Source organism: Stenotrophomonas sp. LARHCG68 (assembly GCF_052871705.1).
In genome coordinates, this window is the sequence record NZ_JBIXJV010000007.1 from 111425 (window position 1) to 168510 (window position 57086).

At 68.0% G+C, this 57086-nt stretch carries 49 protein-coding genes, 1 other RNA gene and 1 riboswitch (2 of these 51 running past the window's edge); of the genes, 14 read left to right on the forward strand and 36 right to left on the reverse strand.

Features of this window, described 5'->3' with window-relative positions:
- Positions 1-1245, reverse strand: partial view of an APC family permease gene (locus ACIPR8_RS18095; RefSeq protein ID WP_313252676.1) — the 5' portion only. The gene continues 369 nt to the left of window position 1, outside the view; 1245 of the gene's 1614 nt are visible here — the first part of the coding sequence; the start codon lies at positions 1243-1245; its stop codon lies off the left edge, out of view.
- A 326-nt stretch (positions 1246-1571) separates the two neighbouring features.
- Here ACIPR8_RS18095 and ACIPR8_RS18100 point away from each other — a divergent pair, with 326 nt between their 5' ends.
- The 3 genes from ACIPR8_RS18100 (at position 1572) to ACIPR8_RS18110 (ending at position 3776) form a co-directional block, all read left to right on the forward strand.
- Positions 1572-2183, forward strand: a complete 612-nt coding sequence (locus ACIPR8_RS18100) for a COG4705 family protein (RefSeq protein WP_446541912.1) — start codon at positions 1572-1574, stop codon at positions 2181-2183.
- A gap of 86 nt (positions 2184-2269) precedes the next feature.
- Positions 2270-3100 (forward strand): methylenetetrahydrofolate reductase [NAD(P)H], encoded by an 831-nt coding sequence (metF, locus tag ACIPR8_RS18105; RefSeq protein ID WP_132864974.1) that lies wholly within the window; start codon positions 2270-2272, stop codon positions 3098-3100.
- A 55-nt stretch (positions 3101-3155) separates the two neighbouring features.
- Complete coding sequence (locus ACIPR8_RS18110; RefSeq protein WP_192286670.1) at positions 3156-3776, forward strand: DUF4124 domain-containing protein; 621 nt, start codon at positions 3156-3158, stop codon at positions 3774-3776.
- Here the strand turns inward: ACIPR8_RS18110 and ACIPR8_RS18115 are convergent.
- From ACIPR8_RS18115 to ACIPR8_RS18125, 3 genes are all read right to left on the reverse strand, one after another.
- A complete protein-coding gene (locus tag ACIPR8_RS18115) occupies positions 3766-4719 on the reverse strand; it encodes a Nudix family hydrolase (RefSeq protein WP_313252682.1) in 954 nt (317 codons plus the stop codon). The genes ACIPR8_RS18110 and ACIPR8_RS18115 overlap by 11 nt on opposite strands.
- Before the next feature lie 240 nt (positions 4720-4959).
- A complete protein-coding gene (gene secA, locus ACIPR8_RS18120) occupies positions 4960-7668 on the reverse strand; it encodes a preprotein translocase subunit SecA (protein WP_132864977.1) in 2709 nt (902 codons plus the stop codon).
- Positions 7669-7828: 160 nt separating this feature from the next.
- Complete coding sequence (locus ACIPR8_RS18125; RefSeq protein WP_192286672.1) at positions 7829-8779, reverse strand: M23 family metallopeptidase; 951 nt, start codon at positions 8777-8779, stop codon at positions 7829-7831.
- 12 nt (positions 8780-8791) lie between these two features.
- Between ACIPR8_RS18125 and ACIPR8_RS18130 the strand changes: the two genes are divergently transcribed.
- On the forward strand, positions 8792-9226 hold the full coding sequence (locus ACIPR8_RS18130) for a DUF721 domain-containing protein (RefSeq protein WP_192286673.1): 435 nt from the start codon (positions 8792-8794) through the stop codon (positions 9224-9226).
- A 223-nt stretch (positions 9227-9449) separates the two neighbouring features.
- On the opposite strand, the gene lpxC is transcribed toward ACIPR8_RS18130, so the two are convergent.
- The 14 genes from lpxC to mraZ all read right to left on the reverse strand — a co-directional run bounded on the left by lpxC (position 9450) and on the right by mraZ (position 25504).
- A complete protein-coding gene (lpxC, locus tag ACIPR8_RS18135; protein WP_132864980.1) occupies positions 9450-10361 on the reverse strand; it encodes a UDP-3-O-acyl-N-acetylglucosamine deacetylase in 912 nt (303 codons plus the stop codon).
- 275 nt (positions 10362-10636) lie between these two features.
- Entirely contained in the window at positions 10637-11869 is a 1233-nt protein-coding gene (ftsZ, locus tag ACIPR8_RS18140) for a cell division protein FtsZ (protein WP_132864981.1), read from the reverse strand.
- 200 nt (positions 11870-12069) lie between these two features.
- Positions 12070-13305, reverse strand: a complete 1236-nt coding sequence (ftsA, locus tag ACIPR8_RS18145) for a cell division protein FtsA (RefSeq protein ID WP_132864982.1) — start codon at positions 13303-13305, stop codon at positions 12070-12072.
- Entirely contained in the window at positions 13302-14030 is a 729-nt protein-coding gene (locus ACIPR8_RS18150; RefSeq protein ID WP_132864983.1) for a cell division protein FtsQ/DivIB, read from the reverse strand. Before ACIPR8_RS18150 ends, ftsA begins: the two co-directional genes overlap by 4 nt.
- A 91-nt stretch (positions 14031-14121) precedes the next feature.
- Complete coding sequence (gene murC, locus ACIPR8_RS18155; protein WP_192286674.1) at positions 14122-15558, reverse strand: UDP-N-acetylmuramate--L-alanine ligase; 1437 nt, start codon at positions 15556-15558, stop codon at positions 14122-14124.
- 43 nt (positions 15559-15601) lie between these two features.
- On the reverse strand, positions 15602-16693 hold the full coding sequence (gene murG / locus ACIPR8_RS18160) for an undecaprenyldiphospho-muramoylpentapeptide beta-N-acetylglucosaminyltransferase (RefSeq protein WP_446541913.1): 1092 nt from the start codon (positions 16691-16693) through the stop codon (positions 15602-15604).
- Entirely contained in the window at positions 16693-18009 is a 1317-nt protein-coding gene (ftsW, locus tag ACIPR8_RS18165; protein WP_192286676.1) for a putative lipid II flippase FtsW, read from the reverse strand. Before ftsW ends, murG begins: the two co-directional genes overlap by 1 nt.
- Entirely contained in the window at positions 18009-19094 is a 1086-nt protein-coding gene (gene mraY / locus ACIPR8_RS18170; protein ID WP_132864987.1) for a phospho-N-acetylmuramoyl-pentapeptide-transferase, read from the reverse strand. The genes ftsW and mraY overlap by 1 nt, the downstream gene beginning before the upstream one ends.
- On the reverse strand, positions 19084-20466 hold the full coding sequence (locus ACIPR8_RS18175; protein WP_446541914.1) for a UDP-N-acetylmuramoyl-tripeptide--D-alanyl-D-alanine ligase: 1383 nt from the start codon (positions 20464-20466) through the stop codon (positions 19084-19086). The genes mraY and ACIPR8_RS18175 overlap by 11 nt, the downstream gene beginning before the upstream one ends.
- Positions 20463-21938: a UDP-N-acetylmuramoyl-L-alanyl-D-glutamate--2,6-diaminopimelate ligase gene (locus ACIPR8_RS18180; RefSeq protein ID WP_446541915.1), complete on the reverse strand. Its 1476-nt coding sequence runs from the start codon at positions 21936-21938 to the stop codon at positions 20463-20465. The genes ACIPR8_RS18175 and ACIPR8_RS18180 overlap by 4 nt, the downstream gene beginning before the upstream one ends.
- Positions 21939-21946: 8 nt before the next feature.
- The gene (locus tag ACIPR8_RS18185; protein ID WP_446541916.1) at positions 21947-23809 is read right to left on the reverse strand and encodes a peptidoglycan D,D-transpeptidase FtsI family protein; all 1863 of its coding nucleotides are present in this window, start codon (positions 23807-23809) and stop codon (positions 21947-21949) included.
- Complete coding sequence (gene ftsL / locus ACIPR8_RS18190) at positions 23806-24069, reverse strand: cell division protein FtsL (protein WP_132864991.1); 264 nt, start codon at positions 24067-24069, stop codon at positions 23806-23808. Before ftsL ends, ACIPR8_RS18185 begins: the two co-directional genes overlap by 4 nt.
- A complete protein-coding gene (gene rsmH, locus ACIPR8_RS18195) occupies positions 24066-25034 on the reverse strand; it encodes a 16S rRNA (cytosine(1402)-N(4))-methyltransferase RsmH (RefSeq protein ID WP_192286680.1) in 969 nt (322 codons plus the stop codon). The genes ftsL and rsmH overlap by 4 nt, the downstream gene beginning before the upstream one ends.
- Before the next feature lie 14 nt (positions 25035-25048).
- The gene (mraZ, locus tag ACIPR8_RS18200) at positions 25049-25504 is read right to left on the reverse strand and encodes a division/cell wall cluster transcriptional repressor MraZ (protein WP_132864993.1); all 456 of its coding nucleotides are present in this window, start codon (positions 25502-25504) and stop codon (positions 25049-25051) included.
- A gap of 320 nt (positions 25505-25824) precedes the next feature.
- On the opposite strand from mraZ, the gene ACIPR8_RS18205 reads away from it, so the two are divergent.
- The gene (locus ACIPR8_RS18205; RefSeq protein ID WP_313252698.1) at positions 25825-26595 is read left to right on the forward strand and encodes an NRDE family protein; all 771 of its coding nucleotides are present in this window, start codon (positions 25825-25827) and stop codon (positions 26593-26595) included.
- Between the two features lie 877 nt (positions 26596-27472).
- On the opposite strand, the gene rnpB is transcribed toward ACIPR8_RS18205, so the two are convergent.
- The 3 genes from rnpB to rsmI all read right to left on the reverse strand — a co-directional run bounded on the left by rnpB (position 27473) and on the right by rsmI (position 29453).
- Positions 27473-27825: RNase P RNA component class A (rnpB, locus tag ACIPR8_RS18210), an RNA gene on the reverse strand.
- 49 nt (positions 27826-27874) lie between these two features.
- Positions 27875-28639 carry a hypothetical protein gene (locus ACIPR8_RS18215; protein WP_446541917.1) on the reverse strand — a complete coding sequence of 255 codons (765 nt, stop codon included), beginning with the start codon at positions 28637-28639 and terminating at the stop codon, positions 27875-27877.
- Positions 28617-29453: a 16S rRNA (cytidine(1402)-2'-O)-methyltransferase gene (gene rsmI, locus ACIPR8_RS18220; protein ID WP_446541918.1), complete on the reverse strand. Its 837-nt coding sequence runs from the start codon at positions 29451-29453 to the stop codon at positions 28617-28619. The genes ACIPR8_RS18215 and rsmI overlap by 23 nt, the downstream gene beginning before the upstream one ends.
- A gap of 81 nt (positions 29454-29534) precedes the next feature.
- On the opposite strand from rsmI, the gene ACIPR8_RS18225 reads away from it, so the two are divergent.
- Genes ACIPR8_RS18225 through ACIPR8_RS18240 form a run of 4 tightly spaced genes read left to right on the forward strand, consistent with a single transcriptional unit; the run spans position 29535 to position 33583 of the window.
- Positions 29535-31259 (forward strand): penicillin-binding protein activator, encoded by a 1725-nt coding sequence (locus ACIPR8_RS18225; RefSeq protein WP_446541919.1) that lies wholly within the window; start codon positions 29535-29537, stop codon positions 31257-31259.
- Entirely contained in the window at positions 31249-31626 is a 378-nt protein-coding gene (locus ACIPR8_RS18230) for a YraN family protein (RefSeq protein ID WP_132864998.1), read from the forward strand. The genes ACIPR8_RS18225 and ACIPR8_RS18230 overlap by 11 nt, the downstream gene beginning before the upstream one ends.
- Positions 31626-32168 carry a metal-dependent hydrolase gene (locus tag ACIPR8_RS18235; protein WP_323438179.1) on the forward strand — a complete coding sequence of 181 codons (543 nt, stop codon included), beginning with the start codon at positions 31626-31628 and terminating at the stop codon, positions 32166-32168. The genes ACIPR8_RS18230 and ACIPR8_RS18235 overlap by 1 nt, the downstream gene beginning before the upstream one ends.
- The gene (locus tag ACIPR8_RS18240; RefSeq protein ID WP_446541920.1) at positions 32165-33583 is read left to right on the forward strand and encodes an FAD-binding oxidoreductase; all 1419 of its coding nucleotides are present in this window, start codon (positions 32165-32167) and stop codon (positions 33581-33583) included. The genes ACIPR8_RS18235 and ACIPR8_RS18240 overlap by 4 nt, the downstream gene beginning before the upstream one ends.
- Before the next feature lie 81 nt (positions 33584-33664).
- Here the strand turns inward: ACIPR8_RS18240 and ACIPR8_RS18245 are convergent, their stop codons facing one another.
- The 9 genes from ACIPR8_RS18245 to ACIPR8_RS18285 form a co-directional block, all read right to left on the reverse strand.
- Complete coding sequence (locus ACIPR8_RS18245) at positions 33665-34219, reverse strand: GTP-binding protein (RefSeq protein WP_132865001.1); 555 nt, start codon at positions 34217-34219, stop codon at positions 33665-33667.
- Complete coding sequence (locus ACIPR8_RS18250) at positions 34216-35172, reverse strand: hypothetical protein (protein WP_446541921.1); 957 nt, start codon at positions 35170-35172, stop codon at positions 34216-34218. Before ACIPR8_RS18250 ends, ACIPR8_RS18245 begins: the two co-directional genes overlap by 4 nt.
- Positions 35173-35249: 77 nt before the next feature.
- Positions 35250-35612, reverse strand: a complete 363-nt coding sequence (locus tag ACIPR8_RS18255; protein ID WP_132865003.1) for a roadblock/LC7 domain-containing protein — start codon at positions 35610-35612, stop codon at positions 35250-35252.
- A gap of 152 nt (positions 35613-35764) precedes the next feature.
- Positions 35765-36163 (reverse strand): roadblock/LC7 domain-containing protein, encoded by a 399-nt coding sequence (locus tag ACIPR8_RS18260; RefSeq protein ID WP_313252710.1) that lies wholly within the window; start codon positions 36161-36163, stop codon positions 35765-35767.
- 168 nt (positions 36164-36331) lie between these two features.
- Positions 36332-37324, reverse strand: coding sequence for a thiamine-phosphate kinase (gene thiL, locus ACIPR8_RS18265; RefSeq protein ID WP_446541922.1), 993 nt, complete (start codon positions 37322-37324; stop codon positions 36332-36334).
- A 91-nt stretch (positions 37325-37415) separates the two neighbouring features.
- Positions 37416-37895 carry a transcription antitermination factor NusB gene (gene nusB / locus ACIPR8_RS18270; protein WP_132865006.1) on the reverse strand — a complete coding sequence of 160 codons (480 nt, stop codon included), beginning with the start codon at positions 37893-37895 and terminating at the stop codon, positions 37416-37418.
- Positions 37892-38359: a 6,7-dimethyl-8-ribityllumazine synthase gene (gene ribH / locus ACIPR8_RS18275; protein ID WP_132865007.1), complete on the reverse strand. Its 468-nt coding sequence runs from the start codon at positions 38357-38359 to the stop codon at positions 37892-37894. Before ribH ends, nusB begins: the two co-directional genes overlap by 4 nt.
- Positions 38360-38623: 264 nt before the next feature.
- On the reverse strand, positions 38624-39724 hold the full coding sequence (gene ribB, locus ACIPR8_RS18280) for a 3,4-dihydroxy-2-butanone-4-phosphate synthase (protein WP_446541923.1): 1101 nt from the start codon (positions 39722-39724) through the stop codon (positions 38624-38626).
- Positions 39721-40323: a riboflavin synthase gene (locus tag ACIPR8_RS18285; RefSeq protein ID WP_446541924.1), complete on the reverse strand. Its 603-nt coding sequence runs from the start codon at positions 40321-40323 to the stop codon at positions 39721-39723. The genes ribB and ACIPR8_RS18285 overlap by 4 nt, the downstream gene beginning before the upstream one ends.
- 75 nt (positions 40324-40398) lie before the next feature.
- Positions 40399-40585: riboswitch (FMN riboswitch) on the reverse strand.
- Between the two features lie 157 nt (positions 40586-40742).
- Between ACIPR8_RS18285 and ACIPR8_RS18290 the strand changes: the two genes are divergently transcribed.
- Positions 40743-41366: an outer membrane beta-barrel protein gene (locus tag ACIPR8_RS18290; protein WP_446541925.1), complete on the forward strand. Its 624-nt coding sequence runs from the start codon at positions 40743-40745 to the stop codon at positions 41364-41366.
- A 202-nt stretch (positions 41367-41568) separates the two neighbouring features.
- On the opposite strand, the gene ribD is transcribed toward ACIPR8_RS18290, so the two are convergent.
- The 5 genes from ribD to glyA form a co-directional block, all read right to left on the reverse strand.
- Positions 41569-42654 carry a bifunctional diaminohydroxyphosphoribosylaminopyrimidine deaminase/5-amino-6-(5-phosphoribosylamino)uracil reductase RibD gene (gene ribD / locus ACIPR8_RS18295; RefSeq protein WP_446541926.1) on the reverse strand — a complete coding sequence of 362 codons (1086 nt, stop codon included), beginning with the start codon at positions 42652-42654 and terminating at the stop codon, positions 41569-41571.
- 117 nt (positions 42655-42771) lie between these two features.
- Positions 42772-43239: a GNAT family N-acetyltransferase gene (locus tag ACIPR8_RS18300; protein ID WP_313252723.1), complete on the reverse strand. Its 468-nt coding sequence runs from the start codon at positions 43237-43239 to the stop codon at positions 42772-42774.
- Between the two features lie 58 nt (positions 43240-43297).
- On the reverse strand, positions 43298-44032 hold the full coding sequence (locus ACIPR8_RS18305; RefSeq protein ID WP_446541927.1) for a hypothetical protein: 735 nt from the start codon (positions 44030-44032) through the stop codon (positions 43298-43300).
- Between the two features lie 88 nt (positions 44033-44120).
- On the reverse strand, positions 44121-44654 hold the full coding sequence (nrdR, locus tag ACIPR8_RS18310) for a transcriptional regulator NrdR (RefSeq protein ID WP_313252728.1): 534 nt from the start codon (positions 44652-44654) through the stop codon (positions 44121-44123).
- A 171-nt stretch (positions 44655-44825) separates the two neighbouring features.
- Positions 44826-46079: a serine hydroxymethyltransferase gene (gene glyA, locus ACIPR8_RS18315; protein WP_446541928.1), complete on the reverse strand. Its 1254-nt coding sequence runs from the start codon at positions 46077-46079 to the stop codon at positions 44826-44828.
- Positions 46080-46316: 237 nt separating this feature from the next.
- Here glyA and ACIPR8_RS18320 point away from each other — a divergent pair, with 237 nt between their 5' ends.
- Positions 46317-48011: a ShlB/FhaC/HecB family hemolysin secretion/activation protein gene (locus ACIPR8_RS18320; RefSeq protein WP_446541929.1), complete on the forward strand. Its 1695-nt coding sequence runs from the start codon at positions 46317-46319 to the stop codon at positions 48009-48011.
- An 11-nt stretch (positions 48012-48022) separates the two neighbouring features.
- Positions 48023-53884 carry an MBG domain-containing protein gene (locus ACIPR8_RS18325; protein ID WP_446541930.1) on the forward strand — a complete coding sequence of 1954 codons (5862 nt, stop codon included), beginning with the start codon at positions 48023-48025 and terminating at the stop codon, positions 53882-53884.
- Between the two features lie 129 nt (positions 53885-54013).
- Here ACIPR8_RS18325 and ACIPR8_RS18330 read toward each other — a convergent pair whose 3' ends face one another.
- Positions 54014-54478, reverse strand: coding sequence for an RcnB family protein (locus ACIPR8_RS18330; protein ID WP_446541931.1), 465 nt, complete (start codon positions 54476-54478; stop codon positions 54014-54016).
- A 217-nt stretch (positions 54479-54695) separates the two neighbouring features.
- Here ACIPR8_RS18330 and ettA point away from each other — a divergent pair, with 217 nt between their 5' ends.
- Entirely contained in the window at positions 54696-56360 is a 1665-nt protein-coding gene (ettA, locus tag ACIPR8_RS18335; RefSeq protein WP_192286702.1) for an energy-dependent translational throttle protein EttA, read from the forward strand.
- A 269-nt stretch (positions 56361-56629) separates the two neighbouring features.
- Positions 56630-57086, forward strand: partial view of an NCS2 family permease gene (locus ACIPR8_RS18340; protein ID WP_446541932.1) — the 5' portion only. The gene runs 860 nt beyond the window's last position; 457 of the gene's 1317 nt are visible here — the first part of the coding sequence; its start codon is at positions 56630-56632; its stop codon lies beyond the right edge, outside the window.

Here is a 57086-nt window from a genome sequence, read left to right on the forward strand (position 1 = left end):
CAACGGCAGCGCGAGCACGCGCAGCGGCCGGTGCAGGCCCGGCGCGGTGCGACGCAGCGACATCGCGCTGATCGGACCGGTCATGTACGAGATCACCGTCGCCACCGAGATCACCGCCGCCAGCGTGCCCCAGCCACGGAAGAAGAACAGGAACAGGAACGACACCGCCAGGTTCACCCACATCGCCGGGCGTGGCACGCCCCAGCGCGGATGGATGCGCCCCAGTGCCTGCGGCGCGGTGCCGTTCTGCTGCATGCCGTAGAGCATGCGCGCGGTGGTGGCGGTATAGGTCATGCCGGTGCCGCTGGGGCTGACGAAGGCATCGACGTACAGCAGCATCGCCAGCCACTGCAGGTTGGCCAGCAACGCCAGCTGCGCGAACGGCGAACGGAAATCGACACCGTGCCAGCCAGCCTTTTCCAGCATCTGCGGCGGTACCGCACCGAGATAGGCCACCTGCAGCAACACATAGACCACGGTGGCCAGCAGGATCGATCCCACCACCGCCATCGGGATGCTGCGCCCCGGGTTGCGCGCTTCACCGGCCAGGTTCACCGGGCTCTGGAAGCCATTGAAGCTGAAGACGATGCCGGCCGTCGCGATCGCGGTCAGCACCGCGGCGAAATCCAGCGTCGGGCTGCCGGCCCCGTGCAGCCCCACCGAGAAATTCCCGTGGTGGAAGCCACTGGCGATCAGTGCCACCGCGGTCAGGGTCGGCACCACCAGCTTGAACACGGTGATGGCGCTGTTGGAGCGCGCGAACAGCTTCACGCTCCAGAAGTTGATCAGGAAGTAGACCACCACCAGCACCGCCGAGATCAGCAGGCCCGCCGTGGTCAGCTCGCCATGCCCGTCGGGCATCTGCACGTACATGTCCTGGGCCCATTGCCACGGCCACGACGCCATGTACTGCACCGAGGCCTCGGCCTCGACCGGGATCACCGAGACGATGGCGATCCAGTTCGCCCAGGCGGCGATGAAACCCACCAGCGACCCGTGCGAGTAGTGGCTGTAGCGCACCATGCCGCCGGACTCGGGGAACATCGCGCCCAGCTCGGCATAGGTCAGGGCGATGGTCAGGATGATCGCCGCGCCCAGGATCCATGCCCAGATCGCCCCCGGGCCCGCCAGCCCCGCCGCGCGCCAGGCGCCGAACAGCCACCCCGAACCGATGATCGAGCCCAGGCCGGTCAGCATCAGGGCAATGGGGCCGACGTCGCGGCGGATGGCACTGGACGTGTTCATGCGGGTTCCCGGGAAACTGCCGTGGCAACGGAAAGGAAGGTCGATCATCGCAAAGCCCGGCCGGCAGACACCTGCCATCGGTCGTGGTCAGCCAGCTACCGCCACAACCGGCACAACCGGTGAACCCGGGCAGCGCAGTCATGCGCCTGTCCGGGACGCAATGCAAGCCGAAGCCGCCGACCGGGGGCGCTCCGGGGAGGGCCGGGCCGCGCCCCCGACGCCCCGGATGCCGGCAACTGGCCGGTGCATGAACAGCCACCCCGGCTACGACGCGGCTCCGACACGCTCGCTCCGAAGGTAGGCCATCCCCGTCCATGACCCGCGCCATGTCGACCACGCACACGCTCAGCAAGGTCCCCGCCGTCACCCTCGGTTTCTGGCTGATCAAGATCCTCGCCACCACGCTGGGCGAGGTCGGCGGCGACGCGGTCACCCTGTCGATGGGACTGGGCTACCTGGTCGGTACCGCGCTGTTTGCCGGCGTGTTCGTCATCGCGGTCAGTGCGCAGATCCGCAGCCGCGACTTCCAGCCCTGGCTGTACTGGTTCGCCATCGTCGCCAGCACCACCGTGGGCACCACCCTGGCCGACTACGTCGACCGCTCGCTGGGCATCGGCTACAGCGGTGGCACCGCGCTGGGCGACTGGGCCGCCGATACCCAGGGACTGGGGTATGGCGGTGGCATCGCCCTGTTCGGCGGCCTGCTGGCACTGGTCGCGGCGCTGTACCTGACCACCCGCACCTCGCGCACCGCCCTGTTCTGGACGGCCTTCATCCTGACCCGGCCGCTGGGCGCGGTGGTCGGCGACTTCCTGGACAAGCCACTGGACCACGGCGGCCTGGCCCTGAGCCGCTACGCCGGCACGGCGGTGCTGCTGGTCGCCATCGTCGCCTGCATCGCGCTGCTGCCACAGCGGGCCGCGCGGCGCGCGCACTGATCCGGGGCGGTCACGCCTGAAACATTTGCACATCCATCTTGATGGAGAGATATAATCGCTCGCATTCGTCATGCCCGGCCCCCTCCATGACCGCGATCAGCTTCGAGTTCTACCCCCCCAAGACCGACGACCAGCGCGCCCAGTTGGACCGCACCGCCGCCAAGCTCAAGGGCCACGCGCCCGAGTACGTGTCCTGTACCTTCGGGGCGGGCGGTTCGACGCTGAGCTACACCTCCGAGACGGTGCGCCACCTCAACCAGCACCATGGCTTCCAGGCGGCGCCGCACCTGTCCTGCGTCGGCGGCACCCGCGAGGAGATCCGCGAGCTGCTCAAGCTGTACCGCGCCATCGGGGTCAAGCGCCTGGTCGCGCTGCGCGGCGACCTGCCCTCGGGCATGGGTTTCCCCGGTGACCTGCGCTACGCCTCCGAGCTGATCGCCTTCATCCGCGCCGAGCATGGCGACGCCTTCCGCATCGAGGTCGGCGCCTACCCGGAGACGCACCCGCAGGCCAACGATGCCCTGGCCGACCTGCGCCACTTCAAGACCAAGATCGATGCCGGCGCCGATGCCGCCATCACCCAGTACTTCTACAACGCCGATGCGTACTTCCATTTCGTCGACGCGGTGACCCGGCTCGGCGTGGACGTGCCGATCATTCCCGGTGTCATGCCGATCTCCAATTTCAGCCAGCTGCGCCGCTTCTCCGAGCAGTGCGGCGCCGAGATCCCGCGCTGGATCAGCAAGCGCATGCAGGCCTATGGCGACGACGCCGAGTCGGTGCGCGCGTTTGGCGCCGACGTGGTCGCTTCGCTGTGCGAGCGCCTGATCGCCGGCGGCGCGCCGTCGCTGCACTTCTACACGCTCAACCTGGCCAAGCCGACCAACGCGGTACTGCAGCGCCTCGACCGCGGCTGAGACGGCCCACGCCGCATCACTTCCGGCCTAACGGGGCAGTGGTTACCCTTGCCGGATGCGCACCGTCCTGCTCCTGCTGCTCAGCTGCCTCGCCCTGCCTGCCATCGAGGCACCCGCACAGCAGATCAACCGCTGCACCAACCCGCAGGGCCAGACCGTGTACGGCGACAAGCCCTGCGAAGTGATGGGCGCCCGCGCGCGGCTGTTGCCGCCCGCACGGGCGGCCGGCAGCAGCGGCCTGTACCGCGACAGCTGCGCGCGGCGCTTGAGCGAAGTGGTCGGCATCATCCAGTCAGCCGCCGACGCCCGCGACCCCAACCGGCTGTCCGGCATCTACCTGTGGACGGGCCTGTCCAACGAGGCTGCCACGCGGGTGATGGACCGCCTGGATGACATCGTGCAGCGCCCGCTGGTGGACATCGCGCCGGTGTTCCCGGAAGCCCCTGCCTACGCGCCGGCACCCACGCAACCGTTCACCTATGCCGACGGCACCCCGGTCGACCCTGCCGATGGCAGCGCCGAGGCCCCGGTCGAACACCTGCTCACCAACGTGCAGTACACGCCGCGCAGGCCCGTCGGCCTGCGCCTGGAGCAGACCCTGCCACGCAGCAGCACCCCGAGCCGCACCGTGTTCCGGCTGCGTCGTCAGTACAACTGCTTCTGGATCACGCTGTAAGCACGGCCGGCCACAGCGAACGGATCGCCGCCACGCCCAAGGCGCCATGCTGGCGCGCGGCCTGCACGTCGGCCGCCGCCAGTCCGCCGATCGCATAGATCGGCAATGACACCTGCTCGCGCAGGCGTTCGAACGCCTCCCAGCCCAGTGGCGTCGCATCGGGGTGGGTCGCGGTGGCCCGTACCGGGCCGAGCACCGCGAAGTCGCAGCCCAGTCGTTGCGCGGCCTGCAACTGCGCCAGGTCGTGGCAGGACGCGGCCACCGGCAGCGTCGCCGGCAGTGGGCGCGCCTCCAACGCCAGCAACTGCTCGCCGCCCAGGTGCACGCCAACCCCCAGCTCCTGCGCCAGGGCGATGTCGCGGTTGATCAGCAGTTCCAGATCCCGCCCGAAGCGCTGCACCGCGCTGCGGGCCAGTGCCTGGCGATCGGCGGCCACCGGCGTGCGTAGCTGGACCCGGCGGATGCCGGAAGCCACGGCGGCCTCGATGCCGGCCAGCCAGGCCGCGTCGCCGTGCAGCGGCTCGGGCGTGACCAGGTAGCACTCCGGCTGGCGCAGCGCCGCCACCACCGGCAGGTCCGCCGGCGGCATCGAGTAGCGCCCCAGCTTGTCCGGCGTCACCCACGTGATCGCCTGCCCTTCGCGGCCGCGTGCCGTCCCTTTCCATTGCCGCACCATGCGCACTTCCAGGCGCAGGCGCTTGTCCGGGTAGAGCTGCGGCACCTCCATCACCCACTCGCCCACCTCGGCCTCGATGCCCAGCTCTTCGTGCAGCTCACGCGCCAACGCCTGCTCGGAGGTTTCGCCGGGTTCGCGCTTGCCACCGGGGAACTCCCACAGGCCGGCCATGTCGCTGTTGCCGGTGCGGCGGTTGAGCAGGATGCGGCCGCGCGCATCGACAATGACGGCGGCCACGACGTGGATTGAACGCAGGGGGGAATTCATGCCACGAGCATGCCGAACAAGCGCCCGCACGCGCAACGGGAACCGTGCGCCACGATCCGGATTCGAGACATCGAACCCAGCCGCGGGAGCGACCGCGGCCGCGGAGCACGGCAGCCCGCCGCACCGGAATCCCCGGCGGTCACCGCGCGCATGGGGCCGGCCGCACCGGCGGCGCGGCCCAGGCCGTTCCTGCCGCTCGCCATGACGAGAACGCCCCGCTTGCGCGGGGCGTTTCGTGGATCAGTTCAACTGGCCGTGGCAGTGCTTGTACTTCTTGCCGCTGCCGCACGGACAGGGGTCGTTGCGGCCGACCTTGACCTCGCCCGAGGCCAGCGCCTGCTCGGCTTCCTCGTCGGCGCTGTAGCCGCCGTTGTCCTGGTGCTGGAACTGCGACATCTTCAGGCGGGCCTCGGCCTGCTGGCGCTCCAGCGCCTCCATCGCCGCCACTTCCTCCTCGCTGCGGATACGCACGCGCGACAGCATCAGGATCACCTCGCGCTTGACGTTCTCCAGCATGTCCGAGAACAGCTCGAAGGCTTCCTTCTTGTACTCCTGCTTGGGCTGCTTCTGCGCGTAACCGCGCAGGTAGATGCCCTGGCGCAGGTAGTCCATGCGGGCCAGGTGCTCCTTCCAGCTCTGGTCGAGCACGGTCAGCATCACGTGCTTCTCGAGCGCCCGCATGGTTTCCACGCCCACGGACACTTCCTTCTGCGCGAAGTGCTCATCCATGAACTCGATGACCTTCTGCGCGATGCCCTCGGCGTCCAGCTCCTCGTGCTGCTTGACCAGCCCGACCACGTCCATCTCCACGCCCAGCTCGGCGTGCAGGGTGGCCTGCAGGCCCGGCAGGTCCCACTGCTCGTCCACCGAATTGGCCGGCACGAAGCGGGTCACCAGGTCGTAGATCACGTCGCCGCGGATGCCGTCGATGTTCTCCTTGACCGACTCGGCGTCCAGCAGCTCGTCGCGCTGGGCGTAGATCACCTTGCGCTGGTCGTTGTTGACGTCGTCGAAGTCCAGCAGGTTCTTGCGGATGTCGAAGTTGTGCGCTTCGACCTTGCGCTGCGCCTTCTCGATCTGGCGGCTGACCATGCGGTCTTCGATGACGTCGTCTTCCTTCATGCCCATCAGGCGCATCGCCTTCTGCACCCAGTCCGAGGCGAAGATGCGCATCAGGTTGTCTTCCAGCGACAGGTAGAAGCGGGACGAGCCCGGGTCACCCTGGCGGCCGGAACGGCCACGCAGCTGGTTGTCGATACGACGCGATTCGTGGCGCTCGGTGCCGACGATGTGCAGGCCGCCAGCGGCCTTCACCGCGTCATGGCGCTCCTGCCAAGCCGCCTTGAGCGCGGCCTTCTGCGCGTCGGTGGCATCCTCGCCCAGCTCGTGCAGCTCGGTTTCCAGCGAGCCGCCGAGCACGATGTCGGTACCGCGGCCGGCCATGTTGGTGGCGATGGTCACCGAGCCCGGGCGGCCGGCGTTGGCGACGATGGTCGCTTCGCGGTCGTGCTGCTTGGCGTTGAGCACTTCGTGCTTCACGCCGGCCTTGCGCAGGTGCTCGGACAGCATCTCCGAGGTTTCGATCGAGGTGGTACCCACCAGCACCGGCTGGCCGCGCTTGGCGCATTCCTCGATGTCGGCCAGCACCGCGTTGAACTTGCCGGTGCGGTTGAGGAACACCTGGTCCGGGTGGTCCTTGCGCACGGTCGGCTTGTTGGTCGGGATCACCACCACTTCCAGGCCGTAGATGCTCTGGAATTCGTAGGCTTCCGTGTCGGCCGTGCCGGTCATGCCGGACAGCTTCTTGTACATGCGGAACAGGTTCTGGAAGGTGATGCTGGCCAGCGTCTGGTTCTCGCGCTGGACCGGCACGCCTTCCTTCGCTTCCACCGCCTGGTGCAGACCATCGGACCAGCGGCGGCCGGCCAGGGTACGGCCGGTGAACTCGTCGACGATCACCACTTCGCCATCACGCACGATGTAGTCCACGTCACGCTGGTAGATCGCGTGCGCGCGCAGGGCGGCGTTGAGGTGGTGGACGACGGTCAGGTTCTGCGCGGCGTACAGGCCGTTGTCGTTGTCCTCGCCGATGATGCCGGCTTCACGCAGCAGGGTCTCGGCATGCTCCATGCCGGCCTCGGACAGGTAGACCTGCTTGCCCTTCTCGTCCACCCAGTAGTCGCCCTCGCCGTCTTCGGCGTCCTGGCGGATCAGGTGCGGCACCACGCGGTTGACGCGGATGTACAGCTCCGGGGAATCATCGGCCGGGCCGGAGATGATCAGCGGGGTACGCGCCTCGTCGATCAGGATCGAGTCGACTTCGTCGACGATGGCGTAGTGCAGGCCGCGCTGGTAACGGTCGGCGCGGGTCAGCGCCATGTTGTCGCGCAGGTAGTCGAAGCCGAATTCGTTGTTGGTGCCGTAGGTGATGTCGCAGCCATAGGCTTCGCGCTTGTCGCCGTGCGGCATGCCCGGGTAGACCACGCCCACGCTCAGGCCCAGCCAGTTGTACAGCTTGCCCATCTGCGCGGCATCGCGGCGGGCCAGGTAGTCGTTCACGGTGACCACGTGGACGCCCTTGCCTTCCAGCGCATTGAGGTAGACCGGCAGCGTTGCCACCAGGGTCTTGCCTTCACCGGTACGCATTTCGGCGATCTTGCCCAGGTGCAGCACCATGCCGCCGATCAGCTGCACGTCGTAATGGCGCATGCCCAGCACGCGCTTGGATGCCTCGCGGCAGACCGCGAAGGCCTCCGGCAGCACCTTGTCCAGGGTTTCACCGCCGGCGATGCGCTCGCGGAACGCGGTGGTCTTGGCTTTGAGCTGGTCGTCGGAGAGCGTCTGGATCTCCGGCTCCAAGGCATTGATCTTGGCGACGATACGGTTGAGCTGGCGCAGCTGGCGCTCGTTACGGCTGCCAAAAACGCGGGTAAGCAGGCTGTTGATCATTGAAGGAACCGGTTTGAATGAAATGCCGCGCGACGCAGGATCCCCCCCGGGTTCACCTCGTCACAAACGAAACAGGGCGCAATGCGCCCTGTCTATGGCAACGCCTATTGTAGCTTGGGGCGGGGGCTTGGCGATTCAAGCCACCCGCACCCGGCAAACATCAGCCCCGGCTGAGACGGCCGACCGGGGTGTTGCCACCCTCGCCCAGGAACTTGCGCGGGTTCATGACCTGGCCGTTCTGCCAGACCTCGAAGTGCACGTGGGCACCGGTGGAGCGGCCGGTGGAGCCGGCCTTGGCCACTTCCTGCCCGGCCCGGACCAGCGCACCTTCGCGCACGGTCAGGCGGGAGTTGTGGGCGTACAGGGTCTTGTAGCCGTTGCCGTGGTCGATCTCGACCACGTTGCCGTAGCCGCCCTTGACCCCGGAATAGCTGACCACGCCATCGGCCACGGCCATGACCGGGTCGCCGACGCGGGCGTGGAAGTCCATGCCCTTGTGGTTGCCGGCACCGCGGCCGAACGGGTCGGCGCGGGTACCGAAGCTGGAGGTGATGTAGGTGTTGCTGATCGGCATGCGCGAGGGCACGGCGTTCTGCTCGAGCTGGTGGTCGAACAGCAGCGACTCCAGCACCGACAACTGCTTGCCTGAAGCAGCGAAACGCTGCTCCAGCACCTGTAAGTCGCTGTTGACCGCGTTGGCCGGGATGTCCTGGGTCGGGCCCGGATCGCCGTCACCCATGCCGGGGGTTTCGTTGAAGTCGAACTCGCCGTCCTGCAGCTTGCCCATCTGGGTCAGGCGCTCGCCCAGGGCGTTCAGGCGCGTGGCCTGGGCCTGCAGCTCGCCCAGGCGGGCGGCCAGCGCATTGACCTGGGTCTGTGCGTCGGCACGGACCTTGGCCAGCTCCTGCTCCTGGTGGTCGACCTTGGCTTGCAGGGCCGAATCCCCGACCATGCCCAGCGCGAAGCTCATCGCCACGCCCATCAGGCACCCCAGTCCAAGTACGCTGCCCAGCAACGCCTTGGGTCGATCCTCGAAGTACATCTGAACGCGTGCGAGCGGCGTCTTGGCCTGCGGTTCACGCGTTTTGATTACGATCTTTTTGAATGCCATTGAAGAATTCTTATGTCTGAGCCGAAATCCAGCGTTCGTTCCCGTTCCGCGCCCAAGCAGGCGCTGGAAGCGGTGATGGCGGACAAAGCTGGAAACCCGTTGCGACGAGCCCTGTGGCTCGATGCGCTGGACCGGCAGTTGCGCCCCCATTTGCCGCCGGCGCTGGCAAACCGTTGCCGGTTGGCCAATGTGGACGGCGAACACCTCGTTTTTCTCGTCGAATCGCCGGTGTGGCATGCCAAGGTAAGGCTTGCCGAAGGCCAGCTGATCGACGCGGCCCGATCCATCGGGCTGAAGGTCACACGGGTGACCGTCAAGACTGCCACTGCGCCACCGCACTCCCCAGTGCGTAACGACCAGCGCAGTACCGCAGTGTCGGAAGCCACGCACAAAGGCCTGCGTGACGCCCTGGCTGCCCTTCAGGATGTGAAACCCACGCGTTCCTGAAACCACCGGGGCCCTGGGGCCCCGGTTCCCGTCCGCCACCCCGAGGGGGGACAAACAGGAAGCCGGCAGGAATCCTAGCCGCCGAATGCGACCGGGGAGTTAGTCTTTTGTTAACTTTTAGTTAAATTCAGGCTCGAACCCGCGCGAGGTTCACATTTCGACAACACAGCTGTCCGCCTGTCCGTGGGACAGAACAGGACACATGCGCGGGTGAGCGCCCGGCTCAGGCCAGGGCGGGGACACCGTAGACCACCGGGTCGGTGGCGGTGGGGGACGCGTAGCTGGCCCATTCCCAGGCGCTCTGGTCGGCCAGCAGGGCACGCACCAGCTTGTTGTTGAGCGCATGGCCGGACTTGAAGCCCTCGTAGGCCCCGAGCACCTGGCCACCGGCCAGGTACAGGTCGCCGATGGCATCGAGAATCTTGTGACGCACGAACTCGTCGGCGTAGCGCAGCCCGTCGTCGTTGAGCACGCGGAACTCATCCAGCACGATGGCGTTGTCCATCGAGCCGCCCAGGCCCAGGTTGCGCTCGCGCATGTACTCCAGGTCGCGCATGAAGCCGAAGGTGCGCGCGCGGGAGATTTCCTTGATGTAGGCGGCCGTGGAGAACTCGACCTCGGCGCGCGACTGCTTGGCCGGGATCATCGGGTGGTCGAACTGGATGGTGAAGCCCAGCTTGTAGCCCTCGTACGGGTCGAAGCGGGCGACCTTGTCGCCGTCGCGCACTTCCACCGTCTTGAGGATGCGCAGGAAACGCTTGGGCGCGTCCTGCTCGATGATGCCCGCCGACTGCAGCAGGAACACGAACGGGCCGGACGAACCGTCCATGATCGGCAGCTCGGCCGAGGACAGCTCGACGATGGCGTTGTCCACGCCCAGGCCGGCCAAGGCCGACATCAGGTGTTCGACGGTCTGGATCTTGGCGCCTTCGCAGGTCAGCCCGGTGCACAGCGTGACTTCGGTGACCAGGTCGGCACGGGCCGGCACTTCGACCACGGGCTCCAGATCGACGCGGCGGAACACGATGCCATGGTCCACCGGCGCAGGGCGCAGGGTCATGTAGACCTTGTCACCGCTGTGCAGGCCGACGCCGGTGGCGCGGATCGTGTTCTTGAGGGTGCGTTGCTGGATCATGGACTCGGAACCGGGAAAGCCGCGCATGCGCGGCCGGGGACAAACAAGAATAACACGCGTTCACACGCGGCCCTGGCCCACTGAAACGAGGCGCCTGCCGCGATTCAGGACGGAAAATGCCGCCGGGCCTGCCCTGGCCCGGCGACAAAGGACATGGATGTTGCCCGTCGGGGTGGACGGCCCCGACGTGTATTGCCTTGCCACGGGCCAGGCCTGCCCCGGCCTGCCGTCATCGGCAGGCGCAGGGGCCGGCACGCCCGGTCATGCCGGCCGGATCAGTCCGCCTGGCGGCGCAGGAACGCCGGGATGTCCAGGTAGTCGCTCGGCAGTTCGGCGGCGGCCGGGGTCGAAGCCGATGCCGACGAGGCGGCAGCGGTATCGGCGCTCGGACGACGCAGGCCCATGCCCAGCGAGTTGCCGGCGGCCTTGGCCACGGCATCGGCCGGGCTTTCGTACTCGCCGAACTCGGCCTGGCCGGTGGTGGCGTTGCGGACCAGCTTGATCGGTGCGCGTTCGCCGGCACGCGGCGCGGCGCCCTTGGCAACGGCACGGTTCAAGCCGGTGGCCACCACGGTCACGCGCACTTCGTCCTGCATGTCCGGGTCGAGCACGGTGCCCACCACCACGGTGGCGTCCTCGGAGGAGAAGCCGTCGATGGTGCGGCCGATCTCGTCGAACTCGCTCATGGTGAAGTCCGGGCCGGCGGTGATGTTGACCAGGATGCCGTTGGCACCGGCCAGGTTCACGTCGTCCAGCAGCGGGTTCTGGATGGCGGCCTCGGCGGCGGCCTGGGCGCGGTCATCGCCACGCGCGGTGCCGGTGCCCATCATGGCCAGGCCCATCTCCGACATCACGGTGCGCACGTCGGCGAAGTCGACGTTGATCAGGCCCGGACGCACGATCAGGTCGGCGATGCCCTGCACGGCGCCCTGCAGCACGTCGTTGGCGGCACGGAAGGCCTGCACCATGGTGGCGTTGCGGCCGAGCACGGTGATCAGCTTCTCGTTCGGGATGGTGATCAGCGAGTCGACGTGCTGGCTCAGTTCCTCGATGCCCTTCAGCGCGACCTGCATGCGGCGACGGCCTTCGAACGGGAACGGCTTGGTGACCACGGCCACGGTCAGGATGCCCATTTCCTTGGCCAGCTGCGCCACCACCGGCGCGGCGCCGGTGCCGGTGCCACCGCCCATGCCGGCGGTGATGAACACCATGTCCGCCCCCTGCAGGGCGTCCATGATGCGCTCACGGTCTTCCAGGGCGGCCTGGCGGCCGACTTCCGGGTTGGCGCCTGCGCCCAGGCCCTTGGTGACGTTGGTACCCAGCTGCAGCTGCAGCTTGGCACCGCAATTCTTGATGGCCTGCGAGTCGGTGTTGGCGGTGATGAACTCCACGCCATCCACGCTGCTGTTGACCATGTGCGCCACGGCGTTGCCGCCGCCGCCGCCCACGCCAACCACCTTGATCACCGCGTTCGGTGCCATCTTTTCAATCAGTTCGAAATGCGCCATGTCCATGTCCTCTCTATTGCCGTGATTGGGTCGGGCATCCGGGAAGCATCCTTCTCCTTCTGCGCCCGCCCGCACCGGCGAGTTTTAGTTGATGTACCGCCCGGGCTGCCCCTGCGCGGCGTTGTTGCCTGTATCAATGACTGCGTTACTGCACTTCGTCTTGCCCTGCCTACCACTTCACTGCACTACTGCCGCGACGCTCAGAACTCGCCGCGGAACCAGTTCTTCAATTTGTTGAACACGCTGCCGGCGCGCCCGGTGGGCAACGACGGACGACGCGGGTGCTCGATCTGGCTGCCCATCAGCAGCAGGCCCACGCCGGTGGCATGCACCGGGTTGCCCACTACCTCGCCCAGCCCGGTGACGTGCTGCGGGATGCCCACGCGTACCGGCATCTGCAGCATTTCCTCGGCCAGCTCGACCACGCCTTCCATCTTCGAGGCGCCGCCGGTGAGCACCACGCCGGCGCGCACCATCTCCTCGAAGCCGGAACGGCGCAGCTCGGCCTGCACCATTTCAAAGATTTCCTCGTAGCGGCCCTGCACCGCCTGCGCCAGGGAATGACGCGGCATGCGACGCGGCGGGCGGTCGCCGACCGACGGCACCTGGATGCTCTCCTCGGCAGTGGCCAGCTGCGCCAGCGCGCAGGCGTAGCGCACCTTGATCTGCTCCGCTTCCGGGGTCGGGGTGCGCAGCATGTGGGCGATGTCGTTGGTGACGTGGTCACCGGCGATCGGCAGCGAGGCGGTGTGGCAGATCGCGCCCTGCACGTACACCGCGATGTCGGTGGTGCCTGCGCCGATGTCCACCAGCACCACGCCCAGCTCGCGCTCGTCGGCGGTCAGCACCGCCACGCTGGAGGCCAGCGAGGACAGCACCAGGTCGTCGACCTGCAGGCCGCAGCGCTGCACGCACTTGCTGATGTTGGCCGCAGCCGACTGCGCGCACACCACCAGGTGCGCATGCACCTCCAGGCGCACGCCGGTCATGCCGACCGGGTTGCGGATGCCTTCCTGCGAGTCGTCCAGCACGTACTCGCGCGGGATCGCATGCAGGATCTTCTGGTCGGCCGGGATGGCGACCGCCTTGGCCGCTTCCAGCACGCGGTCCAGGTCGCCCCAGCTGACCTCGCCTTCGCGGATCGGGGTGATGCCCTGCGAGTTGCGGCACTGCACGTGGTTGCCGGAGATCGAGGCATAGACCGAACGGATCTCGCAGCCGGCCATCAGCTCGGCTTCCTCGATGGCGCGCTGGATCGACTGCACGGTGGATTCGATGTCCACCACCACGCCGCGCTTGAGGCCGCGCGATTCGTGCGAGCCGATGCCGATCACCTCGATCGGGCTGCCCGGCGAGTACTCGCCCACCAGCGCCACCACCTTGGAGGTGCCGATGTCCAGGCCGACGATCAACGATTTGTCACCCTTGCGATTCATGTCCTGTCCTGCGTCTGCTTTGTTGCCGGCGGCGGGGTTCCCCAGCTCAGCGTGAAACCGTTGGTATAGCGAAGGTCGGCGCGCACGATCGGCACCTGGGTGCGCGTGAGCTGCGGCAGCACCCGCACGAAGCGGGCCAGGCGCGTGCGTGCGTCATTGCGGCCGACGATGATCTCGGTGCCGTTGTCCAGCGCCAGCGACCAGCTGCCACGGGCGTCCATCACCACCTGGTGCACGTCCACCCCGGCCGGCGCGAACAACGCGCGCGAGTCGTTGTAGAGCTCGACCACTTCGGCGGTCTTGCTGTCCGGGCCATCAAGCAGCGGCAGCGGCGCGTCCTCCAGGCCATGCGGCACGGCGAACAGGCGGCCCTGCTCGGACAGCAGCCGGTCCTTGCCCCAGCGGGCGAACGGCTTGTGCTCGACGATGGTCACTTCCAGCACGTCCGGCCACTGCTTGCGCACCTGCGCGCTCTCCACCCACGGCAGTTTCTGCACGGCGCTCTGCGCGTCCTGCAGCTCGACCGCGAAGTAGCCGGCGCGTGCATACGGCAGCAGGGCCTTCTGCAGCTGTTCGCCGGAGACCCGCTTGAATTCGCCGTGCACGCGCAGCTTGGCCAGCGGCCAACGCTCGGCGCCGACCCAGCCGTTGAGCACGGCCACCACCGGCAGCGCCACCAGGGCGATGGCCAGCAACCAGGCGAGCATGCGCAGGAGCGCGTTCATCGCGCGCCCTCCCCCGCATTCCGCGCACGCGCGGCCGACACCGACCGCGGCGCGGCGATGTGGGCGGGCATGGACGGGAATGCGTGGCGGTTCATTCGGCCGGGTGCTCCTTGAAGCCTTCGGTCACCACCGTCTGGGCCACCGCGCCGATGTCGCCGGCCCCCATCATCAGCAGCAGGTCGCCGTCCTGCAGGACGTCCGGCAGCACCGAGGCCAGGTCGGCCGCCTGGCCGACCACCACCGGCTCGCTGCGACCGCGTGCGCGGATGGCGCGTGCCAGCGACTTGGAATCGGCACCCGGGATCGGCGCTTCGCCGGCCGGGTAGACCTCGCTCAGCACCAGCGCGTCCACTTCGGACAGCACCGCGGCGAAGGCATCGAACTGATCACGGGTACGGCTGTAGCGGTGCGGCTGGAAGGCCACCACCAGGCGTTGCGACGGCCAACCGCCCCGGGCAGCGGCGAACACCGCCGCCAGCTCGCGCGGGTGATGGCCGTAGTCGTCGATCACCCGCACCTTGGCCCCCTTGTGGGTGGTCACGATGCCCAGGTCGTTGAAGCGGCGGCCGACGCCTTCGAACTTCTCCAGCGCGGCGGCGATGGCTTCCGGGGCCACACCCAGCTGCCAGCCCACCGCAGCGGCGGCCAGCGCGTTGAGCACGTTGTGCTTGCCCGGCAGGGCCAGCTTGACCGGCACCGAGCTGCCTTCCGGCAGGCGCAGGGTGAAGCGCATGCAGGCGCCGTCCTGGACCACGTCCTCGGCACGCACGTCGGCATTGCTGCTCATGCCGTAGCTCATCACGTGGCGCGGGGTCTTGGCCGCCAACGCCGCCACTTCCGGGTCGTCGATGCACAGCACCGCCAGGCCGTAGAACGGCAGGCGCTGCAGGAACTCGGCGAATGCGGCCTGGACGCGGGCGAAGTCGTTGCCGTAGTTCTCCAGGTGGTCCGCATCGATGTTGGTGATCACCGCCACCAGCGGGTTCAGGCGCAGGAAGCTGCCGTCGCTCTCGTCGGCCTCGGCCACCAGCCACTGGCCACCGCCGAGCTTGGCGTTGGCGCCGGCGGCCAGCAACTGGCCACCGATCACGAAGGTCGGGTCCAGGTTGCCTTCGCTCAGCACCGCGGCGGTCAGCGAGGTGGTGGTGGTCTTGCCGTGCGTGCCGGCCACCGCGATGCCGCGACGGAAGCGCATCAGCTCGGCCAGCATCGCCGCGCGCGGCATGATCGGGATGCGCTGGCTGCGCGCCTCCATCAGCTCCGGGTTGTCCTCGCGGATGGCGCTGGAGACGACGATGCAGTCGGTGCCCAGCACGTTGGCGGCCGAGTGACCGCGCATCACGCGCGCCCCCAGCCGCGACAGGCGACGGGTAGCCGCGTTGTCGGCGTTGTCCGAACCGGAGACTTCGTAGCCCAGGGTCAGCATGACTTCGGCGATGCCGCTCATGCCGGTGCCGCCGATGCCGACGAAGTGCACGCGCGGGAACGCGCGGACCAGGTCGTTGGTGTCGTGGAGGCGACGGATCATGCCCGGCCTCCGGTGTGGCGGGCGCGGGTGCGCGGTGCCGTGTTCATGCTGATTCCTCGAGAATGATGTCCGCGATGCGTTCGGCCGCATCGACCTTGGCCAGCGCACGCGCGGCTTGCGCCATCTGCATGCGGCGGGCCGGCGTATCGGCAAGCGTGCGCAGCACGCCTTCCAGGTTTCTGGCCAGCGCGTCGTCCTGCTTGAGCAGTTCGGCGGCACCGCGCTCGACCAGGTATTCGGCGTTGCGGGTCTGGTGGTCGTCCACCGCCGCGGCGAACGGCACCAGCACGCTGCCCACACCCACCGCGCACAGCTCGGCCAGCGTCGAAGCGCCGGCGCGGCACACCACCAGGTCGGCCCACGCATAGGCGGCGGCCATGTCCTTGATGAACGCATCGACGCGACCGTCCACGCGCGCGGCGCGGTAGGCCTGCAGGGCTTCCTCGTGCAGCTTCTCGCCGCACTGGTGCCAGACCTCGATGGCCACGCCGCCACCGAGCGCGGCCAGTGCCTGGGGCACGGCGTTGTTCAAGGCGCGTGCGCCCTGGCTGCCGCCCAGCACCAGCAGCCGCATCGGGCCACTGCGTCCGGCCAGGCGCACGTCCGGCGCCGGCAACGCGGCGATCTCCTCGCGCACCGGGTTGCCCACGGCTTCCTCGCGACCATTGGCGAAACTGCCCGGGAAACCGGTCAGCACGCGCCGCGCGAAGCGCGACAGGATGCGGTTGGTCATGCCCGGCGCGCGGTTCTGCTCGTGCACCAGCAACGGCAGCCCGTGCAGGCGCGCGGCCATGCCACCCGGGCCGGCGGCGAAGCCACCGAAGGCCACCACCGCGCGCGGGTTGCGCTCGCGCAGCACGTAGCCGGCGCCGCGGATGGCGCGCAGCACGCGCATCGGCGCACCCAGCAAGGCCAGCTTGCCCTTGCCGCGCAGGCCGGAGATGGCCAGCGTGTCGATCGGGATGTCGTGCTGGGGGACCAGCCGGGTTTCCATCGCGCCATCGGCGCCCAGCCACACCACCGGCACGCCACGCGCGCGCAGCACCTTGGCCACGGCCAGGCCGGGGAAGATGTGGCCACCGGTACCGCCGGCCATGATCATCACCGGGCGTGCCTGGGCAGTGGACGCGGCCATCAGGCGATCCTCCCGAAGGTCGGTTCGACCCGCTGCTGCATGCGGCTGGTACCGCGCGCCGAGCTGTCGCGCCCGTTGGCGGCCTGCAGCGCGGCGGCCACCTCGGTGGCCGAACGGCGCTCGGCGCTGTCGTCCTCGGCGGCGGCAACCACCGGTTCGATGTCCTCGCGGAATTCCTGGCGGCGCACGGCGCGGTTGTATTCGTAGGACACGCGCAGCAGCAGGCCCATCGCCACGCAGGTCATCATCACGCTCGAGCCCCCGGAGGAGATCAGCGGCAGGGTCAGGCCCTTGGTCGGCAACATGCCCAGGTTCACGCCGATCGAGACGAAGGTCTGCAGGCTGATCCACAGCGCGATGCCGAAGGCGATGTAGCCGGCGAAGTGGCGGCGCATCTCGATGCAGCGCATGCCCAGCCAGAACGCACGGCCGACCAGCAGCGCGTACAGGCCGATGATCGCGCACACCCCCAGAAACCCGAGCTCCTCGGCGATCACAGAGAAGATGAAGTCGGTATGCGATTCGGGCAGGTAATTCAGCTTCTGGATCGAGGCACCCAGGCCGACGCCGGTCCACTCGCCGCGGCCGATCGCCATCAGTGCGTTGGACAGCTGGTAGCCCGAGCCGAGCTGGTCCTGCCACGGGTCCATGAACGAGGTGACGCGGCGCATGCGGTACGGCTCGAAGATCACCAGCAGCACCAGCGCCGGCAGCATCAGCAGCACCGGCAGGATGATGCGCTTGATCTGCGCGCCACCGAGCACCAGCATGCAGGTGGTGATGCCCAGCAGCAGCATCGAGGAGCCGAAGTCCGGCTGCATCAGCAGCAGGCCGACCAGCAGGCCGACCACGCCGACCGGCTTGAGCATGGCGACCCAGGTCGCGTTGACCTCGTCGCGGAAGCGCACCAGGTAGCTGGACAGCCACACGATGTACAGCACCTTCACCGCTTCCACGGTCTGGAACTTGGACACGCCCAGGTTGATCCAGCGCCGCGCGCCGTTGACGCTGCTGCCCAGGCCGGGGATGAACACCACGATCAGCAGCGCGAAGCAGCCCAGCAGCAGCAGCTGGTTGTACTTCTCGATTTCCTTCAGCTCCACCCGCATCGCCACCGCGGCCAGCACCACGCCGATGGCGATGAACATCAGGTGGCGGGTCAGGTAGTAGAACGGACTCTGCGTCAGCGCGATGGAGCTGGAAGCCACCATCACGATCCCGATCGAAGCCAGCGCCATGGCGGCGCCCAGCAGCCACTTGTCGTAGCTGCCGCCGATGGCTTCCAGTCGGGTTGCCTGACGCGAGTAATCGTCCATCAGCGCACCTTGAGCGTTGCCAGGCCGATCAACACCAGCACCACCGAGATGATCCAGAAGCGCACGATCACGCGCGGCTCCGGCCAGCCCTTCAGTTCGAAGTGGTGGTGGATCGGGGCCATGCGGAACACGCGCTTGCCGGTGAGCTTGAACGAGGCCACCTGGATCATCACCGACAGGGTCTCGATCACGAACACGCCGCCCATCACCACCAGCACCAGCTCCTGGCGCACGATCACGGCGATGGTGCCCAGCACCGCGCCCAGCGCCAGTGCGCCGACGTCACCCATGAACACCATGGCCGGATAGGTGTTGAACCACAGGAAGCCCAGGCCGGCGCCGGCGATGGCCGCGCAGATGATGACCAGCTCGCCGGCGCCCGGGATCTGCGGGATCTGCAGGTAGCTGGAGAACACCGCGTTGCCGGAGGCATAGGCGAACACGCCCAGCGCGCAGGCGACCAGCACGGTCGGCATGATCGCCAGGCCGTCCAGGCCATCGGTCAGGTTGACCGCGTTGGAGAAGCCGACGATCCAGAAATAGGCGATGGCCACGAAGCTGATGCCCGCCAGCGGCAGCGCGATCGACTTGAACATCGGGATGTAGAACGTCAGCGCCGCCGGCACGTCGGCGGTGTAGAACAGGAACAGGCCGGCGGCCAGGCCGAAGATCGACTGCAGCAGGTACTTCCAGCGCGACTTCAGGCCGTTCGGGTCGCGCTTGGCGATCTTGATCCAGTCGTCGTACCAGCCGATGGCGCCGAAGCACAGCATCACCACCAGCACCAGCCACACGTAGCGGTTGCGCAGGTCGCCCCACAGCAGCACCGAGATCAGCACGGTGGTCAGGATCAGGCCACCGCCCATGGTCGGCGTGCCGGCCTTGGAGAAGTGCGACTGCGGGCCATCCTTGCGGATCGGCTGGCCGCCCTTGAGCTGGGCCAGGCGACGGATCGCGATCGGGCCCAGCCACAGCGACAGCGACAGCGCGGTCAGCGCCGCCAGGATGCCGCGGAAGGTAAGGTAGTTGAACAGGCGGAAGAGGCCGTCCAACTGCTGCAGCCATCGGGCCAGTTCAAGCAACATGCGGGGTTTCCTCGCCGCGCGGCAACAGCGCGGTCACGATCTTGTCCATGGCGCTGCCGCGCGAGCCCTTGACCAGGCAACGCACGCCAGCATGAAGTTCGGTTTCCAGCGCGGCCGCCAGCGCGGCATGGCTGTCGAAATGGCGGCCGCCTTCGCCGAAGGCGGTCGATGCGGCCTCGCTCAACGGCCCCAGCGTGTACAGGCGCTTGAGGCCGGCCGCGCGGGCGCGCTGCCCGGCCTGCGCATGCAACGCGCGTGCATCCGGGCCCAGTTCGCGCATGTCGCCCAGCACCAGCCAGCCTTCTTCCTGGCCTGCGGCCAGCGCGCTGATCGCCGCGGCCAGCGAACCGGGGTTGGCGTTGTAGCTGTCATCGACCAGCACCGCGCCATTGGCCAGCACGTGGGCAACCTGGCGGCCGGCGACCGGGCGCGCCTGCGCCAGGCCCTGGATCACCAGCGGCAACGCGATGCCGGCGGCCAGCGCCAGCGTCGCGGCGGCCAGTGCGTTGAGCACGTTGTGGCGGCCCGGCAACTGCAGCGCCACCGCGGCCTCGCCCTGCGGCGCGTGCAGCTGGAACCGCGAGCTGCCCTGGCCCAGCACGATGCCGGTGGCGGTGACCTCGGCGCTGGCCTCCAGGCCGAAGCGCAGCACCCGATGGCTGCCGGCACGGGCCACGAAGTACGGTGCGAACGCATCGTCGGCATTGATCACCGCCACGCCGTCGGCGCGCAGGTCGTCGTAGACCGCCGCCTTGGTGTTGGCGATCTCCAGCAGGCTGCCCATGCGCTCCAGGTGCGCCGGCGCGACGTTGTTGACGACCGACACGTCCGGCGCGGCGATGGCGGTCAGGTAGGCGATGTCGCCCGGCTTGCCGGTGCCCATCTCGTAGATGGCGAAGTCGGCATCGTCCGGCGCATCGATCACCGCCAGCGGCAGGCCGATCTCGTTGTTGCGGTTGCCCGGCGTGGCATGCACGTGCAGGCCCTGCACGGCGGCGGCGTGCTGCAGGATCGCCAGCAGCAGGTTCTTGACGCTGGTCTTGCCGTTGCTGCCGGTAATGGCGAACACGCGCGTGGCGCGGCCCTGCTGCATGCCGGCGGCGATGCGGGCCAGGGCCAGGGCGGTGTCGGCGACCACGACCTGTGGCACGTCCAGCGGCTGCAGCGTATCCACCAGCAGCGCGCTGGCGCCACGGGCCACCGCGTCGGCGGCGAAGTCGTGGCCGTCGAAGCGCTCGCCGCGCAGTGCCACGTACAGGCTGCCGGCGGCGAGCGTACGGGTGTCGTTGCCAATGGCATCGATCGCCACGTCCTCGCCGTGGATCTCACCGCCGGCCCAATGCGCGATCAGCGACAGCGGGGTGCGCTTCATGCGGTCACCTCCCCGTTCGCCGAGCGTGCCTGCAGCGCGCGCGATGCCACGTCGGTGTCATCGAAAGGATGTTTGATACCTGCAATCTCCTGGTAGGGCTCGTGGCCCTTGCCGGCGACCAGCACGATGTCGCCCGGGCCCGCCTGCGCGACGGCCGCGCCGATGGCGCGGGCACGGTCACGCTGCACGTTGACCCGGGACGGATCGGCGAAGCCGGCCATGATGTCGGCGACGATCACGTCGCCGTCCTCGCCGCGCGGGTTGTCGTCGGTGACGAACACCACGTCGGCCAGTTCCTCGGCAATGGCCGCCATCTGCGGGCGCTTGCCGGTGTCACGCTCGCCACCGCAGCCGAACACGCACAGCAGGCGGCCATCGAGGTGGCCATGCAGGCTGCGCAGCGCCTGCTCCAGTGCGTCGGGCGTGTGCGCGTAGTCGATGACCACGGTCGGTTCACCGTGGCCGCCGAGACGGTTCATGCGGCCACGGATCGGCTGCAGCTGCGCCAGCACCTGGGCGATGGTCGCCGCCGGCTGGCCCAGGCCATGCAGCGCACCGGCCACCGCCAGCAGGTTGTCGACGTTGAAGCGCCCCAGCAGCGGCGAACGCAGCGCGAAGCGCGCGTCCCCGATCACCAGCTCGAAGCCGATGCCCTGCCCGTCCAGCACCAGTTGCTCGGCGCGCACGCTGGCACCGGCCTGGCCGGTCGAGCTCAAGCCGATGGCCTGCACGCCTTCGGCCAGGGTGGTGATCAGGTCGCGGCCGAACGCATCGTCCAGGTTGATCGCCGCCGCCTTCAGACCCGCACGGTGGAACAGCCGGGCCTTGGCCGCGCCGTAGGCTTCCATGCTGCCGTGGTAGTCCAGGTGGTCGCGGGTGAGGTTGGTGAACACCGCCACGTCGTAATGCACCGCATCCACGCGCCCCTGGTCCAGGGCGTGCGAGCTGACTTCCATCGCCACCGCGGCGGCGCCACCGTCGCGCAGCTGGGCCAGCACGTCATGCATCTGCAGCACCAGCGGCGTGGTGAAGCCGGTCGGCACGATGTTGCCGTACAGGCCCACGCCGAGCGTGCCGATCGAGCCACTGGCGATGCCCAGCAGGTGCCATGCCTGGGTCAACAGCTGCACGGTCGAGGTTTTGCCGTTGGTGCCGGTGACGCCGACCATGGTCATCGCACGCGACGGCTGGCCATGGAACTGGTCGGCCATCATGCCCATGCGCTGGCGCAGGCCCGGCACCGCGATGGCATCGGCCGGGGCCGGCAGCTCGGCCGGGGCCGGCGGCTCGAACAGCACCACCGAGGCGCCGTTGGCCCTGGCCTGCTCGACGAAACCCAGGCCATGCGCGCCGAAGCCGGCAATCGCCACGAAGGCATCGCCGGGGCGCACGTGGCGCGAGTCGAGCACCAACCCGCTGATCTGCGGGTCGTGCGGCAGGGCCAGGTCAGGCAGCAGGTGGGACAACAGCATCGTGCGGCTCACTGGCGCACCTCCGTCGTGGCAGGCGCAGGCGCACTGGCCGTTGGCAGTGCGGCGTCGAATTCGGTTTCAGCGTTGGTGGCTTCGGCGGCGTCCTGCGGGATCGGCAGCGGTGCCGTGCTGCTGCCCGGCTTGCCCCCGACCTTGCCCGCGGCCTGCGCCGCCAGCCACGACTGGATGTCGTCCGGCGGCACGTCCATCAGGCGCAGCGTGCCTTCCATCACGTGGTGGAAGACCGGCGCGGACACCAGGCCGCCGTACTGCAGGCTGCCCTGCGGGTCGTTGACCACGATCACCGCGGCATAGCGCGGGTTGGTGGCCGGCACCACGCCGGCGAACAACAGGTTGTAGTGACCGCGCTCGTAGCCGTTGGGGCCGTTCTTGCGCGCGGTGCCGGTCTTGCCGGCGACGTGATAGCCCAGGATCGCCGCCTGCTTGGCGCCGCCGTTGGTGACCACGGTTTCCATCATCCGCACCACTTCCTGGGCCACGGACGGGTCCAGCACCTGCCGCGCCTCGTTGCGCTGGCCCTTGATGAAGGTCGGCTGGATCACCTGCCCACCGTTGGCCAGCGCCGAGTACGCCTGCGCGATCTGCAGCGGCGTCACCGACAGGCCGTAGCCGTAGGACATCGTGGTCTTGGTGGTGCCGTACCAGCCCGGGCTGCCCGGCGACGGCACCACGCCCGCCGATTCGCCGGGGAAGCCGCTGTGCGGGGCCACGCCGTAACCGAAGCCACGCACCGAGTCGTAGAACATCTGGTCGGGGATGCGCGCGACGATCTTGGCCGCGCCGATGTTGGAGCTGCGGGTGATCACACCGGTGACGTTGAGCACGCCGTTGTTACGCGGCACGTCGCGGATGGTGTAGCGGCCCAGCGACAGGTAGCCCGGGTTGGTGTCGATGACCGTGTCCGGGGTGACCACGTGGTTCTGCAGCGCGGTGGCGATGGTCAGCGGCTTCATCGTCGAGCCGGGCTCGACCAGGTCGGTCACCGCGCGGTTGCGGCGCGTGTCCGGGGTGGCGCCACTGACGGCATTCGGGTTGTAGGTCGGCAGGTTGGCCATGGCCATCACCTCGCCGGTGGCCACGTCCATGATCACGATCGAACCACCGGCCGCACGGTTGGTGGTCACCGCGTTGCGCAGCTCGCGCATGGCCAGGAACTGGATGCGGCGATCGATGCTCAGGGTCAGGTCCTTGCCCGGCTCGGCCGGACGGACCAGGTCGATGCTCTCCACGATCGCGCCCTTGCGGTCGCGGATCACCTTCTTGATGCCCGGCTTGCCGCGCAGCCATTCGTCGAAGGCCAGCTCCAGGCCTTCCTGGCCGTGGTCGTCGATGTTGGTGAAGCCCAGCACGTGCGCCATCGCCTCACCCTGCGGGTAATAGCGACGGAACTCGCGCTGCGAGAACACGCCCGGGATCTTCAGCGCCACGACCTGCTCGGCCACGTCCGGGTTCATCCGGCGGCGCAGGTACATGAACTCCTTGTCGGCCTTCTGCGTGACCTTGGCCGTCACTTCGTCGGCGGGCAGCCCCAGGGCCTGCGCCAGCTCGGGGATGCGCTCGGGCACGCGCAGCAGTTCCTGCGGGTTGACCCAGATCGAGGCCACCGGCGTGGACACCGCCACCGGCTCGCCGTTGCGGTCGGTGATCATGCCGCGCGAGGTCGGGATCGGCACTTCGCGCAGGTAACGGGCCTCGCCCTGGCGCTGGTAGAAGTCGCTGTTGATCAACTGCACGTAGGCCGCGCGCCCGACCAGCGTCACCCCGCACAGGCCCAGGCCCACGGCCACAATCATCAGGCGGTTGCGCAGGTTGAACTGGCTGCGGTTGCGGTTGCGCACGGGCTGGTTCATGGCCGGATCACCACGATGTCAGCGGCCTCGGGGAACTTCATCGCCAGCCGGCCCCGTGCCTCCTGGTCCACGCGCGTGGCCTGGGCCAGGGTGGCCTGCTCCAGCTGCAGGCGACCGAACTCGATGTTCAGCTCGTCGCGGGCGTGCTCGAGCCGGGACAATTCGACGAACAGCTGCCGATGGCGATGGCGCATGAACACCACCCCGATCGCCGAGGCGATGGTGCAGGCCAGCAGCACGATCAGCAGCAGGCGGCTCATGCAGCCACCTCGCGTTTCTGGGCAACCCGCAGCACCGCGCTGCGCGAGCGCGGGTTGACCGCCAGTTCGTCGTCCTCGGCCTTGATGGCGCCACCGATCAGGTCCAGCGTCGGCACGAAGGCCACCGCCTCGGGCAGCCGGCGGTTGCTCGGCGGGGCCTTGGCATGGCGGTTCATGAACTGCTTGACGATGCGGTCTTCCAGCGAATGGAAGCTGATCACCGCCAGCCGGCCGCCCGGCTTGAGCCGCGCCATCGCCGCGTCCAGCCCGGCCTCCAGGTCGGACAGCTCGCGGTTGATGTGGATGCGGATGGCCTGGAAGCTGCGCGTGGCCGGGTGGATCTTGTCCTTGCCACGCGGCATCACCGAGGCGATCACGTCGGCCAGTTCGGCCGTGCGGCTGAACGGCTGGTTGGCACGACGCGCAACGATGGCCCGGGCGATGCGGCGGCTCTGCCGCTCCTCGCCGTAGGTCCACAGCACGTCGGCGATCTCGCGCTCTTCGGCGCGGTTCACCCACTGCGCGGCGCTCTCGCCCGAATCCGGGTCCATGCGCATGTCCAGCGGGCCGTCCTTGCCGAAGCTGAAACCGCGCTCGGCCACGTCCAGCTGCGGCGAGGACACGCCCAGGTCGAACAGCACGCCGTCCAGGCCGGCGGCGGTCTGGTTCCAGTCCAGCAGGTCGGCGAAGCTGCCGCGGTAGATCGACACACGGCCGTCCGGCGCGAAGTCGCGCTCGGCCACGGCGATGGCCTCGGGATCCTTGTCCATCACCAGCAGGCGCCCGTCCGGGCCGAGCTGGCGCAGCACGCCGCCGGCGTGACCGCCACGACCGAACGTGCCATCCAGGTAAGTACCGTCTTCGATCACCCTCAGGCCCTGAAGGACCTGGGTGTACAGCACCGGCAGGTGAGCCGCCGGCGGCTGCGACACCGGAGGGTGACCGGCCTGCGCTTGACCGCGCACCCGGGCACCCCGGCTCACAACTTCAAGTCGAGCAGCCCATCGCCCAGATCCTCGTCAGACAATGTCTGCTGGATCAGTGCGCGATGCGCTTGCTCGCTCCAAAGTTCGAACTTGTCGCCCATTCCCATCAGCACGGCCTTCTTCTCGATGCCCACCGCATTGCGGTGACTGGAAGGCAGGCTGATGCGGCCATTGCCATCCAGTTCCAGATGGGCCGCCGAACCGACAAGCTTCTGCTGCAGGGTGCGCACCACGCGCTGCGTGTTGGGCTTGGCCATCACATCGTCCCGCACCCGTTCCCACTCCTGCTCTGAGTACAACCACAGGCAACCGGCTTCGAACGGGTTGTAGGTCAGTACCAGGCGATTGCCGCTCACGCGCGCGACCAGGTCGCGGTAGGCGGTTGGCACCGCCATGCGTCCCTTGTCGTCAACCGTGATGGCAGTCTCGCCTTGAAACACGACGGCTATACCTGTTTGTCCGCTTTTGCCCAGGGGGTCATTGAACCACGAAAAACCACAAAAAACCCGGTTTTCCCTCTGATGCCCACCTTAGCAGCCGACCTTGGCTTGTCAACAACTTTCCGTGCACAAAATCGCCATAAGCATCAATAGCTTGCAGCAATGTTTAGAGACTTGTTCAAGGCTTATCCACAAGTTGCTGTTTCGTCTCAAATTTTGAGATTTCCATGAAATTCAGCACTGTAGAAGCCATGTGAAATCACACCGGTGGCTACCCTGCCATTCAGGCGGGCATGGCTGGCAACTGCGCAAACAGGCACACTCCGTGCATGTGCCTGGTCACCCTTGCCTGGAAATGCCATCCCCGTTGGCGCCTGCTAATGGCCGGCAACCGCGACGAGTTCCACGCCCGCCCGACCGCTGCCCTGCACGCCTGGCCGGATTCCCCGGCAGCGGTGATCGCCGGGCGCGACCTGCGCTCGGGCGGCAGCTGGATGGGAATCAATGGCAACGGGCACGCCGCCGTGGTCACCAATGTCCGTGATCCGACCGCCGCAACCGGCGGCCCCTCGCGGGGCGAGCTGATCGCCGGCTACCTGGAGGGCAACGCCGGTGCCACCGCCTATACCGACGCACTGGCCCTGCGTGCGGCCGAGTTCGCCCCGTTCAACCTGCTGGTCGCCGATGCGGACCACTGCGCCTACCTGGGCAACCGCCCCGCGGCCCATCGGGTACTGCAACCGGGCATCCACGGCATGTCCAATGGCGCGCTGGACGCGCCCTGGCCCAAGACCCGTCGCCTGATGCAGGTACTGGACGGCTGGCTGGAGAGCGGCGAGGAGGCGCTGGACGTGATCTGGCAGGCCCTTGCCGATGAGACGCGGCCGCCAGACGCGGAACTGCCGGCCACCGGCGTTCCACTGGAACTGGAGCGGATGCTCTCCAGCGCGTTCATCCGTGGCCGTGACTATGGCACCCGCGCCAGCACGGTGGTCGCGATCGACCATGATGGCCGCGGCTTCATCCATGAGCGCCGATTCGGGCCGGACGGCGTGTACCTGGGCGAGCAGCGCGTCGATGTGGCACCGGGCCGGGAGTGAGGCTGCGGGGTTTGCCGGGGGCTTGCCAGAGAAGCCGCCCTCACCCCAACCCCTCTCCCGTGAACGGGAGAGGGGCTCGGTGGATCAAGCATTCCTGGAGCTGAAGCCTGGCATTCACGCTTTTCGGTGCCCTGCCGCGATGCGAAGCGAGCCAAGCCATCCCACAGCAGCAGGAAACCCCCTTTAGTAAAGGCGACGCGCCGACAGGCGCGGGGAATTGGGTGGGCAGAGGCCCGGGGCCCACGGTTTCGCACCGCGGAACCTTGGGGCTTTCCTCGCCAGGCAGGTGGTGCACGCCACCGCGTGGAACGATCCGCCATAAGCCGCCCTCACCCCAACCCCTCTCCCGTGGACGGGAGAGGGGCTCAGCGGATCACGCATTCCTGGAACTGAAGCCTGGCATTCGCGCTTTTCGGTGCCCTGCCGCGATGCGAAGCGAGCCAAGCCATCCCACAGCAGCAGGAAACCCCCTTTAGTAAAGGCGACGCGCCGACAGGCGCGGGGAATTGGGTGGGCAGAGGCCCGGGGCCCACGGTTTCGCACCGCGGAACCTTGGGGCTTTCCTCGCCAGGCAGGTGGTGCACGCCACCGCGTGGAACGATCCGCCATAAGCCGCCCTCACCCCAACCCCTCTCCCGTGGACGGGAGAGGGGCTCAGCGGATCACGCATTCCTGGAACTGAAGCCTGGCATTCGCGCTTTTCGGTGCCCCGCCGCGATGCGAAGCGAGCCAAGCCATCCCACAGCAGCAGGAAGCCCCCTTTATTAGTAAAGGGGGCGCGCCGACAGGCGCGGGGAATTGGGTGGGCAGAGGCCCGGGGCCCGAGGTTTCGCGCCGCGGAACCTTGGGGCTTTGCTCGCCAGGCAGGCGAGGAAAGCGGCGGAGCCGGCCGATAAGCCGGGTTCTGTCGTGGACAGTCATTCTTCTAGGCGCCACGTCACCGTGACGCTCAAGCAACCTACCCGGACCCGACGCGGGCCACGTCATGAGGTCCCTATTTGGTCTTGCTCCAGGTGGGGTTTGCCGTGCCGGTCTGTTGCCAGACTCGCGGTGCGCTCTTACCGCACCATTTCACCCTTACCGGCCCCCCGAAGGAGACGTAGGCGGTATCTTTCTGTTGCACTAGTCCGTCGGCTCTCGCCGCCCAGGCGTTACCTGGCACCTTGCCCTGTGGAGCCCGGACTTTCCTCGGCATTCCCGAAGGAATGACGCGACTGTCTGGCCGACTCCGCCGCGCGCATTGTCGCACGTCCAGCAGGGTTTCTGCCCGACGCTTCGTTCATCCGGCCACGGGCGGCACATAGCGCATGCGCTGCACGCCAGTGGCGGTGAACGACAGCAGCCAGCCTTCGCGCAGGATGTCGACCTGCTGGAAGTCGGCATGCGCGTCACTGGCCATCAACTGCGCCGACAACGCATCCAGCGCCGCCAACCCCCAGTCCCGCAGTGCTTCCTCGGCGACGTCCTCGATGAACGCCACCGGCGGCAGCGGCCAGTTGTCGTACAGCAGCAGGACGTTGCACGGCTGTACCGCGAACGCCGGCTTGTGCAGCACCTCGCGTTTCTTCTGCACCGCCCAGCGCATCACCTCCACCCACAGCCGCTCCGGCTCATCACCGATCCAGGGACTGCCTTCGTAGGTATCGGCCAGCAGTTGCCGCATCAACGGGCTGTCCCACTCCGCCCGTCCATCCCCCTGACGGTGATGCGCCGCCGGGCGGACCCAGCCGGAGTTGATGCCGCTCAGCTTGGCCTGCAGCTGCTTGAAGCTCTCCGGCACCACCTCCATGCATTCCACGCCCACCCGCCCGGTTCCGGTATCGACCAGGAAATCCGGGCTTTCGCGCTTGTGCACCTGCACCGGGTACGCCAACTGCGGGGACCAGGCGGTCAGCCAGCGGGTCATCATCCAGCGTTCGCGCTGCTCCTTGGCCTGGCTGCCCGTGGCCACGGCCAATGGATGCTCGCGCAGGTCCAGTTGCCCGCGCAGGCTGGCGGCGTCGGCCGCCGCCCACCACGCCTCAGTCGTTGCCGCCCTGTCCATACAAGGCCTTGCGCGGCGCACCGCTCAGTTCGGCCGCCAGCTTGGCGGCGGTGGAGGGAGGCAGGTGCTCGTTGAGCCTGACATAGAGGCGGCGGCCTTCGGCGACCTTGGCCGCCTCATCGTCGCCGGCGCCCTGCACCATCACCACGAACTCGCCCTTGCGCTGGTTGTCGTCGGCCTGCACGGTGGCCAGCAGCTGCGCCAGCGAGCCATCCAGCACGGTCTCGAACAGCTTGGTCAGCTCACGCGCGACCACCGCCGGTCGCTCGGCACCAAATGCCATCGCCATGTCGGCCAGCGATTCGGCGATGCGGTGCGAGGACTCGTAGAACACCAGCGTGCCTGTCTCGCTGGCCAACCGCTGCAGGCGGTCGCGGCGCGCGGCCGCCTTGGCCGGCAGGAAGCCTTCGAACACGAAGCGGTCGCTGGGCAGGCCGGCCACGCTCAATGCGGCAATGGCGGCGCACGCCCCCGGCACGGGGCTGACCTTGATGCCGGCCGCGCGCGCGGCGCGCACCAGCCGGAAGCCCGGGTCGCTGACCAGCGGGGTACCGGCATCACTGACCACGGCCAGCGATTCGCCGGCCTGCAGGCGCGCGACCACGCGCTGCGCCATCGCTTCCTCGTTGTGGTCGTGCAGCGCGACCAACGGTTTGCTGATGCCGAAATGCGACAGCAGCTGCCCGGTATGACGGGTGTCCTCGGCGCAGATCGCCGCCACCGAACGCAGCACCTCCTGCGCGCGCGGGCTCAGGTCGGCCAGGTTGCCGATGGGCGTGGCAACGACATACAAGGTGGCAACGGTGGTACTCATCATCGGGATTTCCATGGGCAAGGGTAGAATCCTACCGTTTCCCCCGCCCGGCACCGCCGCGCCCCGTCGAACGGACCTCAAATGAACAAGCAAGCCGCTCGGATTTCCGCCCTGTCACTGTCGATGCTGCTGTTCGTGGGCTGCGCCACCACCAGCGTGGCGCCGACCACGTCGCCTGCCCAGCAGGCCGCCATCGCCCTGCTCGAGCAGGGCAAGCCGCGCGAAGCGGCGCAGCAACTGGAGGCCCAGGCCGCGCAGGCGCGCGGTGCGGGCAAGTCGATGCTGCTGGCCGACGCCGCCTTTGCCTGGCACGACGCCGGCGACGATGCGCGTGCGCGCATGCTGATCCCGCAGGTGCAGGTGCGCCAGCTCAGCGGTGCCACCCGCCAGCGGTACCACCTGATGCTGGCCGAGCAGGCCCTGGCCGAGCAGCAGCCGGCGGTGGCCCTGCAGGCGCTCACCGGCAGCAATGACCCGTTGCCGCCCGCGCTGCAGACGCGCTGGCTGCTGGCCCGCGCGCAGGCGCTGGAAGCCACCGGCGATGCGTTCGCCGCCGCCGCCGAGCGCGCCCGCGCCGGCGTGCTGCTCAGCGGCACCGCACGCAGCGACAACCAGCGCGCCATCACCCGCCTGCTGGCCGGCATCAACGATGCCACCCTGTCCAGCCGCGCCGCCGCGCTGCCAGTCGGCGACCCGCTGTACAACCACGCCGGGCGCGCCCTGCTCGGCCGTGGCCTGCCGCTGCCGCGTCCGTTCGACCGCGATGCCGCGTGGCAGGTTGATACCGGCAAGCGCCCGCCGGCCGATGTCGACGGCTACCGTCCGCCGGTCAAGCTCGCGGTGCTGCTGCCGCTGACCGGCAACCTGGCCACCGCGGCCGCGCCGGTGCGCGATGGCCTGCTGGCCGGCTATTACGGCGAAGGCCGGCGCCGCCCGCAGATCGATTTCCTCGACACCCGCGGCACCGCCGCCGGTGCGATCGCCGCCTATGACAAGGCCGTGGCCGCCGGCACCGACTTCGTGGTCGGCCCGCTGGGCCGGGACGAGGTCGATGCGCTGTTCCACCGCGATCCGCTGCAGGTCCCGCTGCTGGCCCTGAACCGCGGCAAGGATGCACCGCCGCCGGGCAGCGCCGCGTTCTCGCTGGCCCCGGAAGACGACGGCATCATGGCCGCCGAATACCTGCTCGGCCGCGAGCGCGGCAACGTGCTGGTGATCGCCAGCAACGACGACAGCGGCCGCCGTGCCAGCGCCGCGTTCAAGGAGCGTTTCGCCGAACGCGGCGGCAAGCTCGCCGCCAGCATCAATGTCGGTGAAGCCCCCGGCGACATCAGCGCGCAGCTGCGCCAGGCCGCCGGCGTGGACGCGGTGTTCCTCGCGGTGAAGGGCAACCAGGCGCGCGCACTGGCCCCGCAGCTGGCACTGTCCGGCCTGGCCGGGGTCAGCCGCGTCGGCACCTCGCAGCTGGTCAACAACACCGGCAAGGCCGAGGAAGACACCGCGCTGGACGGCATCATCTATCCGAGCGAGGCATGGACCACGCGCGGCGTGGCCGGCCTGCCGGCCGCCAGCAGTCTGGCCAGCACCCTGCCGACCGCACGTGGCGGTGCTGCCCGCCTGTTCGCCTTCGGCTTCGATGCCTGGAAGATCACCGCCTACCTGGAAAAGCTGGCCACCAGCACCAGCGGCGGGCTGAGCGGTGCCACCGGCGCGCTGCACCTGGACGGCTTCGGCAACGTGCTGCGCACGCCGGCATGGTCCACCTTCAGCGGCGGCCGCCCGACCCCGATCGGTGATGGCCGCTGACCAGGCCCGGCGTGGCGCGGCGGTGGAAGCTGCCGCGCGCACGCACCTGGAACAGGCCGGCCTGCGTTGGCTGGCCAGCAATGTCCGCTATCGGGGCGGTGAACTGGACCTGGTGATGCGCGAGGCCGGCCGCGAAGGCGCGTTGGTGTTCGTCGAGGTCCGCTACCGTCGTTCCAGCGCATTCGGTGGCGGCGCCGCCTCGGTCGATGCCGGCAAGCGCCGCCGCCTGCTGCATGCCGCGCAGCTGTACCTGTCCCAGCACGACGCGCTGGCACGCCTGCCATGCCGGTTCGACGTGGTCGAAGCCAGTGGCGAGCCCCCGCGCCTGCACTGGATCCGCGACGCCTTCCGCGCCGACGACTGCTGATGCCCAGTGTCTTCACCCATGCCGCGGTCCCGCTGGCGCTGTGGTGCGCGAGCGAACGCGGGCGCATTTCCGCCCGCCTGCTCGGTGCCGGCGTAGCGGCGGCGATGCTGCCCGATGCCGACGTGCTCGCCTTCGCCCTGCACATTCCCTATGCCGATGCCTTCGGTCATCGCGGCGCGAGCCATTCGCTGCTGTTCGCCGCCGTGCTGGGCCTGGTGGCATGCGCGTTGTCGCCCTGGCTGCGCGCCAGCCGGGTGCAGGCGGCCGCGTTCGTGTCCGCCTGCGCGCTGTCGCATCCGCTGCTGGACGCCTTCACCTCGGGCGGGCTGGGCGTGGCGTTGTGGTGGCCGTGGAGCGAGCAGCGCCTGTTCGCGCCGTGGCGCCCCATCCGCGTTTCGCCCTTCGCCAATAACTTCTTCAGCGCCCGCGGGCTGCAGACCGTGCTGTCGGAACTGCGCTGGGTATGGCTGCCGCTATTCTCCTGCGTGCTGGGCTGGAAGCTGGTCCAGCACCGCGCACCCACCGATCAGACATCCCCATGACGCCGTTGCCGCCCGCCTTCCACGCCACCCTGTCCGAACTGCTCGGCGATGACTGGCGCACCGATGCCACCGCGCTGGAAGCGCACGCGCAGGACAACTCCTGGCGGCACGCCTTGCCGCAGGGCGTGGCCCTGCCGCGCAACCGTGAACAGGTGCAGGCCATCGTGCGTGCCTGCCACGACCATGGCGTGCCGCTGGTCGGCCGTGGCGCCGGCACCGGCACCACCGGTGCCGCGGTGCCCACCGCCGGCGGCGTGGTGCTGTCCTTCGCGCACATGAACCGCATCCTCGACATCCGCGCGGGCGACCGCTGCGCGGTGGTCGAACCCGGCGTGCTCAACGGCGACCTGCAGCAGGCACTGATGCCGCATGGACTGTTCTGGCCACCGGACCCGTCCAGTGCCGATATCTGCAGCATCGGCGGCAATCTGGCCTGCAATGCCGGCGGCCCACGCGCGGTGAAGTACGGCACCAGCCGCGACAACGTGCTCGGGCTGGTCGCGGTGACCGGCACCGGCGCGCTGATCCGCTGCGGCGGCCCGTATACCAAGGACGCCACCGGCTACGACCTGACCCACCTGATCGTCGGCAGCGAAGGCACGCTGGCACTGATCGTGGAAGCCACCCTCAAGCTGGCGCCGCGACCGCGCGCGCAGGCCGGCCTGCGCGTGCTGTACCGCGACGCCGGGTCGGCCGCGGCCGCGGTGTCACGGGTGATGGCACAGCCGGTGACACCGACCATGCTGGAATTCATGGATGCCCGCAGCCTCGAACTGCTGCGCCGCAATGGTGCGCAGGTGCCCGATGCCGGCGCGATGCTGCTGATCGAGGCCGACGGCGACGACGACACCCTGCCTTACCTGCTCAATGCACTGGCCCAGGCCGCCGAAGGCGATGGCATGCTGGAACTGGACGTGGCCACCGACGGCAGCGCCCGCGACCGGCTGTGGGCGGCGCGGCGCGCGCTCTCCCCCGCATTGAAGAGCATTGCGCCAGGCAAGATCAACGAGGACGTGGTGGTGCCGGTATCGCGCATCCCGGAACTGGTGGAGGGCGTGCAGCAGCTGTCGCGGGAAGCGGCGTTGCCGATCGTCACCTTCGGCCATGCCGGCAACGGCAACCTGCACGTCAACATCCTTTACCATCCGGACGACGCCGGTGAGAGCGCCCGCGCCCATGCCGCGCTGCCCAAGGTGTTCGCGCTGACGCTGGCGCTGGGCGGCACGCTGTCCGGGGAGCACGGCATCGGCCTGGCCAAGCGCGACTTCATGGCCCAGGCCTTCAGCGCCAGCACGCTGGCCGCGATGCAGGCGATCAAGCAGGCGCTGGACCCGGCCGGCATCCTCAACCCGGGGAAGGTAATGCCGCCCCTGGTGCCCACTCCCCATGGGCACCAGGGCACGGACTTCCCCTGAGACATTGCCCCCGCACACGCACGGCGACCGGCGCGCCTGCATGCGCCGTCGCGCGTGGCGGGGAATCGTAGGTCGGTGGTGTTACGCCACCGCTTCAGCGTAGCGGCAGGACAGCAATGCCTTGACCAGGAAGTCGACCTGGCTGGCCTCACGCGCATCCACCCACATCACCGGCAGGCGATGGCCTGCCTGGGACAGCGCGTTGCGGAAATCGGTGAAGCGGAACGCCGGTTCGCGGTCCTGGCAGGTGATGCCCACCGCGAAGCAGGCCTCCGGCGCCAATGCACGGAAGTGTTCCAGCAGCGTCAGCGTACTTGGCAGCGCGCGCGGGTTGAGTGCGCTCACAAGTACGATCACGCCAATCGCTCCTTCGGCGACGATCGGCCACATGAAATCCAGGTAGGCCTGGCCCGGCACGCCGTAGACATGCAGCAGTTCGCCGTCGCCCAGCTCGATGGAGCTGTAGTCCAGCGCCACGGTGGTATGCGACTTGTCCTCGAACGCCTCCAGTGCCGCCTCGTCACTGATCGGCATTTCGGTGCTGATCGGTTCCATGTCCGAGATCGACCTGATCGCGGTCGTTTTTCCCGCACCCATTTCACCGACAAATACCAGCTTGGTTGCCATAGCCGTCAGACCTGAAGCCCCTTGGAAAAATTGAGCCCGAACCGTTTTGCGATACGCGAGAAGAAGCCGGAGACCTTGTTGCCGGAGCCGCGCGGGGTGGCCACCGGCGCGCTGGAGGTATCCAGCAGGTGCGTGCAGGCAGCGGCCCCCATGATACGGGCAACGTCGTCCAGTGACGTACCCGTGGCCTGGGCCAGCTCGTCCGGTCGCCATGGCCGGATCATCATCGCCGCCATCGGCAGCAGCCACTGCATCGGCAGCCTGCCGGTCTCCACCTCGGGCCAACCGCGCAGCCGGCAATGGCCCTGCAGGTCCACCGGCAGCAGCGGCTCGCTGTTCAGCGCCGCCGCCCGCCAGCAGAAATCCTCGAACGGGTGCTGCCCGACCGCATCGGACATGCACTGCTCCAGCGTCGTGTCGCCGTCGAGCAGCGACAGCGTCCAGCCGGCTTCGGCCGCCGCCCGCAGGCAGTTCTCGTAGGGGATGTCGCGCAGCAGGGTGACCTGGGTCTGGTCGGCATCGACCACCACCTTCACCAGGCCCATGTGCAGCAGGCAGGGTTTGCCCCTGGCCTCTTCCAGGCTGCGGAACAGGGTACGCGGGCGGAACCGCTCGCCACTGCTGTCCGCGGCCAGCAGGAGCTGGCGCAGTTGCTGGAAGATCTCGCGGACGCTGGCGCCATAGGCCACGCCCGGCACGCCGAGGCTGGACAGGACGTTGCGGGTGACCGCCAGTACCGGCAGCCCCTTCCGGTCGGCCTCGCGCAGCAGCTCCTGGCCGCGGCTGTCGTCGGCACTGGCCACCAGCAGGTCCACCTTCTGCTGGTTCCATTCCTGCACGTCGGCCTGGATGTACTCGGCCATCAACAGCGAACTGGCGACCTTCAGCCGCATGACGTGCAGGACATCCAGTCCCTGGCAACCAATCACGGCGGCGGAGATCTTGCGGGCGGGTGCACTCATCGTATCGATCAGGCCTGGGCGTCGAAGCGCATCAACTGCACCGCCGCCCCGTCACGGGGCAGCGGTGCATCGGTCGATCACTTGAAGTCGAGCGTCTGCTCGAAGGACTTCAGCTCGTGGCGAGCCAGGGCCAGGTTGGCGCGCGAGCGGTCCAGGACCACGTACAGGAACAGGTCCTGGTTGCTTTCCAGCGGACGGATCAGGTGGTACTGCTTGGTCAGGGTGATCAGGATGTCCTCGATCGCCTCGGTGATGCCCAGCGACGCGGCGACGCGGCGCTTGGCGCGCACCACTTCGGTGTTGCCTGCCGCAGCGACTTCCAGGTTGAGCGGACCGCCGCCGAGCATGCCCAGGGCCATGCCGCTGTCGCTGTCGACCAGGGCAGCGCCGACGAAACCGGCGATTTCATTCAACTTGTCGAGCTTTACGTTTCCAGCCATGTTCATCTCCAAGGTTCAGTGATCTTGATGACGTGCCGCCCAGTCCTTCCCCGGAAAGGCAACACGGTTGGTCGAGGCGAAGCCCGTCGACCCGGGCCGGTCCTCCGGCACGCCGGAAAACCTGTAGCACAGATGCGTTACAGCCAATGGGGTTACAGCAGGGACTTGATGCGGGCCGCGGCATCGCGGGCCGCGTAGAGCAGGATCGCCAGCGAGGTATCGGAATGGCCCAATGCCGCCAGCGTGTACGGACGGTCGGCATCGACGCGGACCAACACCATGCTGCCCTGCGCGGTGGACATGGTCACGTAGTCGGCCGTTGCCAGCCCGAGCTCGCGCGACAGGGTCTCACCCAGGGTCAGGAAGGAGTTGCTCATCGCCGACAGACGTCGCGGGTCGAGCTTGTTGCGGGAACGGTGCGCGATGGCACGGCCATCGGCCGTGGACACCAACAACATGGAAATGCCAGCGCTGCCTTCCATCACGCTGTCCAGTGCCGCTTCCAGCGCAGGGCCGTCCACGGTCACCGAAGGCGAACCTACATCGCTCATCTTCGCCCTGACCTTTTCAAGCGTTGCCATTTCCATTCACGATCCCCTGTTAATCGCGTCGCACCCAGCAGGAACGAAAAACGCGACATCGATCACGTTGTTGATGGTATGTATGAATACGTGGACACGATGTGAACGGCATTTCTCATCGTTCAAAACGGGCTTTTCCTATTGCCCCCCGATCGAAAAGTGATTGAACCCCGACCGCTCCCTGGAGACTGCCTTGCCCTCCCCGTCGAGCAGCCGGACCCCGCTTCCGGTTCGAATATAGCCAATACGTGTAGCCCGAACTGCTACCGATGCCATGCTTTGAGCGACCTGCGCGCGCGCGGACGCCGGCGCGGTGAAGCACAGCTCGTAGTCGTCACCGGCGCCTGCACGCAGATCTTCGAAAGCCGCGCCGAGCTGCAGCTCGCTGGCGTGCTGCGATGCCGGCAGGCTGCTTTCCATCACCTCCGCGGCAACCCCACTGCGCGCGCAGACATGCCCGAGGTCGGCCAGCAGGCCGTCGGAGACATCGATCGCCGCACTGGCCAGCCCGCGCAGCGCGAGGCCGGCCTCCAGCCGTGGCGTCGGCCTGGCCAGGCGCAACCGCAACTGCTCCCGTGCCGGCTCGGCCACGGGGCCGGCCACCGCCAGCTGCCCCTGCTGCCACAGCGCCAGCGCCAGGCCCGCCTCACCCGGCACGCCGGTCACCCAGACATCGTCGCCCGGCCGCGCGCCGTCGCGGCGCAGCGCCTGGCCGACGGGCACCTGGCCCATCGCGGTGATCGAGATCGCCAGCGGGCCGCGGGTGGTGTCGCCCCCGACCAACGCCATCCCGTGCCGGTCGGCCAGCGCGAAGAAGCCCTCGGCGAAGCCCTCCACCCAACTGGCCGATGATTCGGGCAGCGACAGCGACAAGGTGCACCACGCCGGCTGCGCCCCCATCGCGGCCAGGTCGGACAGGTTCACCGCCAATGCCTTCCAGCCGATGTCCTGCACCGGAGTCTCGTGCGGGAAGTGCACCCCGGCATTGAGCGTATCGGCGGTGACCACCAGTTGCTGCCCGGGCGCAGGCAGCAGCAGCGCGGCATCGTCACCAATGCCCAGCGCGATGTCGGCGCGTGCACCGGTGCGGCGACGGATGCGATCGATCAGGCCGAACTCGTCAAGACTCATGGGTTGCACTCTGGATACGAAAACGCCGGTGCCGATGATGCCGGCCCCGGCGTGTTCATGGGTCACGGGCGGCGGCGAGGCCGCCGTCGGCTTACTGGCCGGACTCGGTCTTGCGCCACTCCACCGCAGCGCGGTCGAGCACGCCGTTGACGTAGGTGTGGCCGTGTTCGGAACCGAAACGCTTGGCGGTCTCGATGGCCTCGTTGATCACCACGCGATACGGCACGTCCAGGCGGTAACGCAGCTCGTAGGCGGCCACGCGCAGCACCGCGCGCTCGATCGCATCGACTTCTTCCACGCCACGGTCGACGAACGGGGCCAGCGCCTCGTCCAGGTCGCGACGGTGGTCGAGCACGCCGCGCAGCAGGCTCTCGAAGTAGGCCAGGTCGGCGATTTCATGCGCCTGCTCGTGCGCGAACTGGGCCAGCAGCGACTCGGCGTTGCCGCCGGAGATCTGCCAGGCATAGATCGCCTGCAGGGCACGACGACGGGCGCGCGAGCGCAGCACCGGGTCGATGCCGTCGCGGCGGACGGGCTTTCCGGCAGGCTTGCCGTTGTTCTTGCTGCTCATGGCAACTGCTCCAGAAGATTGACCATTTCCAATGCCGCCAACGCGGCTTCCTCACCCTTGTTGCCGTGGCTGCCGCCTGCGCGGGCCTCGGCATCCTCGACCCGCTCCACCGCCAGCACGCCATTGAGCACCGGCACGCCGAAATCCAGCTGGGCGCGCATCAGGCCTTCGGCGCAGCGGTCGGCCACATGCTCGTAGTGGCGGGTATCGCCACGGATCACGCAGCCCAGGGTGATGATGGCGGCGTGCCGGCCAGCGGCGGCCAGGCGGGCGGCGACCAGCGGGATTTCCCACGCACCCGGCACACGCACCACGTCGATGGCGTCCTCGCCGATGCCGTTGCCGGCCAGGCTCTGGCGGGCGCCAGCGACCAGCACGTCGGTGATGCGGGCATTCCAGCGGCTGGCGATGATGGCAAAGCGGGCCGAACCGGCCGGGCGGAGGTCGCCTTCGTAGTGGCTCATGGGGTGTGGGGATCCTGAGGGTAGGTAAGTTTAACGTGCGCGGGCGGTGCGGGGCGGGCTTGGCGGTGCTTGGGCTGCGGGACAAGGCGGAGAACACCCCTCCCCAGCCCTCCCCTACGCCTTCGGCGCAAGGGAGGGGGTAGTCCTAGCGAGCTGCCAGAGTTCAGCAATGCCGGCTTCAGCCTCCTCCCTTTGGCGCAAGCCAAGGGGAGGGTTGGGGAGGGGTTGTTCTGTGCGCGGGACAACCTCTCACCCCATCCGCCTTCAGGCCTGAACGGTCTCGACGATCTCCAGGCCGTAACCGGCCAGACCGATCTGCCGGCGCGGGGTGCCCAGCACCCGCAGTTTGCCCAGGCCCAGGTCGGACAGGATCTGGGCACCGGCCCCGTTGCGGCGCCACTGGCCCACGTCCTTGTCCTTGCCCGGCACCACCGGCGCCGGCTGCTGGCGCAGGCGGGCCAGCAGGCTGCCGCTGTCACGCGGCGCCGACAGCACCACCATCACGCCGGCACCGGCCGCATCGATGGCGCGCAGCGCATCGGTGGCGGCCACGCCGAAGTCGTCGCGGCGCCAGTGCAACAGGTCGGCCAGCGGGTTTTCCACCTGCACGCGCACCAGCGTCGGGGTGTCCTTGTCCGGGGTGCCGCGAACCAGCGCGAAGTGCAGGTCATTGGCGATGCGGTCGCGGTAGGTGACCAGCTTGAAAGCACCGAACTCGGTGTCGATGTCGCGCTCGTCCACGCGCTCGACCGTGTGCTCGGTGGCCAGGCGGTAGGCGATCAGGTCGGCGATGGAACCCATCTTCAGGCCGTGCTCGCGGGCGAACACCTCCAGCTCCGGGCGACGCGCCATGCTGCCGTCGGGGTTGAGGATCTCCACCAGCACGCCGGCCGGCTCCAGCCCGGCCAGCATGGCCAGGTCCACGCCGGTCTCGGTGTGGCCGGCGCGGGTCAGCACGCCACCGGGCTGGGCGATCAGCGGGAAGATGTGGCCCGGCTGGTGCAGGTCCGACGGCTTGGCATTGGGCTTGACCGCGGTACGGATGGTGTGGGCGCGGTCGTGCGCGGAGATGCCGGTGGTGACGCCCTCGGCGGCCTCGATGCTGACCGTGAAGTTGGTCTGGAACTGCGCGGTATTGGCCTGCACCATCGGCGCCAGGCCGAGGTCTGCCGCGCGCGTGCGGGTCAGCGGCAGGCACACCAGGCCGCGGCCATGGGTGACCATGAAGTTGATGTCCGACGGCTTGACCAGCTCGGCGGCCATGATCAGGTCGCCTTCGTTCTCGCGGTCCTCGTCATCGACGATGACCACCATGCGGCCAGCGCGGATCTCTTCCAGCAGTTCGGGAACGGGTGCGAAGTTCATCGTGCGGCTCCTTGGCCCAGCAGGCGCTCGACGTAACGGGCGACCAGATCGATTTCCAGGTTCACCGCGCTGCCCACGCCGGTGGCCGAGAACGCGGTATTGGCGACGGTGTGCGGGATCAGCGCGACCTCGAAGCCTTCGTCGTCGGCCTCGTTGACGGTGAGGCTGACGCCGTCCACGCAGATTGAGCCCTTCCTGGCGATGTACTTGAGCAGCGGTTCGGGCGCGGCGAAGCGCCAGCGCAACGCGCGCGCATCCTCATGGATGGACAACACCTTGCCCAGCCCATCGACGTGGCCGCTGACCAGGTGCCCGCCGAGGCGGTCGGTCGGGCGCATCGCGCGCTCGAGGTTGATCACCGCGCCGTCGGCCAACGTGCCAAGCGTGGTCAGGGACAGGGTCTCGGTGGACGCATCGGCCTGGAAGCTGTGCGCGTCGAATGCGATGACGGTCAGGCAGACGCCGTTGACGGCGATGCTCTCGCCCATCTGCACGTGGTCGAACGGCAGGTTGCCGACGTTGAAGGTGAAGCGGACGTCGCCGCCGATGGGTTCGCGTGCGGCCAGCATGCCGACGCCTTCGATGATTCCAGTAAACACTAACGTTCTCCGCGGAAAGTGAGCGAAAAACGCCGCAAGGCAAACAGGCGCACGGACCCTGCGAGGGGCCCGGGACACCGTCTTCTTTCATCCGGACTATGACCGTCGGCTCCGGCATCTGACCGGATCTGCTGACCTCCTGCCCGCCATCTGCACATGTTTGTGCCGGCCGACCGGAGCGCTCGCGGGCTCGTCCGGCTACCCCGGAAAGGGCGCCAAACCTACCGCCGGTGGGGAGTTACACCCCGCCCTGAAGACGTTTGTGCGTGCCGGCGAACCGGCCCGCGCATTGTATCAGCCCCGTCTGAACGGATGGATTCCCGTCAATATTTCGTTAAACTCCCGCCGCCGCGACATGAGGTTGCGGTGCTGGCCTGCAATGGGCCGGGCGATACACACTGGATTTGAAGAGGATTTTCATGCGCAAGACCCTGATTCTGGCCGCCCTGCTGGCCGCCACCCCGTTCGCCGCCGCCGCTGACGAACTGAGCTACACCTTCGTCGAAGCCGGCTGGACCCAGGTCCGCATCAACGACAACAACCTGGACGATCCCAAGACCAACGGTGCCTACCTGCGCGGTTCGTACAACATCGCCAAGAACGTCAATGTGTTCGGTGGCTACTCGCGCATGTCCGAGAGCTTCAACCTGGGTTACGGCGCCCGCGCCAAGTACACGCTGGACATGCCGGAGCTGGGCATCGGCTACCACATGAACCTGAGCGACCGCGTGGACTTCACCACCGACATCGCCTGGGTCCGCGTGGGCACGAAGGAAGAGCTCTCCGGCTTCGGCGCCTACGACGGCAGCTACAAGGAACACACCAACGCTGGCCGCATCACCGCCGGCATCCGCGCCAAGCCCTCGCCGCGCACTGAAGCCTGGCTCAAGGGCGGCGTGATCGATGGCAGCCGCATGGACACCGAGTTCGTCGGCACCCTGGGCGGCCAGGTCAAGTTCAACCAGACCTGGGGCCTGGTCGGCGAGATCCAGCTGTTCGACGACGTCAGCCAGTACTCGGTTGGCGTTCGCGCCAGCTTCTGATCCCCTCCGGGATCGGCATGCAACGGGGGCCCCAAGGCCCCCGTTGTTGTTTCAGGCGCGCAGGAGCGGCCCCGGCCGCGAAGCACGTGTGGTTCCCGTGCGCGGAAGAAAAAGCGATCTGGCAGTGCAGGCGGTTGAACTTCCCGGTGCCTGCGCCCTTCCCGGCTTCGTGCCTGGAGGCGCTCCCACCGCAGGTGCGCGGCTACGGGCGCAGCAACACGCGCAGGTCCTTGCCGACCCTGCGGGCATCCACCACCTCCAACGGCACTGCCTGCGCCATGTGCTCGATGCCCAGGCCCGCCAGCAGCGGCTGGGCCCCGTCGCCCATCAACAGCGGGGCGATGTAGAGCAGCAGTTCGTCGGCCAGGCCGGCCTTGAGCAACGCGCCGCACAGGGTGGGGCCCGCTTCCACATGGACTTCGTTGATGCCGCGTGCGCCCAGCAGGGCCATCACCGCATGCAGGTCGAAGCGGCCATCCTCGCCCAACGGGGCGGTGGCAAATTCCGCCCCTTCCAGACAGGGTGCAGCCAGTGCCGCATCGTGCAGGTACAGGGTGGGTGCGTCGCCTTCGCGTACCCGCGCGCGTTCGAGCGTGCGCAGCCGGGCATCGAGCACCACGCGCAGCGGCGGCAGGAACTGGCCGTGTTCCGGGCGCGCGGTCAGCTGCGGGTCGTCGGCCAGCACCGTGGCCGCACCGGTCAGGATGGCGCCGGCGCGGGCCCGCCAGTGCTGCACGTCGGCACGTGCCGCCTCACCGGTGATCCACTTGGACTCACCATTGGCCATGGCGGTGCGCCCGTCCAGGCTGCCGGCCAACTTGACCCGCACGAACGGCCGGCCGCGTTCCACCCGCGACAGGAAGCCACGGTTGAGCGCGCGTGCCGCGTCGGCCATCAGGCCCACCGCCACCTCGATGCCGGCCTGACGCAGCAACGCGAAGCCCCCGCCATCCACATCCGGGAACGGGTCGCCCATCGCCGCCACCACCCGCGCCACGCCCGCCTCGATCAGCGCCAATGCACACGGTGGCGTGCGGCCGTAATGGGCGCAGGGCTCCAACGTGACATAGGCAGTGGCCCCGCGTGCGCGCTCGCCGGCCGCGCGCAGGGCGAACACCTCGGCATGCGGCCCGCCGGCACGCTGGTGCCAGCCTTCACCCACCACCTCGTCACCGTGCGCGATCACGCAGCCGACCATCGGATTGGGCCGCGTGGTCCAGGCCGCCTGTTCGGCCAGGCGCAGCGCGCGGGCCATCAGCAGGTGATCGGTGGCGGTGAACGGGCTCATGCGGGACTCCAAGGGATGCTGCGTGCGATGACGGCAACCGGCGGGAACGACGATCCGGAGTGCCTGGCGTGCAAGTTTACGCGTGCCGCCACCTGCACCGCCGGCCATGCGTGGGACTCAGCCTTGCCGCGTCCGGATTTCCATCACGGTGATGGCCAACGGCCCCAACTGCAGTTCGGCGTGCACCCGCCAGCCAAGGCCCTGGTACCAGGGCACCATCGGCGCCTCGCAGTACAGGTACAGCGTCGGCACACCCAGGGCAGCAGCCTGGGCGACGCAATGCCGCACCAACGCCGCACCCACGCCCATCCCGCGTGCGCGGGGCTGCACGTACAACGATGCCAACCACGGCGACCACCCGCGGATCTGCTCATGGTCGTCATGCAGCAGGCTGACCGAGCCCAGCCAGCCCTGCCCGTCTTCGACCAGCCAGCTGCACGGAATGGCATCGCGCTGCTGCGCGCGCAGTTCGGCTTCGGCCTGGGCAACGGTCCAATCGGGCAGCAGGCCGCCGAAGGCCTGCACATGGGCAGCCGCTAGCGCCGGCAGGTGTTCGGGGCGGTCAAGCAGATTGACGATCAACATCCGTACTCACGAAATCAAATGGCAGAACCGGCCAGGCCCATTGCGCAACGGCCAGCGTTCACGGCCGCTGGTAACGCCCACGCTCACGTTCGTCCCCCGGCCAGACCGGCACCAACGCCTTGTCTTCGACACGCAGGAAGATCGGCATCGGCGCATCGCCCCCGGCGCTCAGGGCTTCCACATCCAGCCGCATCAACAGTGGCCAGCGCGCGTCCCCGTCCACCGCCATCCAGGTCATCGGCATGCCGCTGCGCGGCCAACGTGCCCCCACCTGCACCGGCATGCCCGGGCGCGGCGCGAACAGGGCCGCACCGCGTTCGGCCTGTACCGTCTGTTCCTGGCCATCGGGCCAGCGCAAGGCGACTTCGAGGCCATCGGCGCTCATGCCATGGCTGACCTCGAATGCATAGACCAGCAGGCGATCGCCCTGGTCCGGCATCGGGTACTTGTCCATGTCCGCATACGTCGCGCGCGCCTGCTCGTCACCGTCACGCCGCAGCAGCTGGAACGGCACCTGGGCGCCCTGCTCCCGCGCCATTCCCACGCAGCCCCCGTTGCGCCACCAGCGCCCCTGGGCGGCGAAATCCATTGCTCCGTAGGCCAGCATCCACTGGAAGCGCCCATCCGCGCCGAGTACCAGCTCCGAGCCCACTTCCTGCATGCCGGAGAGGTAGTAGTGGCCGGCGACCGCGTTTGATTCCGCTGCCAGCCGCTGCGACGGCTCCGGACACACACCGGCGTGGGGAGGGGCCGCAGCCAGCACCGGCAATGGAACGGCCAACGTCAGCAGCATGCCCAGCCGCCGCCACCTGTTCCGCACCGTCCGGATCTTCTGGCCTGGCATCACCGTGTCTTCCTGTCATGCCGTGGCAGACACGGCTTCACCGCCTGACCGGCTTTGCCGCCTTGCCGTCCGGCACATCGGCCACCTCCAGCAACGGCAGCTGGCCCTCGTCGGTCGGGTGGTCACGCTCGAGCTTCTCGATCTCGTCGCGGAAGTCGGCCACGTCCTCGAAACTGCGGTACACCGAGGCAAAGCGCACGTAGCCGACATGGTCGAGCTTGCGCAGTTCATCCATCACGAAACCACCGACCTTGATCGACGGTACTTCGCGCTCGCCGCACATGCGCAGCTGGTGGACGACCGCACGCACAGCCGCCTCGATGCGCTCCTCCGACACCGGGCGCTTCTGCAGCGCGCGGTCGAAGCCCACCCGCAGCTTGCGCGCGTCGAATGCCTCACGGCCCCCATCGCTCTTGATGATCACCGGCAGCTTCAGCTCGATGGTTTCCAGCGTGCTGAAGCGCTCGCCACAGGCCTCGCAGCCACGGCGGCGGCGGATGGTGGCGCCATCCTCGGAAACGCGCGAGTCGATGACGCGGGTATCGGTGTGTTGGCAGAACGGGCAGTGCATCTATCTCGCCTTGAACATCGGGCGCCGACAACACGGCGCGGGAAATACTACAACGCAGATACAGCAAACCCCGGGATGGAGCAAGGCTGCCCGGCCCGGGGTTTGGCCACCATCACCGCGACGGTCCCTTCAACGAACCGGTGCCTGCACATGGCCGGCACCGGTAAACCGTCAACCGTAAACCGGGTACTGACGGCACTGCAGGGTGACGTTCTCACGCACGCCGGCAATGACGTTCTCATCGCCCGGGTTGTCCAGCACGTCGGCAATCCAGTTGGCCAGCGCCACGCAGTCCGCTTCCTTGTAGCCGCGGGTGGTGATGGCCGGGGTGCCCAGGCGCAGGCCCGAGGTCACGAACGGCGAGCGCGGGTCGTTCGGCACCGAGTTCTTGTTGACGGTGATGTGGGCCTTGCCCAGCGCGGCCTCGGCGTCCTTGCCGGACACCTCCTTGCCGATCATGTCCACCAGCATCAGGTGGTTCTGGGTGCCGCCGGAGACGATCTTGTAGCCGCGCGAAATCAGCGTGGTGGCCATCGCCTGGGCGTTCTTCACCACCTGCTGCTGGTAGGCCTTGAATTCCGGCTCCAGTGCTTCCTTGAAGGCCACCGCCTTGGCCGCGATGACGTGCATCAGCGGGCCACCCTGGATGCCCGGGAACACGATCGACTGCAGCTTCTTCTCGATTTCCTCGCCTGCTCCCTTGGCGATGATGATGCCGCCACGCGGACCGCGCAGGGTCTTGTGGGTGGTGGAGGTCACCACGTGGGCGTGTTCGATCGGGTTCGGGTAGACGCCGGCAGCGATCAGGCCGGCCACGTGCGCCATGTCCACGAACAGGTAGGCGCCAACCTTGTCGGCGATGGCGCGGAAGCGCGCCCAGTCCACGACCTGCGAGTAGGCCGAGAAGCCGGCCACGACCATCTTCGGCTTGTGCTCCAGCGCCAGGCGCTCGACTTCGTCGTAATCGATCAGGCCCTGTTCGTTCACGCCGTACTGGACGGCATTGAAGATCTTGCCCGAGGCGTTGACCTTGGCACCGTGGGTCAGGTGGCCGCCATGGGCCAGGCTCATGCCCAGGATGGTGTCGCCCGGCTGCAGCAGCGCGAAGTAGACGGCCTGGTTGGCCTGCGAGCCGCTGTGCGGCTGCACGTTGGCGTAATCGGCGCCGAACAGCTGCTTGAGGCGGTCGATGGCCAGCTTCTCGGCGATGTCCACGTACTCGCAACCGCCGTAGTAGCGCTTGCCCGGGTAACCCTCGGCGTACTTGTTGGTCAGCTGGCTGCCCTGGGCTTCCATCACCGCCGGGCTGGCGTAGTTCTCGCTGGCGATCAGCTCGACATGGTCTTCCTGGCGCTGGCACTCATCGGCGATGGCCTTGGCCAGTTCAGGGTCGTAGGACGCAATACGGACTTCACGCGAGTACATCGTCAGCTCCAGGAGATGGGCGAGGGAACTGCCGATTGTAGCCGTTCCTGCGGGCCCGCCCCCGCGCGCGGGGCTGCCTTCCCGGCATCACCCATTCGCCGACAAATAGTGAACCAAGTCACATTTCGAAGCGATTACCTGAATTCGCTGATCGATCCTGCTGGCTTCTTACGGTTAACAGGGTACAGGCGGGCGTTTGCCGCCTGCCCCTGATCGATCTCCAAGGAACACGTCCCGATGCCCCGCCCCGCCTGCAGCACGCATGAGTCCCTCCCCCCACGCCGGAGCGCCCCGGTCCGCGCGACGCTGCTGGCCGTGGCCCTGGCTGGCCTGGCGGCCACGCTGTCCGTGCCGGCACAGGCGGCCGATCCGTCACCGGCCGTGGCGACGGTCCAGGTCGCCCGGGTCCAGGTGGAGGGGGTGGGTGAACACCCCGACAGCGGCATCAGCCCGGCGGGGATCGAGGCGCTGGCCAATCAGGCACTGCGCGCGCTCGGCCCGGATCAACCCCTGGCCCTTAGCTTCGCCCAGATCGAGCAGATCACCGCGCGTATCACCCAGGCCTACCGGGATGCGGGTTTCCTGGTTTCGGTGGCCTACATCCCGCCGCAGCAGATCGGCGACAGCCAGACGCTGACGCTGAAGGTGATGGAAGGCCGGGTCGGCCGGGTGCTGGTGCAGGGCAGCCAGCGATACCGCGAAGATCAGCTCACCGCCAGCAGCCTTGGGTTGATTGGCCGGCCGCTGCGCCGCAACGAACTCGACCGCGCCCTGCTCTACGCGCGTGACCTGCCCGGGGTATCGGTCACCTCGGTGTTGCAGCCCGGCCAGAACACCGGCGAAACCGACATCGTGCTGCTCGTCACCGACAACGCGCGCCCGTACGAGATCACCGCCGGGCTGAGCAACCACGGCACCGACAGCACCGGCAAGTACCGGGCTGAGCTGGGCATCAGCGCCTTCAACGCACTGGGCGCGGGAGATGTGCTCGCGGCCAACGTCGGCTATGGGCTGGACCCGGCCGACAGCTGGCAGGCGGCCCTGTCTCTGAGCGTGCCGTTCGATGACGTGCCGGGCCTGAGCGGCGTTGCCGGCGTCAGCCGCAGCGAGATGGAAGTCAACACCGGGCCCTTCGCCTCGATGCAGCTCAAGGGCCCGACCACGCTGTTCTATGCCGGTGGCGACTGGAAGTTCATCCAGCGGGCCGACCTGCGGGTGCAGGCCTCGGCACGCTGGATCCACGAGGATTCCAAGCTCGAAGGGCTCGGCTTCCTGCTCTCGCGCCACACCTTTGACGTCGTCGACGCCGGCCTGAGCCTGCGCCATACCGACCACCGCTGGCGCGGCATGAACCTGGCCCAGGTGTCGCTGCGCAAGTCGGTCAATGACGAATCCTCGCCGATGAACTGGCTGTACACCTCGCACGCGCCGTACTTCTGGGTGGCCCGGGCAAGCGTGGCGCGCCTGCAGGCCCTGCCCCACGACCAGCGCCTGCTGCTGCGTGGCAGCGCGCAGTTCACCGATGACGCGCTGACACCGATGGAGCAGTTCAGCGTAGGCGGCCCCACCAGCGTGCGTGCCTACCCGCTGTCCACGGCGCTGGGCGACCGTGGCGTGCAGGCCAGTTTCGAGTACCAGGTCAGCGCCCCGGGCTTCGCCAACAAGCCCTCGCCGTTCAATGGCCGCCGCTGGGGTGACCTGCTTGATGTGAATCTGTTCTACGACTGGGGCCGCACTTCGCCGGCGCCGGACAACCGCCACCTGGGCGTATTGCCTGTCACCCTCGAAGGCACCGGCCTCGGCCTTGGCCTGCGCCTGCCGTGGCAACCGGAGCTGCGCCTGGACGTGAGCGCGGCCAAGCCCACCGGCAACCATCGCGGCAGCGACGGCCGCAGCACCCAGTACTGGGCGCGCATCAGCACGACTTTCTGAGGACATCCGCCATGAATCGCATTTACCGCCTTGTCTACAACACGGCCCTGGGGCTGGTGCAGGTGGCTTCCGAGCACGGTACGGCCTTGAGCCGGCGCAGCCGCAGTAACACCGACCGCCAGCGGCATGCGCTGGTGTCATCGGTGGCTGGCGCAGTGCTGTTTGCCATCGTTTGCCAGGCCAGTGCGCAGAACCTGCCGCAGAACGGCAATATCGTCGCCGGTTCCGCATCGATCAACGTCAACGGCAACGTGATGACGATCGACCAGACCAGCCAGGCCGCGCTGATCAACTGGAGCAGTTTCGACATCGGCGCGGGCAACAAGGTCCAGTTCAACCAGGGCCTGGGGTCGCAGGCAACGGCGATCAATCTGGTCACCGGCAGCTCGGGCAGCCTCATCAGCGGTGAACTGTCGTCCAACGGCCAGGTGTTCCTGATCAACCCGGCCGGCATCACCTTCACTTCGGGCGCCAGCGTGAACGTCGGCGGCCTGCTGGCCAGCACGTTGTCGCCCGGCACGCCTGGGCTGCTGGATGCCAATGGCGTTTCGCCCACCTTCCAGCTGGCGGGCGGCGGAACCGGCGCCGTGGTCAGCAACAACGGCGGGACCCTGAGCGCTGCGTCCGGCGGCATCAGTCTGATCGGTGGCGCGGTATCCAACACCGGCATCATCTCAGCGGCCAACGGCAACATCAACCTGGTCGCTGCAGGTGCCGCGATGGTCCTGAACGGCGTGTCGTCTTCGGGATCTCCGCAGCTGCTGTTCTTGCCGACGTCGGTCGGTACGTTCGCCGGCACCGGCATCAACAACAGCGGCGTCCTCAGTGCGCGCAGCATCAGCATGAATGCACTGATGGGGCCTGGTCTTTCCAGCACCGGTATCAACGCCGGCGGCACGATCATCGCCAATGCCATCGACGCCGGAGATGGCAGCCTCACCATCCGCAGCTCGGCGCCGGTGGCACTCAGCAATGCGGCCATCACCGCTGGATCGGTGGCGGTGGCCGGTGCGAGCGTCGTTGGTCCGGTTGCGATCCAGATGGCCGACGGCAGCATCCAGGCCAGCACTGTCGCGTTCGATGGCGGGCCGTCCGGAAACGTGATGCTGGGCGGTGGCATCAAGGCCGACACGATCAGCATTGCGGCGAACAATGCCGTACAGACCGCCGGAGGCACGCTGGAGGGAGCGCTCAGCCTGGCCACCCAGGGCGGTGCGACCCTGGGGCAGAGTGGCAACCGCATCGGCAGCGTCGGTGGCAGCGTGGGCGCCGACCTGACATTGGCGACATCCACCGACCTGTCCAACGGCGGTGCGCTGTTGGTTGGTGGTTCCAGCGTGATCGAGGCAGGCTCCAGCAACATCACGCTGACCAATTCTGGAAACAGCTTCGGCAACGGGGTCAGTGCCCACGGCGGCGACATCACGCTGGCCAGCGGTGGCGTACTGGGGCTGGGCAACATCAACGCCCGCAGCCTGGCTGTGCAGGCCGGCAGCATTGATCTGGGCGGAACGGTGATCACCACCGGTGACCAGACCTACCAGTCCGCGGTGACACTGCGTGGCAATTCGGCGCTGCAGGGCAGCGCGATCCAGTTCAACGGCACGGTGGATGGAAGCTACCAGCTGGCCGTCGATTCCAGCGGCATGACCACCTTCTCCAGTGCTGTTGGCGGAAGCACTGCACTCCAGGGCCTGAGAGTCACCTCCGGTACTGGAACGCGCCTGTTCGGCGACATCACCACCATGGGCACGCTCGCATTCGATGGCGCGGTGCGTTTGTCCGGCGCGCGCAGTCTGTCATCGCTGGGTGGCAGCCTGCGTTTCGGCGGCACGCTCGATGGCGATGGCGGCACGTTGAACCTGAGCGCACGCCAGCTCACGCTGGGTGGAGCCGTCGGGGGAGCTGGGCCAGTGGGCCGCCTATACGGCCACGCCGACAGCATCACTCTGGGCAGCCGCATTGCCAGCACTGGCGCGATCCTGCTGGAGGGCGACGTACGGCTGGATGGCAATACCCAGCTGGTCAGCACGGGGGGCGGCGCCATCACCACCGATGGCATCTCCAGCAACATCACCAATGGCTACAACCTGCTGATGAGTACCACAGGCCAGGTCCAGGTCAACGGCAACATCAGTGCCGCCGACGTCAGCATCACCGGACAGCTCTTCAATGGCCGCGGCATCGCCAGCAAGGGCAACCTCGATATCGACTCCGCACTGACTCTGGTCCAGATGGGCAGCTACCAGGTCGATGGCTGGGCACGCTTCAGGAGCCTAGGCGATATCAGCCTGGCTGACGCAGGAAACCGCTTCAGCGGCGAGGTCAGCCTTTCGGGACGGAGTGCGCAACTGCGAGCAGGGAATCTGCAGCTGGGCAATACCCTGCTGTCGGACAACCTGCAGCTGGACCTGAGCGGCTTCCTGCAGCAGGTTGCCGGCAGCGTGGTGGATATCGGAGGGACCACTCGCATCGATGCCGGTGGCTTCGTCAGCCTGGACCGGTTGGATGGCATGGGCCGACCCGTGAACCGGTTCGGTGGTGCGATGTCGCTGAAGGGCGGCAACAGCAACATCTACGCCAAGGGCATGCTGGCGTTCTCCGATTTCGACGTGGGCAGCGTATGGGCGATCGCCGATACCGTGCGGCTTCCTGCCAGTGGCAGGAGCATCGGGTTGCAGTACTTCCAGGGCGATGCGGTACTGGGCGGTGACAGCGTGCTGGACAGCCAGCTCGGCCAGATCAACTTCCGTGGACGCATCGATGGGGCGCATGCGTTGACGCTCACGAGCGGACTCGAGGTGGTGTTTGCCGGTGACGTCGGCAGTCGCCAGGCGCTTGCCAGCCTGGAGGTCGGCGGTCCGCTCCAGCTCGGCGGCAACGTCACGACCAGCGGCGCGATCCAGCTGGGCAACGTCAACCTGGCCGCGAGCACGCCGCGCTGGTTCAACATCCGCAGCAACAATGGCGGTGTGGTGATCGGTCGCATCGACGGCAGCAGTGATGGACGAAGCAGCCTGGCGCTCGACGCGCACGGCACGCTTGAACTGCAATCGGGAGCAGGAACCACCGCTGGCGCCTGGTTGACTGATCTGGAGCTGAAGGGATCAAGCGTCACTACCAAGGCGATCCGTACGACCGGTCGGCTCGACGTCACCAGCAGCGCCGGCTTCACCCAGGGCGGCGCATTCACCGTGGGGGGCGGCGCCAGCTTCACCGCCGGCCTCACCGGCGACCTGACACTCGATGCCTATCCCAACACCTTCAGTGGCAAGGTCGCTCTCAGGGGAGCCCAGGCGCGCATCCAGGCGCTTTCGGGACTGATCCTGGACGATGTCGATACCGCCACGCTGGACGCCTACAGCGTCGGAGCGATGTCGCTGGCCAATGCCAATGTCGCGAACGCTGCTTCCCTCAATGGTGCATCGCTGCTGTTCGACGATGCATCCATCGGTGGTGTATTGCAGGCCACCGCACGCTCCGGCGGCATTGCCCAGCAGGGCGCGCTCAGCGTGAGCGGCAACAGCAACTGGTTGGCGTCCGGGGAAATCCGCCTCGACAATGTTGCCAATCAATTCGCTGGTCGTGTGGACGCCCAATCCGGCACCGTCACCGAACTGGCCGCCGCAAACCTGTTGCAGCTTGGCGACGTGATCGCCACCGGCCTCAGGGCCAATGCAACGGCAGGCCTGCAACTTGCCGGGCGTGTGTCTGCAGACACTGTGGAGCTTGCCACGGCAGGACGTTTCGACAACGTCACCGGCGCCGACGCCATCGCACTGAACGGCACGGGCAACTGGCGCATCTATCTGGCATCCCCCTCGCTGGGGCATGCCTTCAATGGCCTTGACAGCGGGAACACCGCCCTTTGGAACACCCCCGCTTTTGCCGGCACCGCGGCATCCGGCAACCGCTACGTATTCGCCTTCCAACCCACGCTGACGCTCAGCGCCAACAACCTGCACAAGGTCTATGGCGACCACGTCGACCTGAGCAACGCCTTCTCTGTCCAGGGAGCCATGGCTGGTGCCCCAGGCGCCTACAAGGCCGATGACGTACGCGCCCTGTTCACCAGTGTGCCAGTGCTGAGTTCGGCAGGTGCCGGCGTCACCGCCAAGGTCACCGGGCTGCCCTACCGCATCGACCTTGTTGCCGGCAGCGCCGATGTCTCCGCCGCCGGTTACCTGCTGAACTTCGTGCCCGGACAACTGTTCATCGATCCGAAGGCGCTGACGATCAGCGCCGGCAACGCGAGCAAGACCTACGGGCAGGCATCGTCGCTGGGCGGTTACACCGTCGACGGCCTGGTCAATGGCGACACGGTGAGCGGGCTGGACCTGCTCAGCAACGGCAGCGCCATCACCGCCAATGCAGGCGACTACACCATCACCGCCGGCAATGCCTCCGGCACCGGGCTCGGCAACTACGCCATCACCTACGTCGATGGCCTGCTATCCGTCGGCAAGGCCAGGCTGACCATCACCGCCGGCAATGGCAGCAAGACCTACGGCCAGGCATTGTCCCTGGGCAGCTACACCGTCGATGGCCTGGTCAATGGAGACACAGTCGGCGGGCTGGAACTGCTCAGCACTGGCAGCGCCGTCACCGCCAATGCAGGCGACTACACCATCACCGCCGGCAATGCCTCCGGCACCGGGCTCTGCAACTACACCATCGCCTACGTCGATGGCCTGCTGTCCGTCGGCAAGGCGACGCTGACCATCACCGCAGGGCCCGGCAGCAAGACCTACGGCCAGGATGGCGGGTTCGGCAACTACAGCGTGGACGGACTGCTCAACAGCGATGCAGTGGCCTCGGTGATGCTGGGCAGCGACGGCGCGGCGGCCAATGCCAACGTGGGCCATTACGCCATACATGCCGGTGACGCACGGGGCACAGGCCTGGGCAACTACACCATCACCTACGTCGACGGCCTGCTGTCCGTCGGCAAGGCGACGCTGACCATCACCGCAGGGCCCGGCAGCAAGACCTACGGCCAGGAAGGCGGATTCGGCAACTACAGCGTGGACGGACTGCTCAACAGCGATGCAGTGGCCTCGGTGATGCTGGGCAGCGACGGCGCGGCGGCCAATGCCAACGTGGGCCATTACGCCATACACGCCGGTGACGCACGGGGCACAGGCCTGGGCAACTACACCATCACCTACGTCGACGGCCTGCTGTCCGTCGGCAAGGCGACGCTGACCATCACCGCAGGGCCCGGCAGCAAGACCTACGGCCAGGATGGCGGATTCGGCAACTACAGCGTGGACGGACTGCTCAACAGCGATGCAGTGGCCTCGGTGATGCTGGGCAGCGACGGCGCGGCGGCCAATGCCAGCGTGGGCCATTACGCCATTCACGCCGGTGACGCACGGGGCACAGGCCTGGGCAACTACACCATCACCTACGTCGACGGCCAGATGTCGGTCGGCAAGGCCAACCTGGTCATCACCGCCCGCGATGCCAGCAAGCGCATGGGCCAAGCGCTGCTGCTGGACGGCTACACCGTCGAGGGGCTGCTCAACGGTGACCGCGTCGAGGGGCTCGACCTTTCCAGCGACGGCAGCGCCGCCAACGCCGGGCCGGGGCGCTACGCCATCCTCGCCAGCGCCGCGCGGGGCGACCGCTTGGCCAATTACGCGATCAGCTACCAGGAAGGAACCCTGGACGTTTCGGGGATCGCCTCGGAGGTGCAGGCCCGCATTGCGCGGGAGATCGCCGCAAACGCGGCCAGGCCGGGCAGCCGCGCCCCCACCGGGCCAGCCGTCGATGCACCGCTGTACCGGGCCATCGGCGAGGGCATCGCCCGCCCGGGCGACGCCTGCGTCCACATGGGCGACATCCGCTGCCTCAGCCATCAACCGGAATGACCGACGGGCGGGCCAGGAAGCTGCGCCGTTCTCCCCTGCCCGGGTCACCCGGGCCTCGTCCCGCCCCCTGAACGCAGAAGGCGCATCCGCTGGATGCGCCTTCTGTCATTCATGCCTGCGTGGATCAACTCAATGGTTGAACACGATGTCGGCGATGATGCCGGTGGCGATGGCCACCATCAGCAGGTTGCCGCGGTCATCGCGGATCCAGCGGTGGCCATGCGGGGGGCGACGCACGTGGTAGCGGTCATAGTCGTTGACCACGTAGACCGGGCCACCGTAGTAGTTGTTGTAGCGATAGCCGCGCTGGAAGCCGTAGGGCTGGTAGACCACCCGACGCGGCGGGTCGTAGTAGCGCCGGTCGTTGTAGCGGGCGTCGCGATAGCCCTCGCGGTAGCCGGCGTTGTAGCGGCGGCGGTCATCGCGCCATTCATGACGGTCATGGCCGCGACCGCGGTCATGGCCCCGGCCCCGGTCATCCCACCCATGGCGCCCGCGGTCGTGGTCACGGTCGCCTGCCGCGAAGGCCGGTGCGGTGGCACCGAAGGCCAGCAGGGTAGTCATCGCGGCGACAACTAGACGGTTCATCTTCATGGGTGGCCCTCACAGGTTGGGTGGACGGTTTCCATCATGCTCACGTCATCTGAACGGATTCCGGCTGGAAACGGTTACGGATCTTTCCTATTCACAAATCAGCAAGCCCTCGCGGGTCGGCCGGCCCCGGCCGGCTTCCGGCTATAATGGCTCATTCCCTTTTGCCCTGGGCCCTGTCCATGCCGGACCGGGCGCGGGCGTGCGCTACGGAGACTTCATGTCCTCGCAATACATCTACACCATGAACCGCGTCAGCAAGGTGGTCCCGCCCAAGCGGCAGATCATCAAGGACATCTCGCTGTCGTTCTTCCCGGGCGCCAAGATCGGCCTGTTGGGCCTCAATGGCGCCGGCAAGTCCACCGTCCTGAAGATCATGGCCGGCGTGGACACCGATTTCGAGGGCGAGGCCCGCCCGCAGGCCGGCATCAAGGTCGGTTACCTGGAGCAGGAACCGCGCCTGGACCCGGCCCAGACCGTGCGTGAAGCGGTCGAGGAAGGCGTGGGCGAAGTGCTGCAGGCCCAGGCCGCGCTGGACAAGATCTACGACGCCTACGCCGAGGAAGGCGCCGACTTCGACGCGCTGGCAAAGGAACAGGAGCGGCTGGAAGCCATCCTGGCCGCCGGCGATGCCCACACCCTGGAGAACCAGCTGGACGTGGCCGCCGACGCCCTGCGCCTGCCGCCGTGGGACGCGGTGATCGGCAACCTGTCCGGCGGCGAGAAGCGCCGCGTGGCGCTGTGCCGCCTGCTGCTGCAGAAGCCGGACATGCTGCTGCTCGACGAACCGACCAACCACCTGGACGCCGAGTCGGTGGAATGGCTGGAGCAGTTCCTGGCGCGCTACACCGGCACCGTGGTGGCCGTCACCCATGATCGCTACTTCCTGGACAACGCCGCCGAGTGGATCCTGGAACTGGACCGCGGCCGCGGCATTCCGTGGAAGGGCAACTACACCGAATGGCTGATGCAGAAGGACGAGCGCCTGAAGCAGGAAGACAACCAGGAGAAGGCCCGCCAGAAGGCGATCCAGAAGGAACTGGAGTGGTCGCGCCAGAACGCCAAGGGTGGCCGCACCAAGGGCAAGGCCCGCCTGGCCCGCCTGGAAGAGCTGCAGAGCGTTGACTACCAGAAGCGCAACGAGACCAACGAAATCTTCATCCCGCCGGGCGAGCGCCTGGGCAACTCGGTGATGGAGTTCAAGAACGTCTCCAAGAAGTTCGGCGAGCGCCTGCTGATCGACAACCTGTCGATGATCATCCCGCCGGGTGCCATCGTCGGCATCATCGGCCCGAACGGTGCCGGTAAGTCGACCCTGTTCAAGATGATCACCGGCCAGGAAAAGCCGGATTCGGGCGAGATCGTGGTCGGTCCGACCGTCAAGCTGTCGTACGTGGACCAGAGCCGCGACGCGCTGACCGGCAACCACAACGTGTTCCAGGAAATCGCTGGCGGCCTGGACATCCTCAACATCAACGGCGTGGAGATCCAGTCGCGCGCCTACATCGGCCGCTTCAACTTCAAGGGCCAGGACCAGCAGAAGCTGGTCGGCTCGCTGTCCGGTGGTGAGCGTGGCCGCCTGCACATGGCCAAGACCCTGCTGCAGGGTGGCAACGTGCTGCTGCTCGATGAACCGTCCAACGACCTGGACATCGAAACCCTGCGTGCGCTGGAAGACGCGCTGCTGGAGTTCCCGGGCAACACGTTCGTCATCTCGCATGACCGCTGGTTCCTGGACCGCATCGCCACGCACATCATCGCCTTCGAAGGCGACTCGCACGTGGAGTTCTTCCAGGGCAACTACCGCGAGTACGAAGAGGACAAGAAGCGTCGCCTGGGCGACGATGCCGGTCCCAAGCGCCTGCGCTTCAAGGCGCTGAAGTAATACCCGACAGACGGCCGCCCAGTGCGGCCGTCTGCTTTTAGCGGTGCCACCAGATTGCGTGGCCGCCGTTTGAGCCCCTCTCCCGTGTACGGGAGAGGGGTTGGGGTGAGGGCAAGCTCTGCGCGGAGAAGCCAGCATCGCTTGCGTCAGTCAAAAGGCTTGAAGATCTGAGGATCGGGTGAAGCTCCCCCTCATCCGCCCCCTCGGGGCACCTTCTCCCGCGTGCGGGAGAAGGGACGGCCCGCATCTCCTGCACGTCGGAATTCCCCATGTCCCTGCTCGACCGTCTCTTCAAACTCCAACAGCACGGCACCAGCGTCCGCACCGAACTGCTGGCCGGGCTGACCACCTTCCTGACGATGTCCTACATCGTCTTCGTCAATCCCGAGATCCTGGGCACCACCGGCATGGACCCGGGCGCGGTGTTCGTGGCGACCTGCCTGGCCGCGGCCGTGGGTTCGGTGGTGATGGCGCTGGCCGCCAATTTCCCGGTCGGCATGGCCCCGGGCATGGGCCTGAACGCCTTCTTCGCCTTCACCGTGGTGGGCGCGGCCGGCCTGCCCTGGCAGCAGGCGCTGGCGGCGGTGTTCATCTCCGGCGTGGTGTTCTGGGTGCTGACCCTGACCGGCGTGCGCGCCTGGCTGGTGGCCGGCATCCCGGCGTCGCTGCGCTCGGCCATCGTGGCCGGCATCGGCCTGTTCCTGGCCATCATCGCGCTGCAGAAAT

Excerpts from the sequence above, each read along its gene's own strand:
- ftsL (WP_132864991.1), bottom strand. The coding sequence starts at position 24,069 with ATGAGCCGCCTGCTGCTGATCGTGCTGCTGGCCTGCACCATCGCCTCG.
- ACIPR8_RS18230 (WP_132864998.1), top strand. The coding sequence starts at position 31,249 with ATGGCCGCTGACCAGGCCCGGCGTGGCGCGGCGGTGGAAGCTGCCGCG.
- ribB (WP_446541923.1), bottom strand. The coding sequence starts at position 39,724 with ATGAACTTCGCACCCGTTCCCGAACTGCTGGAAGAGATCCGCGCTGGC.
- ACIPR8_RS18260 (WP_313252710.1), bottom strand. The coding sequence starts at position 36,163 with ATGAGCGATGTAGGTTCGCCTTCGGTGACCGTGGACGGCCCTGCGCTG.
- ACIPR8_RS18305 (WP_446541927.1), bottom strand. The coding sequence starts at position 44,032 with ATGCTGCTGACGTTGGCCGTTCCATTGCCGGTGCTGGCTGCGGCCCCT.
- mraY (WP_132864987.1), bottom strand. The coding sequence starts at position 19,094 with ATGTTGCTTGAACTGGCCCGATGGCTGCAGCAGTTGGACGGCCTCTTC.
- ACIPR8_RS18115 (WP_313252682.1), bottom strand. The coding sequence starts at position 4,719 with ATGAATTCCCCCCTGCGTTCAATCCACGTCGTGGCCGCCGTCATTGTC.
- ftsA (WP_132864982.1), bottom strand. The coding sequence starts at position 13,305 with ATGAATCGCAAGGGTGACAAATCGTTGATCGTCGGCCTGGACATCGGC.
- ACIPR8_RS18110 (WP_192286670.1), top strand. The coding sequence starts at position 3,156 with ATGCGCACCGTCCTGCTCCTGCTGCTCAGCTGCCTCGCCCTGCCTGCC.
- murC (WP_192286674.1), bottom strand. The coding sequence starts at position 15,558 with ATGATCCGTCGCCTCCACGACACCAACGACCTGGTCCGCGCGTTCCCG.
- ribD (WP_446541926.1), bottom strand. The coding sequence starts at position 42,654 with ATGAGCCCGTTCACCGCCACCGATCACCTGCTGATGGCCCGCGCGCTG.
- ACIPR8_RS18325 (WP_446541930.1), top strand. The coding sequence starts at position 48,023 with ATGAATCGCATTTACCGCCTTGTCTACAACACGGCCCTGGGGCTGGTG.
- nrdR (WP_313252728.1), bottom strand. The coding sequence starts at position 44,654 with ATGCACTGCCCGTTCTGCCAACACACCGATACCCGCGTCATCGACTCG.
- ACIPR8_RS18320 (WP_446541929.1), top strand. The coding sequence starts at position 46,317 with ATGCCCCGCCCCGCCTGCAGCACGCATGAGTCCCTCCCCCCACGCCGG.
- metF (WP_132864974.1), top strand. The coding sequence starts at position 2,270 with ATGACCGCGATCAGCTTCGAGTTCTACCCCCCCAAGACCGACGACCAG.
- ACIPR8_RS18250 (WP_446541921.1), bottom strand. The coding sequence starts at position 35,172 with ATGAGTGCACCCGCCCGCAAGATCTCCGCCGCCGTGATTGGTTGCCAG.
- lpxC (WP_132864980.1), bottom strand. The coding sequence starts at position 10,361 with ATGATCCAGCAACGCACCCTCAAGAACACGATCCGCGCCACCGGCGTC.
- ACIPR8_RS18130 (WP_192286673.1), top strand. The coding sequence starts at position 8,792 with ATGTCTGAGCCGAAATCCAGCGTTCGTTCCCGTTCCGCGCCCAAGCAG.
- ACIPR8_RS18235 (WP_323438179.1), top strand. The coding sequence starts at position 31,626 with ATGCCCAGTGTCTTCACCCATGCCGCGGTCCCGCTGGCGCTGTGGTGC.
- ACIPR8_RS18125 (WP_192286672.1), bottom strand. The coding sequence starts at position 8,779 with ATGGCATTCAAAAAGATCGTAATCAAAACGCGTGAACCGCAGGCCAAG.
- rsmI (WP_446541918.1), bottom strand. The coding sequence starts at position 29,453 with ATGAGTACCACCGTTGCCACCTTGTATGTCGTTGCCACGCCCATCGGC.
- ACIPR8_RS18175 (WP_446541914.1), bottom strand. The coding sequence starts at position 20,466 with ATGAAGCGCACCCCGCTGTCGCTGATCGCGCATTGGGCCGGCGGTGAG.
- ACIPR8_RS18290 (WP_446541925.1), top strand. The coding sequence starts at position 40,743 with ATGCGCAAGACCCTGATTCTGGCCGCCCTGCTGGCCGCCACCCCGTTC.
- glyA (WP_446541928.1), bottom strand. The coding sequence starts at position 46,079 with ATGTACTCGCGTGAAGTCCGTATTGCGTCCTACGACCCTGAACTGGCC.
- ftsW (WP_192286676.1), bottom strand. The coding sequence starts at position 18,009 with ATGGACGATTACTCGCGTCAGGCAACCCGACTGGAAGCCATCGGCGGC.
- ACIPR8_RS18215 (WP_446541917.1), bottom strand. The coding sequence starts at position 28,639 with ATGGACAGGGCGGCAACGACTGAGGCGTGGTGGGCGGCGGCCGACGCC.
- ACIPR8_RS18150 (WP_132864983.1), bottom strand. The coding sequence starts at position 14,030 with ATGAACGCGCTCCTGCGCATGCTCGCCTGGTTGCTGGCCATCGCCCTG.
- ribH (WP_132865007.1), bottom strand. The coding sequence starts at position 38,359 with ATGAGCCACTACGAAGGCGACCTCCGCCCGGCCGGTTCGGCCCGCTTT.
- ftsZ (WP_132864981.1), bottom strand. The coding sequence starts at position 11,869 with ATGGCGCATTTCGAACTGATTGAAAAGATGGCACCGAACGCGGTGATC.
- thiL (WP_446541922.1), bottom strand. The coding sequence starts at position 37,324 with ATGAGTCTTGACGAGTTCGGCCTGATCGATCGCATCCGTCGCCGCACC.
- ettA (WP_192286702.1), top strand. The coding sequence starts at position 54,696 with ATGTCCTCGCAATACATCTACACCATGAACCGCGTCAGCAAGGTGGTC.
- nusB (WP_132865006.1), bottom strand. The coding sequence starts at position 37,895 with ATGAGCAGCAAGAACAACGGCAAGCCTGCCGGAAAGCCCGTCCGCCGC.
- ACIPR8_RS18185 (WP_446541916.1), bottom strand. The coding sequence starts at position 23,809 with ATGAACCAGCCCGTGCGCAACCGCAACCGCAGCCAGTTCAACCTGCGC.
- murG (WP_446541913.1), bottom strand. The coding sequence starts at position 16,693 with ATGGCCGCGTCCACTGCCCAGGCACGCCCGGTGATGATCATGGCCGGC.
- ACIPR8_RS18330 (WP_446541931.1), bottom strand. The coding sequence starts at position 54,478 with ATGAAGATGAACCGTCTAGTTGTCGCCGCGATGACTACCCTGCTGGCC.
- ACIPR8_RS18180 (WP_446541915.1), bottom strand. The coding sequence starts at position 21,938 with ATGCTGTTGTCCCACCTGCTGCCTGACCTGGCCCTGCCGCACGACCCG.
- ACIPR8_RS18225 (WP_446541919.1), top strand. The coding sequence starts at position 29,535 with ATGAACAAGCAAGCCGCTCGGATTTCCGCCCTGTCACTGTCGATGCTG.
- ACIPR8_RS18100 (WP_446541912.1), top strand. The coding sequence starts at position 1,572 with ATGTCGACCACGCACACGCTCAGCAAGGTCCCCGCCGTCACCCTCGGT.
- secA (WP_132864977.1), bottom strand. The coding sequence starts at position 7,668 with ATGATCAACAGCCTGCTTACCCGCGTTTTTGGCAGCCGTAACGAGCGC.
- ACIPR8_RS18240 (WP_446541920.1), top strand. The coding sequence starts at position 32,165 with ATGACGCCGTTGCCGCCCGCCTTCCACGCCACCCTGTCCGAACTGCTC.
- ACIPR8_RS18300 (WP_313252723.1), bottom strand. The coding sequence starts at position 43,239 with ATGTTGATCGTCAATCTGCTTGACCGCCCCGAACACCTGCCGGCGCTA.
- ACIPR8_RS18205 (WP_313252698.1), top strand. The coding sequence starts at position 25,825 with ATGTGCCTGGTCACCCTTGCCTGGAAATGCCATCCCCGTTGGCGCCTG.
- ACIPR8_RS18255 (WP_132865003.1), bottom strand. The coding sequence starts at position 35,612 with ATGGCTGGAAACGTAAAGCTCGACAAGTTGAATGAAATCGCCGGTTTC.